53 protein-coding genes, 1 tRNA gene and 1 pseudogene are annotated in these 52,926 nt (G+C 62.3%); 33 read left to right on the top strand and 22 right to left on the bottom strand.

Annotated elements, in window-relative coordinates:
• Positions 1-259: 259 nt before the first annotated feature.
• Together AB4048_RS23060 and AB4048_RS23055 are read right to left on the bottom strand one after the other, a co-directional pair.
• Positions 260-502, bottom strand: a complete 243-nt coding sequence (locus AB4048_RS23060) for a WGR domain-containing protein (RefSeq protein ID WP_442204318.1) — start codon at positions 500-502, stop codon at positions 260-262.
• A 179-nt stretch (positions 503-681) separates the two neighbouring features.
• Positions 682-954: a BrnA antitoxin family protein gene (locus AB4048_RS23055; RefSeq protein WP_442204317.1), complete on the bottom strand. Its 273-nt coding sequence runs from the start codon at positions 952-954 to the stop codon at positions 682-684.
• A gap of 140 nt (positions 955-1,094) precedes the next feature.
• Between AB4048_RS23055 and AB4048_RS23050 the strand changes: the two genes are divergently transcribed.
• On the top strand, positions 1,095-1,601 hold the full coding sequence (locus tag AB4048_RS23050) for an acyl-CoA thioesterase (protein WP_442204316.1): 507 nt from the start codon (positions 1,095-1,097) through the stop codon (positions 1,599-1,601).
• Positions 1,602-1,647: 46 nt separating this feature from the next.
• Here the strand turns inward: AB4048_RS23050 and AB4048_RS23045 are convergent, their stop codons facing one another.
• The 4 genes from AB4048_RS23045 to AB4048_RS23030 all read right to left on the bottom strand — a co-directional run bounded on the left by AB4048_RS23045 (position 1,648) and on the right by AB4048_RS23030 (position 4,579).
• Entirely contained in the window at positions 1,648-2,145 is a 498-nt protein-coding gene (locus tag AB4048_RS23045) for an RES family NAD+ phosphorylase (RefSeq protein WP_442204315.1), read from the bottom strand.
• Positions 2,146-2,148: 3 nt separating this feature from the next.
• A complete protein-coding gene (locus AB4048_RS23040; protein ID WP_442204314.1) occupies positions 2,149-2,499 on the bottom strand; it encodes an antitoxin Xre/MbcA/ParS toxin-binding domain-containing protein in 351 nt (116 codons plus the stop codon).
• Between the two features lie 87 nt (positions 2,500-2,586).
• On the bottom strand, positions 2,587-3,447 hold the full coding sequence (locus AB4048_RS23035) for an urea carboxylase-associated family protein (RefSeq protein ID WP_442204313.1): 861 nt from the start codon (positions 3,445-3,447) through the stop codon (positions 2,587-2,589).
• A gap of 76 nt (positions 3,448-3,523) precedes the next feature.
• Positions 3,524-4,579: an adenylate/guanylate cyclase domain-containing protein gene (locus AB4048_RS23030; protein ID WP_442204312.1), complete on the bottom strand. Its 1,056-nt coding sequence runs from the start codon at positions 4,577-4,579 to the stop codon at positions 3,524-3,526.
• Positions 4,580-4,738: 159 nt separating this feature from the next.
• Between AB4048_RS23030 and AB4048_RS23025 the strand changes: the two genes are divergently transcribed.
• Positions 4,739-5,194: an SRPBCC family protein gene (locus tag AB4048_RS23025; RefSeq protein WP_442204311.1), complete on the top strand. Its 456-nt coding sequence runs from the start codon at positions 4,739-4,741 to the stop codon at positions 5,192-5,194.
• Positions 5,195-5,307: 113 nt separating this feature from the next.
• Here AB4048_RS23025 and AB4048_RS23020 read toward each other — a convergent pair whose 3' ends face one another.
• The 4 genes from AB4048_RS23020 to AB4048_RS23005 all read right to left on the bottom strand — a co-directional run bounded on the left by AB4048_RS23020 (position 5,308) and on the right by AB4048_RS23005 (position 9,075).
• A complete protein-coding gene (locus tag AB4048_RS23020; RefSeq protein WP_442204310.1) occupies positions 5,308-5,784 on the bottom strand; it encodes a DUF1801 domain-containing protein in 477 nt (158 codons plus the stop codon).
• A 173-nt stretch (positions 5,785-5,957) separates the two neighbouring features.
• On the bottom strand, positions 5,958-6,866 hold the full coding sequence (locus AB4048_RS23015) for an aminoglycoside phosphotransferase family protein (protein WP_442204309.1): 909 nt from the start codon (positions 6,864-6,866) through the stop codon (positions 5,958-5,960).
• Positions 6,867-6,931: 65 nt separating this feature from the next.
• Positions 6,932-8,119 (bottom strand): mannonate dehydratase, encoded by a 1,188-nt coding sequence (gene uxuA / locus AB4048_RS23010; RefSeq protein WP_442204308.1) that lies wholly within the window; start codon positions 8,117-8,119, stop codon positions 6,932-6,934.
• A gap of 263 nt (positions 8,120-8,382) precedes the next feature.
• A complete protein-coding gene (locus AB4048_RS23005; protein ID WP_442204324.1) occupies positions 8,383-9,075 on the bottom strand; it encodes a GntR family transcriptional regulator in 693 nt (230 codons plus the stop codon).
• Between the two features lie 136 nt (positions 9,076-9,211).
• On the opposite strand from AB4048_RS23005, the gene uxaC reads away from it, so the two are divergent.
• From uxaC to AB4048_RS22975, 6 genes are all read left to right on the top strand, one after another.
• Positions 9,212-10,612, top strand: coding sequence for a glucuronate isomerase (gene uxaC, locus AB4048_RS23000; RefSeq protein ID WP_442204307.1), 1,401 nt, complete (start codon positions 9,212-9,214; stop codon positions 10,610-10,612).
• Positions 10,613-10,669: 57 nt separating this feature from the next.
• On the top strand, positions 10,670-11,845 hold the full coding sequence (locus AB4048_RS22995; RefSeq protein ID WP_442204306.1) for an extracellular solute-binding protein: 1,176 nt from the start codon (positions 10,670-10,672) through the stop codon (positions 11,843-11,845).
• A 191-nt stretch (positions 11,846-12,036) separates the two neighbouring features.
• A complete protein-coding gene (locus tag AB4048_RS22990) occupies positions 12,037-13,149 on the top strand; it encodes an ABC transporter ATP-binding protein (protein ID WP_442204305.1) in 1,113 nt (370 codons plus the stop codon).
• Positions 13,146-14,045, top strand: coding sequence for an ABC transporter permease (locus tag AB4048_RS22985; protein ID WP_442204304.1), 900 nt, complete (start codon positions 13,146-13,148; stop codon positions 14,043-14,045). Before AB4048_RS22990 ends, AB4048_RS22985 begins: the two co-directional genes overlap by 4 nt.
• 156 nt (positions 14,046-14,201) lie before the next feature.
• On the top strand, positions 14,202-15,044 hold the full coding sequence (locus AB4048_RS22980; RefSeq protein WP_442204303.1) for an ABC transporter permease: 843 nt from the start codon (positions 14,202-14,204) through the stop codon (positions 15,042-15,044).
• A gap of 1 nt (position 15,045) precedes the next feature.
• The gene (locus AB4048_RS22975; protein ID WP_442204302.1) at positions 15,046-16,506 is read left to right on the top strand and encodes a mannitol dehydrogenase family protein; all 1,461 of its coding nucleotides are present in this window, start codon (positions 15,046-15,048) and stop codon (positions 16,504-16,506) included.
• Positions 16,507-16,592: 86 nt separating this feature from the next.
• Here the strand turns inward: AB4048_RS22975 and AB4048_RS22970 are convergent, their stop codons facing one another.
• Positions 16,593-17,651: a LacI family DNA-binding transcriptional regulator gene (locus tag AB4048_RS22970; protein ID WP_442204323.1), complete on the bottom strand. Its 1,059-nt coding sequence runs from the start codon at positions 17,649-17,651 to the stop codon at positions 16,593-16,595.
• Positions 17,652-18,108: 457 nt separating this feature from the next.
• Between AB4048_RS22970 and AB4048_RS22965 the strand changes: the two genes are divergently transcribed.
• From AB4048_RS22965 to selB, 14 genes are all read left to right on the top strand, one after another.
• Positions 18,109-19,068, top strand: a complete 960-nt coding sequence (locus AB4048_RS22965; RefSeq protein ID WP_442204301.1) for a sugar-binding protein — start codon at positions 18,109-18,111, stop codon at positions 19,066-19,068.
• 87 nt (positions 19,069-19,155) lie between these two features.
• Positions 19,156-20,697, top strand: coding sequence for a sugar ABC transporter ATP-binding protein (locus AB4048_RS22960; protein ID WP_442204300.1), 1,542 nt, complete (start codon positions 19,156-19,158; stop codon positions 20,695-20,697).
• Between the two features lie 43 nt (positions 20,698-20,740).
• Positions 20,741-21,766: an ABC transporter permease gene (locus AB4048_RS22955; RefSeq protein WP_442204299.1), complete on the top strand. Its 1,026-nt coding sequence runs from the start codon at positions 20,741-20,743 to the stop codon at positions 21,764-21,766.
• 259 nt (positions 21,767-22,025) lie between these two features.
• The gene (hmpA, locus tag AB4048_RS22950) at positions 22,026-23,234 is read left to right on the top strand and encodes an NO-inducible flavohemoprotein (protein WP_442204298.1); all 1,209 of its coding nucleotides are present in this window, start codon (positions 22,026-22,028) and stop codon (positions 23,232-23,234) included.
• Positions 23,235-23,338: 104 nt separating this feature from the next.
• The gene (locus AB4048_RS22945; protein ID WP_442204297.1) at positions 23,339-23,785 is read left to right on the top strand and encodes an RrF2 family transcriptional regulator; all 447 of its coding nucleotides are present in this window, start codon (positions 23,339-23,341) and stop codon (positions 23,783-23,785) included.
• A gap of 148 nt (positions 23,786-23,933) precedes the next feature.
• Positions 23,934-25,865, top strand: a complete 1,932-nt coding sequence (locus tag AB4048_RS22940; RefSeq protein ID WP_442204296.1) for an FAD-binding monooxygenase — start codon at positions 23,934-23,936, stop codon at positions 25,863-25,865.
• A 104-nt stretch (positions 25,866-25,969) separates the two neighbouring features.
• On the top strand, positions 25,970-26,437 hold the full coding sequence (locus tag AB4048_RS22935) for a MarR family winged helix-turn-helix transcriptional regulator (RefSeq protein WP_442204295.1): 468 nt from the start codon (positions 25,970-25,972) through the stop codon (positions 26,435-26,437).
• Between the two features lie 182 nt (positions 26,438-26,619).
• Positions 26,620-29,715: a formate dehydrogenase-N subunit alpha gene (gene fdnG / locus AB4048_RS22930; protein ID WP_442204294.1), complete on the top strand. Its 3,096-nt coding sequence runs from the start codon at positions 26,620-26,622 to the stop codon at positions 29,713-29,715.
• The gene (fdxH, locus tag AB4048_RS22925) at positions 29,712-30,686 is read left to right on the top strand and encodes a formate dehydrogenase subunit beta (protein ID WP_442204322.1); all 975 of its coding nucleotides are present in this window, start codon (positions 29,712-29,714) and stop codon (positions 30,684-30,686) included. The genes fdnG and fdxH overlap by 4 nt, the downstream gene beginning before the upstream one ends.
• Complete coding sequence (locus AB4048_RS22920; RefSeq protein ID WP_442204293.1) at positions 30,683-31,369, top strand: formate dehydrogenase subunit gamma; 687 nt, start codon at positions 30,683-30,685, stop codon at positions 31,367-31,369. Before fdxH ends, AB4048_RS22920 begins: the two co-directional genes overlap by 4 nt.
• Before the next feature lie 108 nt (positions 31,370-31,477).
• Entirely contained in the window at positions 31,478-32,398 is a 921-nt protein-coding gene (gene fdhE / locus AB4048_RS22915) for a formate dehydrogenase accessory protein FdhE (protein ID WP_442204292.1), read from the top strand.
• A gap of 3 nt (positions 32,399-32,401) precedes the next feature.
• On the top strand, positions 32,402-33,805 hold the full coding sequence (selA, locus tag AB4048_RS22910) for an L-seryl-tRNA(Sec) selenium transferase (protein ID WP_442204291.1): 1,404 nt from the start codon (positions 32,402-32,404) through the stop codon (positions 33,803-33,805).
• Positions 33,792-34,577, top strand: a complete 786-nt coding sequence (locus tag AB4048_RS22905; protein WP_442204290.1) for a tetratricopeptide repeat protein — start codon at positions 33,792-33,794, stop codon at positions 34,575-34,577. The genes selA and AB4048_RS22905 overlap by 14 nt, the downstream gene beginning before the upstream one ends.
• The gene (gene selB, locus AB4048_RS22900) at positions 34,574-36,553 is read left to right on the top strand and encodes a selenocysteine-specific translation elongation factor (RefSeq protein ID WP_442204289.1); all 1,980 of its coding nucleotides are present in this window, start codon (positions 34,574-34,576) and stop codon (positions 36,551-36,553) included. The genes AB4048_RS22905 and selB overlap by 4 nt, the downstream gene beginning before the upstream one ends.
• A 1-nt stretch (position 36,554) precedes the next feature.
• On the opposite strand, the gene AB4048_RS22895 is transcribed toward selB, so the two are convergent.
• The gene (locus AB4048_RS22895) at positions 36,555-36,899 is read right to left on the bottom strand and encodes a type II toxin-antitoxin system HicB family antitoxin (protein WP_442204288.1); all 345 of its coding nucleotides are present in this window, start codon (positions 36,897-36,899) and stop codon (positions 36,555-36,557) included.
• A gap of 8 nt (positions 36,900-36,907) precedes the next feature.
• Positions 36,908-37,051: a type II toxin-antitoxin system HicA family toxin gene (locus AB4048_RS22890; RefSeq protein ID WP_442204321.1), complete on the bottom strand. Its 144-nt coding sequence runs from the start codon at positions 37,049-37,051 to the stop codon at positions 36,908-36,910.
• 309 nt (positions 37,052-37,360) lie between these two features.
• Between AB4048_RS22890 and AB4048_RS22885 the strand changes: the two genes are divergently transcribed.
• Positions 37,361-37,456 (top strand) — tRNA-Sec (locus AB4048_RS22885).
• Positions 37,457-37,535: 79 nt separating this feature from the next.
• Here the strand turns inward: AB4048_RS22885 and AB4048_RS22880 are convergent.
• The 5 genes from AB4048_RS22880 to AB4048_RS22860 form a co-directional block, all read right to left on the bottom strand.
• A complete protein-coding gene (locus AB4048_RS22880) occupies positions 37,536-37,871 on the bottom strand; it encodes a hypothetical protein (protein WP_442204287.1) in 336 nt (111 codons plus the stop codon).
• 81 nt (positions 37,872-37,952) lie between these two features.
• A complete protein-coding gene (gene selD / locus AB4048_RS22875) occupies positions 37,953-39,002 on the bottom strand; it encodes a selenide, water dikinase SelD (RefSeq protein ID WP_442204286.1) in 1,050 nt (349 codons plus the stop codon).
• Between the two features lie 273 nt (positions 39,003-39,275).
• Positions 39,276-39,587: a hypothetical protein gene (locus AB4048_RS22870; protein ID WP_442204285.1), complete on the bottom strand. Its 312-nt coding sequence runs from the start codon at positions 39,585-39,587 to the stop codon at positions 39,276-39,278.
• A gap of 134 nt (positions 39,588-39,721) precedes the next feature.
• A complete protein-coding gene (locus AB4048_RS22865) occupies positions 39,722-40,750 on the bottom strand; it encodes a dimethylarginine dimethylaminohydrolase family protein (protein WP_442204284.1) in 1,029 nt (342 codons plus the stop codon).
• Between the two features lie 72 nt (positions 40,751-40,822).
• Positions 40,823-42,703: an adenylate/guanylate cyclase domain-containing protein gene (locus AB4048_RS22860; protein WP_442204283.1), complete on the bottom strand. Its 1,881-nt coding sequence runs from the start codon at positions 42,701-42,703 to the stop codon at positions 40,823-40,825.
• Between the two features lie 534 nt (positions 42,704-43,237).
• On the opposite strand from AB4048_RS22860, the gene AB4048_RS22855 reads away from it, so the two are divergent.
• Positions 43,238-43,756, top strand: a complete 519-nt coding sequence (locus tag AB4048_RS22855; RefSeq protein ID WP_442204282.1) for a hypothetical protein — start codon at positions 43,238-43,240, stop codon at positions 43,754-43,756.
• Between the two features lie 83 nt (positions 43,757-43,839).
• The gene (locus tag AB4048_RS22850) at positions 43,840-44,097 is read left to right on the top strand and encodes a hypothetical protein (RefSeq protein ID WP_442204281.1); all 258 of its coding nucleotides are present in this window, start codon (positions 43,840-43,842) and stop codon (positions 44,095-44,097) included.
• 117 nt (positions 44,098-44,214) lie between these two features.
• Here AB4048_RS22850 and AB4048_RS22845 read toward each other — a convergent pair whose 3' ends face one another.
• Positions 44,215-44,580 carry a hypothetical protein gene (locus tag AB4048_RS22845; RefSeq protein WP_442204280.1) on the bottom strand — a complete coding sequence of 122 codons (366 nt, stop codon included), beginning with the start codon at positions 44,578-44,580 and terminating at the stop codon, positions 44,215-44,217.
• A 273-nt stretch (positions 44,581-44,853) separates the two neighbouring features.
• On the opposite strand from AB4048_RS22845, the gene AB4048_RS22840 reads away from it, so the two are divergent.
• The 5 genes and pseudogenes from AB4048_RS22840 to AB4048_RS22820 all read left to right on the top strand — a co-directional run.
• Positions 44,854-45,084, top strand: coding sequence for a hypothetical protein (locus AB4048_RS22840; RefSeq protein WP_442204279.1), 231 nt, complete (start codon positions 44,854-44,856; stop codon positions 45,082-45,084).
• A gap of 823 nt (positions 45,085-45,907) precedes the next feature.
• The gene (gene minC / locus AB4048_RS22835) at positions 45,908-46,651 is read left to right on the top strand and encodes a septum site-determining protein MinC (protein WP_442204320.1); all 744 of its coding nucleotides are present in this window, start codon (positions 45,908-45,910) and stop codon (positions 46,649-46,651) included.
• 90 nt (positions 46,652-46,741) lie between these two features.
• Positions 46,742-47,557, top strand: coding sequence for a septum site-determining protein MinD (minD, locus tag AB4048_RS22830; RefSeq protein ID WP_442204278.1), 816 nt, complete (start codon positions 46,742-46,744; stop codon positions 47,555-47,557).
• Positions 47,554-47,811 (top strand): cell division topological specificity factor MinE, encoded by a 258-nt coding sequence (gene minE / locus AB4048_RS22825; protein WP_442204277.1) that lies wholly within the window; start codon positions 47,554-47,556, stop codon positions 47,809-47,811. The genes minD and minE overlap by 4 nt, the downstream gene beginning before the upstream one ends.
• 161 nt (positions 47,812-47,972) lie before the next feature.
• Positions 47,973-48,291, top strand: a pseudogene (locus AB4048_RS22820) (aspartate 1-decarboxylase); the annotation flags it as partial.
• A 375-nt stretch (positions 48,292-48,666) separates the two neighbouring features.
• On the opposite strand, the gene AB4048_RS22815 reads toward AB4048_RS22820, so the two are convergent.
• Entirely contained in the window at positions 48,667-48,939 is a 273-nt protein-coding gene (locus tag AB4048_RS22815; RefSeq protein WP_442204276.1) for a hypothetical protein, read from the bottom strand.
• A 124-nt stretch (positions 48,940-49,063) separates the two neighbouring features.
• On the opposite strand from AB4048_RS22815, the gene AB4048_RS22810 reads away from it, so the two are divergent.
• The 3 genes from AB4048_RS22810 to AB4048_RS22800 all read left to right on the top strand — a co-directional run bounded on the left by AB4048_RS22810 (position 49,064) and on the right by AB4048_RS22800 (position 50,761).
• A complete protein-coding gene (locus AB4048_RS22810; RefSeq protein WP_442204275.1) occupies positions 49,064-49,273 on the top strand; it encodes a hypothetical protein in 210 nt (69 codons plus the stop codon).
• Positions 49,274-49,400: 127 nt separating this feature from the next.
• Positions 49,401-50,066, top strand: a complete 666-nt coding sequence (locus AB4048_RS22805; RefSeq protein WP_442204319.1) for a transcriptional regulator — start codon at positions 49,401-49,403, stop codon at positions 50,064-50,066.
• A 128-nt stretch (positions 50,067-50,194) separates the two neighbouring features.
• On the top strand, positions 50,195-50,761 hold the full coding sequence (locus tag AB4048_RS22800; protein ID WP_442204274.1) for a hypothetical protein: 567 nt from the start codon (positions 50,195-50,197) through the stop codon (positions 50,759-50,761).
• A 358-nt stretch (positions 50,762-51,119) separates the two neighbouring features.
• Here the strand turns inward: AB4048_RS22800 and AB4048_RS22795 are convergent, their stop codons facing one another.
• Both AB4048_RS22795 and AB4048_RS22790 read right to left on the bottom strand, forming a co-directional pair.
• A complete protein-coding gene (locus AB4048_RS22795; protein WP_442204273.1) occupies positions 51,120-51,398 on the bottom strand; it encodes an HU family DNA-binding protein in 279 nt (92 codons plus the stop codon).
• A 60-nt stretch (positions 51,399-51,458) separates the two neighbouring features.
• On the bottom strand, positions 51,459-51,854 hold the full coding sequence (locus AB4048_RS22790) for a WGR domain-containing protein (RefSeq protein ID WP_442204272.1): 396 nt from the start codon (positions 51,852-51,854) through the stop codon (positions 51,459-51,461).
• Between the last annotated feature and the right edge of the window lie 1,072 nt (positions 51,855-52,926).

Raw genomic sequence — 52,926 nt, 5'->3', positions numbered from 1 at the left:
ACGCGCTTCAAAACATCATGAAAGACGCTATTGTTGTGCCGCACGGGGTTGATCCTCCTTCGTGTCCGAGATCGTCGCCAAACGCTCGAACACGAGTAGAATCAACACCGTGCACCATGTCTACACAAATTAAACCGGACAGCAGTGGCCTTGTGCCGAGGATCTGCTGCGTGTCAGCAAATCGAATGGTTGCAGATGCTCCAGACCTGGGCATGACGAAAGAGCGTGGAGTTGACAGCTGTCAACTCTGTCCTGCTGTTCAAGCCGGACGATAGCCGCGCTTGAGCTTGGCGGCGGCTAGTCGCTCCAGGGCTGCGCGCGCTTCCTCGACATCGCCGTAGAGCACGACCCGGCTCCGTCCCTTCGTACCGATGCGCCCCCAGGAGCGCAACAGCGCCGAGCCGGCAAAGAGCGACGGCTCGATGCTCAAGCCGTAGAAGCGCGCCATGTTGCGAGCGGCGTCCAGGCGTTTCAGAAGCAGGGGAGGGGAGAGATCGTCCATGCGGCGATTCTCGCCGAGCGCCGGCGCCGCGTCCAACGACTATCTGGAATCGATGCGCGCTGACCGATTCACGGAATTGATGGAGCGGCCCCGACGAAGGGGGCGAGGGGCATCCTCACGCGATTGCCGTTCTGGTTGCCACCGAAGGGGCGGAGGAGGGGAGGGGCAGCGCTGCGCAGTTACAGCGCCGAGGTATCCACCTTCTCGGCGAGCCAGGCTTTGATGAGCGACTGATAGGGCACGTCGCGTTTGTTTGCGGCAACCTTGATCCGCTCCAGAAGCGCGTTCGGCAATCGCAGCGAAATCGCTGTGGTCGATGGCTTCAGATTGGGCAGGCGCACGCGTTCGGCCTTGCTCCAGTCGATGTGCCCGGCGGAATCGTGCCTTTCCCAGAAGGCGCGCTCTTCGGCTTCGTCGCGGAACTCCGGTACGCGCTTGATGTCATTCGCCATAGTAAATCCGCTCCTTGCGGCTCATCTCCCGGGCCGAAATCACCCGGAGCTTTGTCTCATTGTCCCCAAGTGTACTTTGACTGCTATGCCATTGCCGAGCACTATCTCGGGAATGGCGAACGAGACAGGGGGAAGTCGACATGGTTGAAGAGCAGGATGCGCGAAAGCTGGAAATGACCGTGCTGATGACGCCGGACATGGCGAATTTCAGCGGCAAGGTGCATGGCGGCGCGCTGCTTAATCTGCTTGATCGGGTGGCCTTTTCCTGCGCCTCGCGCTTTTCGAAGCAATATGCGGTGACGCTTTCGGTCGATCAGGTGATCTTCAAGGAGCCGATCAATGTCGGCGAACTCGTCACCTTCCGCGCCGCGATCAACTATGCCGGCCGAACCTCGATGGAGGTCGGTATTCGCGTCGAGGCGGAAAACATCCGCGCCGGCACCAGGCGGCACACCAATTCCTGCTATTTCACCATGGTCGCCGTCGACGGCAACAGCCAGCCGGTCGCCGTGCCGGAATGGCAGCCACAGAGCGAAACCGACAAGCGCCGCCACCGCGCCGCCGAACTTCGCCGCACCCTGCGGCGCGAATTCGCCGAACGGCTGCACACCGTCGCCAAGACCGGCCGCGACATCGGCCAGGATTGAAGCGCTCTCAAAACCAAGCGATCAGCGCCTGTCCACACGGGCCTATCTACCGCGACAAGCGATTTTCGTCGTCGATGAGCGTCAGGCGGAAGGGCGGCGCGGCGCTCCATTTCCAGAGGACGAGATTGAGGTCTTCGGCGGTTGCGCCTGGGGCGAAGCTTCTGACCAGCAGACCGTGATAGTCGGCCGCGATCAGCCGCCTGGCAAGCGCCTGGGTCTTCGCCTCGCCGTTAGCCTTCATTTCGTCGCGCCAGGTCTTGGCCGCCAGCGCTGCCGGTTCCATGCCCTCGGCGGCGAGCGCCTCGCGGTCGCCACTGTCGAAAACGCGGCCGATATCGGCGTCATAAGCGACGAGGGTGGTGGGCTGCAGGCTGCCCACCTGATTGGCTTCCCGAAGCGCCGTCATGATCGAAAGAGACGTGTAGAGCGCCGGCAGGCCCTTCGGATTGAAGCGGCCGCCGTAAAGTTCCGCACCACGACCGGACAGCGGCTCACGCGCATGGATGGGGTTCAAAGCCCGATATAGCATGCCCTGATAGCGCATCGCTCAGGCGTGCACGCCGGCATCGACAGCGTCGATATAGTCGAGGACGTCCTCGGCGCGCCCGCTGCGCACCAGCTGCATCGCTGTCTGTCCGGAAAAACCGGAGAGCGGCTCGGATCGATACCAGGCATAGGCCATCAGCGCCGAGCCGAAGCGTGGCTCGACCTTGTTGATGACCTCGATCATCTCACGGAGCCGCCGTTGCGTCTTGTCCGAGCGCACGCGGTCGCGGCGCTGGATCGCATCCTTGCCCAGCCCCGCGGTGCGGGCGATCTCCTCGCTGGTGGTATGGAGGGCGTCGGCGATCTTGCGCGGGGCAAAGACCCCGTCGTCGGCATACTGCGCAAGTCCCATGACCAAACCTCATCCACTCTTTGCCGCTAATTCTGGCGTAAAATAGCGTCATATTGCGCGGAGTTCAAGAGCTCGCACCAAACGATGCTAGAGCCCGTGGGTCCGGTCGTAGCCGTTTATCGGCGGCGGTACCCAGCCTTCCGGCAAACGCGCGGCCTTGTAGACCTCCACCAGCAGCGGATGGCAGACGGCGACATCGGCGGAATGCTTCACCGAGCAATCGCCGCCGGGGCAGGCCGACATGCAGCCGAGCAGATCGATCTCGGCGAAAAATTCCAGGTAGTCGCCTGGCCGCACCGGGCTCGCCTTCATGAAATACTGCCCGGTATCGCGCGTGAAGCCGGTGCACATGAAGACGTTGAGCACGTCGTGGATATAGCTCTCGGCCTCTTTGAGCAGCATGCCGGTCTTCCTGGCGAAGGCGCGCGTCAGGTTCGAATGGCAGCAATGGTGATACTGCCCGCCGTGGGTCAGGAGATTGTTCGTATAGGGGTCGCAGCGCGTGCCGATGACATCGTGCACGGCGCCGCCGAATTCGTCGAAGCCGTACCAATCCAGCGTGTCGTGGGTGATCGTGGCGATCGGGCGCAGATAGGGCAGGTTGGAAAAAAGCTGGTCGCCGAGGCCGACATGGGTGCCGTTCAGCGCCCGCGTCTTGCCGGTATAGAGCCGTTCGTTCAGGTCCCGAGCGTTGAAAAGGTTCAGATCGCCCACCTGCGCGCCTTCGCTGCAGAGGATTCGGCAGAAATGGCCGGCCGGGATCGTCCAGGTGACCGCCTCGCGCGGCGGCACCACGACGGTCTCCACCAGCTGCAGATCGTCGCGCAGCGCGCGATAGGCGCCAAGATCCGGGCGGGGCAAAGTCTCGACCGGATAGCAGATGACGGGGGCGATCGCTCGACGGGCGTCGGCGTCGCCGGGAGCGGGGGTGGTAGCGGCAGGCTTCATGGGATCTCCGTCTTCTCGCGGGGTCATCACCGCACCCAATAACATGGCCGTCGGCGAACTACACCCTTGTTCCCAATCAGGCATCCGGCAGCGTGAAGACGGCGCAGGGTGCGGCGATGCCGCGCAGCACCTGTTCGCCGAGAGGCAGAAGCGGCATCGCGGTTTCTGCGGCGAGCGCTCCGGAAACCAGGACGGAGCGGCCAAGCGGGCGGCACAGTCCCTCCAGCCGGCTGACGAGGTTGACGGCAGGGCCGATGGCCGTGAAATCCAGGCGGTCGGCCGCGCCGATATTGCCCCACAAGATATCGCCGAGATGCACCGCCGCGCCGAAAGGAAGAGGCGGCAACCCCTCGGCCTCTCGAGTCTGGTCGAGATGGGCCATGCCGGCGCGGGCGGCCATGACGGCGCGGAGCGCCGCGTCGCAGGCCTCCGCGGGCGCGCCGGAAACGGGAAAGATCGCCAGCACTCCGTCGCCGATGAATTTCAGCACCTCGCCGCGAAAGGCGTGGACGGCGCCGGCGACGCGATCGAACCAGGCGTCGAGCGCGGCGATCACCGCCGCCGGCACCGATGTTTCGGAAAGTGCGGTGAAATTGCGCAAGTCGGCGTAGAGCAGCGCTGCGCGGATCGTTTCGCCCGTACCTCGGCGAAGCGCGCCGGCCTGGACGCGGGCGGCACTGCGTCGGCCGAGATAAGCTTCGAGCAGGGCCGTCAGCGCCGCCCGTTCGGCGAGCGCTGAAAGGGGTGCGGCGGCAAAGCGCGCGACTTGAAGCAGGCGTTCGGTCTCGTGCCGATCGAACGGCCGCGTTCCCGCCCAGCCGAGCACCAGCCGCTCCGGTACCGGCCCGATCGCATCCTCGCGCACCGGACCCAGCCCCGAAAGCCAGTCGTGCCCAGCCTGGCGTGGACCGCCGGCAAAACTCAAAGCCTCGATCACCGCGCCGGTATCGGCCCGCCAGAGAAAGGTACGCCGAGCAATCACCGGATGGGGGACGGCGAGCGTCAGCGCGCCGCCGGCCAACGGCACTCCGTCGGCCAGCAGCCTGCCGCCGAGCTCGGCCAGAAACAATTCCGGGCCTAGTGTTGCGGCGGCTTCGTCCACCAACCAGGCAAGCGGTGCGGGCAAATCCATGGCGCAAGCATAGCCTCGCGACGCCTTGCCTGTCATCGGGCTTGAGGCAACACTTCGCTCAAACGAGTAGCATCATTAAGCCAATTGGTTTAATATCAGACAAGTCCCCAGCGTCCCTCGCCACATTGGGGCCGTCAATGCAACCTTAAGGGAAGATCGATGCAAGATGCCCTCGTCGTCCGCAGCGAAACGCACATCGCGGCCCCGCCCGCCGCCGTATTCGCCCTTTTGACCGATCCTGACAAGATCCTGCGCTGGATGGGAACGCAAGCGGAGGTCGAGCCGAAGACCGACGGGCTCTATCTCCTCAACGTCACCGGAAAGCGCGTTGCCCGCGGAACCTTCCGCGAAGTAGTCCCGGTCCACCGTCTCGCCTACAGCTTCGGCTGGGAACACGACGACGAGGTACCGCCCGGCTCGAGCCTGGTGGAGATCGACCTCATCGAGAGGCCGGACGGCACCCTGCTCAGGGTCACCCACACCGGCCTTCCCAACGTCGAACAATGCGAAGGCCACTCCAAGGGCTGGAACCACTATATCGGCCGTCTGGCCGAAGTCGCGGCAGGGCGCAATCCGGGACCGGATCCCTGGGACAGCAGCGCCGCCGCGACATGAGCGGCGTGTCCGGCCGGCCATGAGCGTCTCCGTTTTCCTCGGATCCCGGAAACGCTCGCTTTTTGATTCTACGCAATTCCGGATGGTAAACGGCCCCCTGGAATTGCCCGGCGCTAGGCGATCTTGCCGGGCAGGGCGGCAGCTTGCCGGATCCACGCCGCCATTGCAGGCTCGTTGAGCGTGTCGTTCGCGTGGATGTCGAAGTAGCGCACTTCTGTCTGCTTGGAAGCGCCGGGGGGAAGGGGATCAAGCGACGTTCCGCGGAAGAAACCGACTTTGACGTAATTGCTGAAGCAATGGAAGCTGAGGAACCAGCCTTGGCCCTCCAAGCCATAGGTGGGTGAATCCCACTTCACGGTCTTGCTCACGCCCGGCACGCTCTTCGCGATCAGCACGTCGAGACGCAGACCGACGTCATGCATCCAGTCCGGCATCGCCGCGATGTAGGCCTGCACGGCGGCGTCGCCGTCAACCTTCGTGATTTCAGGATTGTCGCCGCCAAGCGGCGGCGTCTGTCCGGCGACTGGCCTGTCCGCAATTATCGCCTTGTACGCATTTTTGACTTTCGCCTTGGATCGTTTTTTGGTCATAGGTCATCCTTTTAAAATTCGAGGCCGTCGTTCCTCGAGGCTACAATATAATCAACTAGGGCCGCGTCTCGGACACGCACCATAGATGCAGTAATATCTTGAAATGCTTTATTATTTTCTTCTCAAATTCATTCCTGTCTAGAGCTGGGCCTTAGCATCATGCGGCGTCGCGATCAATCACCAGAAGCCAAGTCTGCCTCGCTCAACAGCGCCTCCAGCACAGAAAACGACTTGCCGGCTTCGCGCTGGTTGGCGTCGTGGCCGGCAACCGTGATCAGAGCCTTCCACAACGCCCAGCCACGGGCGCGGCTCCAGCAATTTTCGTCCAGGGAAAGTGCTGCCCGGAACGTTTCGCGGCTTTTGCCGGAAAATAGCGTCCAAGCGATCACCAGGTCGCAGGCGGGATCGCCGACCGCCGAGCTGCCGAAATCGATAACGGCACGTAACTCTCCTTGCCGCACCAGCAGGTTGCCCCAGGCAATGTCGCCGTGAACCCAGACCGGCGAACGTTGCCATTGCGAAGCGAGAGCCTTCTCCCATAGTCTTTCCGCGGCCGCCGTATCGATCCGGTCCCGCAACGCCATCAGCGCGGCGCGGGTCTCGCCGTCATAGACCGAAAGCCGGCCGCCGCGATGGAAATTGTGCGCACCCGCGGGCGGGCCGTCGCTCGCGTCGATGCGATGAAGCGCGTTAATGAACCCGGCAAGCGAAAGCGCGAATTGCTCGAGATCGGCGATCGTTTCGGTCGTTGCCGGCTCACCTTCGATCCACCGATGGACGGACCAGGGCCAGGGATAGGTCTCGCCCGGTGCACCCTTGGCCAGCGGCGTGGGGATCGGCAACGGCAGTTGCGACGCAAGAAGGGGAAGCCAGCGATGCTCCTTGTCGACCTGCGCCACATAGCGCTGCCGGCTCGGCAGGCGGACGGACATCGTTTCGCCCAGGCGGAACGTGCGGTTGTCCCATCCGCCAGGCTCGACCGGCGTCACCGGCAGGTGCGCCCACTTCGAAAATTGCGTAGCGATCAGGCGCCGCACCAGATCGGCGTCGATATGCGGGGCAGGGTCTTCGTTCTCGAGCATGCGCCCATGGCTACAGAAAATCCGGCGCCGATCAAGCCGCCGCGATTGGCGCGGCGGCCGTAATCTCAGTTCGGCTTCGCTCCGAGCGCGTGCAGGATGCCGCGCAGTTCCGCGAGACCGCGCATGCGGCCGATCGCCGGATAGCCGGGGGTGACCGTCTTGCTGAGATCGTCGAGCATGCGGTGGCCGTGGTCGGAGCGGAAGACGATGGTGCTTTCGGCCGCGCGGCGCTTGTCCTCCGCGACGAGTTCCCTCAATACCGCCACCAGATCGACGTCCCCCTCCAGATGGGCGCTTTCATGGAAGCTGCGGCCATCGCCTTCGCGGGTGGTGGTACGCAGATGCGCGAAATGGATGCGCGAGGCGAAGCGGCGGGCAATCGCCGGCAGATCATTGTCGGCGCGCACGCCGAGGCTCCCGGTGCAGTAGCACATGCCGTTCGCCTCTGACGAGACCGCGTCGAAGAGAGCGGCATAGTCGTCCGCGGTCGAGGCGACGCGCGGCAGGCCGAAAAGCGGGCGCGGCGGGTCGTCTGGATGCAGCGTCAGCTTGACGCCCCGCGCTTCAGCCGCCGGCGTGACCGCTTCGAGGAACTCGATCAGGTGCTGACGCAGGCGCTTGGCGTCGACGTCGCGATAGGAGAGAAGCCGGTCGCGGAAGCCGGGGATGGTCAACGGCTCGGTGGTGGAGCCGGGTAGGGCGGACGTGATGTTGCTGGTGATCGAGGCGATCTCTTCTTCCGGCATCGTCTCGTGGACGGCGCGGGCACGGGCAACGTCCTCGGCGGAATATTCCTTCTCCGCACCCGGCCGCTGCAGCACGAAGAGGTCGAAGGCGGCGAAGCGCTCGTGGTCGAAGCGCATCGCGGTTGCGCCGGTCGGGGTGATGTAGTCCAGCTCCGTGCGCGTCCAGTCGACGACAGGCATGAAATTGTAGCAGATGATCTTGATGCCGCAGGCCGCGACCGCCTCGAGGCTCGCGATCCAGGCCTCGATCTCCGCCTTGGCCTTGCCACCCTGGCGCTTGACGAGATCGGGGATCGGAATGCTTTCGATGACGGACCAGGTGAGGGAAGTGCGCCCGGCAGGCGTCGTTTCGATCAGCGCCTGACGCTCCCGCACCTCGGCCTCTGTCCACGCGCGGCCGATCGGCACCTGATGCAGCGAGGAAACGATATTGGTGGCGCCCGTCTGCCGCACCTCGTCGAGCGTCACCGGCGCTTCCGGCCCGAACCATCTCCATCCCTGACGCATCTGTTGTCTATCCTTTCATGTTCAGATCGAAAGCTTGCGAAGTATCGTCATCCGGCCCAGCCCCTCTGGCCTGCCGGCCGCTTTTGAAGCGAGGCGTTTCCCATCCTCCGTCATGCCGGACTTGATCCGGCATCCAGCGCGCTCAAGTCCTTGAGCGCAGAAGACCCTTTCGCGCCGCCGACGCGGCGCGGCTGGACCCCCGCTCAAGGCCGGGGTGACGGCGTACGGTTAGGCTCTGCTCCCATTTCTTTGACACAGCACCTTCAAGCGAAATAATCCGGATAAAGCAGCCGCAATTCCTGAACGTCGGGAATGACGGCGTTCAAATGGTGCATCATCGCCGCCTTGGCGCGCTCGGGGTCGTGCGCGGCGATGGCGTCGCGGATGATGGTGTGCTCTTCGATGACGGTATTCATGCGGCCAAGCGCCGGCAGCGTCAGACGACGCGCGCGATCGATCTGCACCTTCACCATCTTCAGGATAGCCCAGATGCCGGGATAGCCGGCAATGCCGGCGATCGCCTCGTGGAAGGCCTCGTCCTGCTCGTGAAAGAGAGACGCCTCGGCAAGCGCGGCATGCATCTTCTGGCGGGCGATGATGGCGTCGATCTTCGCGACATCGCCAGCGGTCGCGGTTGTCGCCGCGGTTTCCACAGTCGTTCCCTCGAGCGACTTGCGGATGACGACCGCCTCGGGAATGGCCGAGACCGGCACCCGCGACACGATCGTGCCCGACTGCGGAAAGATGTCGACGAGGCCGATTTCCGAAAGGCGAAGCAGCGCCTCGCGCACCGGCGTGCGGCTGACGCCGAATTCTTCGGCGATGCGCTTCTCCTGCAGCGGCATGCCGGGCGGCATGTCGAGCGATAGGATCTTTGCATGCAGCCGCTCGTAGATCGCCGCGGCCGTTGTCACCCTGCGGATTTTTGCCGCCGGCGGCTCCGCACGCGCAGCCATCGCGATCGCAGGCGAGGTGTCAGGCAGGCTGTCGGGGAAGGGGGGCTGCGGCATGGCGTATCCAAGGCGTTGACTCTCTGCTGAATATTAGTATATCAGTTTATAACGGAATGCAAAGAGGGAGGAGCAACAGACCATGGCCTTGCACCCAGACAGGCTACTGCCCTCGGAACCGGAGGCCCTTGCGATCGCCCGTCGCCTCTATGACAGCGTCGCGAACCTCAAGATCGTCTCGCCGCACGGCCACACCGATCCCGCATGGTATGCCGAGGACAAGGCCTTTCCCGACCCCGCGGCCCTCTTCATCACACCTGACCATTATGCAACCCGCATGCTCTATTCGCAGGGCGTGACGCTGGAGGCGCTTGGCGTCGCCAGCCGGGCGGGGTTCGTTGCCGAAATCGACGGCCGAAAGATCTGGCGGCTGTTTGCCGAACACTACCATCTCTTCGCCGGCACGCCGACACGGCTCTGGTTCGAACACTCGCTGGAATTGGTCTTCGGCATCACCGAGCGGCTGACGCCGAAGAATGCCGACGCGATCTACGACCGCATCGCCGCGGCAATCGAGACGCCGGGCCTGCGCCCCCGCGCGCTCTATGATCGTTTCAACATCGAGGTGATCGCCACGACCGACAGCGCGCTCGACGATCTGAAGCACCATGACGCCATCAGGACCTCCGGTTGGCATGGGCGCGTCGTGCCGACCTACCGGCCCGACGCCGTCGTCGATCCCGAAGCCCTGCTCTTCGCCGACAATGTCGGCAAGCTGCTTGCGATGACCGGGGAGGCCGCGACCTACGAGGGCTATCTCGCCGCCCACCGTGCCCGCCGCGCGTTCTTCAAGTCGCGCGGAGCAACCGCAAGCGACCACGGCCACGCCACCGCGCGCACGGAACACCTGTCGCGCGCCGAGGCCGCCGCCCTCTTCGACAAGGTGCTCGCCGGCAAGGCGAGCGCCGAGGAAGCCGATGCCTTCCGTGGCCAGATGCTCACCGAAATGGCACGGATGAGCCAGGACGACGGCCTTGTCATGCAGATCCATCCGGGCTCCTTCCGCAACCACAATCCGTCTGTCTTTTCCGCCTTCGGCCCGGACAAGGGCGCCGACATTCCCAAAGCGACCGATTATGTACGCGCGCTGAAGCCGCTGCTCGACGCCGTCGGCAACGATCCGGCGCTGACGATTATCCTCTTCACGCTCGACGAGACCACCTATTCGCGCGAGCTCGCGCCGCTTGCCGGCCACTATCCTGCACTGCGGCTGGGTCCGCCCTGGTGGTTCTTCGACAGCCCCGAAGGCATGCGCCGTTTCCGCGAGACGGCGACCGAGACCGCCGGCTTCTACAATACCGTCGGCTTCAACGACGACACCCGCGCCTATCTGTCGATCCCCGCCCGCCACGACATGGCGCGCCGCGTCGACTGCGCCTATCTCGCCTGCCTCGTCGCCGATCACCGGCTGGACGAGGAAGAAGCCTATCCCATCGCCGCCGACCTCGCTCACGGGTTGGCAAAACGTGCCTATCGACTGTGACGATGTGAACCGGGCGGGTAGCTGGGGAGGCCCCCGCCCCAAGAGGAGGAAAAAGAAATGCAGGTAACACGCAGAACGTTCGTCGGGGGTGCTGCCACCATCGCCGGCCTCGCCTTGATGCCCGGCCGGGGCTTCAGCGCGCCGAAGAAGCCGGCCAGCCCCGTCACCATTACGGTGGTCGACGTCGCCGGCAACCTTGCGCTGACGCAGGGGATTTTCGAAAACTATGCGGCCGCCAAGCCCGACTGGGTGTCGAGCTTTGCCTTCACCAAGGCGCCGGCCCCGGAACTGCCCGCCAAGATCAAGGCGCAGCAGGCGGCCGGCAAGGTCGACATCGACCTCGTGCTGACAGGCACGGATGCGCTCGCCGCCGGTCTCGATCAGGACCTCTGGATCGATCTTTCCGCCCGCAAGGGCGACCTGCCGGACCTGCAGAGCGTGCTGCTGCCGCAGGCCTTCAAGATGCAGGGCCTTGCCAAGGACCACGGCGTCGTCGTCACCTATTACCCGTCCGGCCCGCTCATCGAATACATGCCGGACCGCGTCGCCAACCCGCCGAAGACGGCGGCCGAGCTTCTGGAGTGGGCCAAGGCCAATCCGAAGCGCTTCATGTACGCGCGCCCGGCCAACTCCGGGCCCGGCCGCACCTTCCTGATGGGCCTTCCCTATATCCTCGGCGACAGCGATCCACGCGATCCGGTCAAGGGCTGGGCGAAGACCTGGGAGTACCTGGCGGCGCTCGGCGAGAACATCGAGTATTACGGCACCGGCACGGCGCAGGTGATGAAGGAGCTCGGCGAAGGCACGCGCGACATCGTCGTCTCGACCACCGGCTGGGACATCAACCCGCGCGCGCTCGGCATCGTTCCGGCGGAAGCCAAGGTCGGCAAGCTCGACGGCTTCCACTGGGTGACGGACGCGCACTATGCAGTGGTCCCGAAGGGCGTTTCCGACGAGAAGATGGACGTGCTGATCGACATCCTGAATTTCGTGCTTGAACAGAAGCAACAGGCGATCGCCTACGACAAGGGCTATTTCTACCCCGGCCCGGCGGTCAAGGACGTGACGCTCGAGATGGCACCGCAGGAAAGCCAGGACGTCATCAAGGAATTCGGCCGGCCCGAATATGCCGACTGGATCGCCAACAACCCCTTGGAAGTGCCGCTCGATCCGAAGGGGATCGTCGAAGCCTTCCGCATCTGGGACCAACAGATCGGCGCCAAGAAGGGCTGAGATCGTGCCTTTTAGCTGCCCTCACCCTAACCCTCTCCCCGCGTGAGGGGACAGGGAACTTGCCCCGCGAAACGCTGTGACAGTCGAGACGGCGCGCCATATCCCTTCTCCCCGTCAAAACGGGGAGAAGGTGGCGGCAGCCGTATGAGGGGCACAAATGCCTGCGCGCCTTGTTTAAGGGCGCCCCACGAATGGAGACGACCTTGACCCTGCCGGCTCAGCACGAAGCGAAAACGCGTCTTGCCAGACAGAGCGCCCGCCTCGAACTCGACGGCCTGCGCCGTTCCTTCGGCTCCTACAACGCGCTCGACGGCATCGACCTTACGATTGAGCCCGGCGAGTTCATCGCGCTTCTCGGCCCCTCCGGCTGCGGCAAGTCGACGGCGCTCAACTGCATTGCCGGGCTTTTGTCGCTGACCGGCGGCGAGATCCGCCTCGGCGACAAGCGCATCGACCAACTCGAACCGGAAAAGCGCGGCTTCGGCATGGTCTTCCAGAGCTACGCGCTCTTCCCCCACATGAATGTCCGCAAGAATGTCGGCTTCGGGCTCGCCATGCAGGGCGTGCGCGGCGCGGAAGCCGACAAGCGCGTCATGGATGCCTTGTCGCTGGTCCGGCTGGAGAGCCAGGCCGACAAGCTGCCCGGGCAGATGTCGGGTGGCCAGCAGCAGCGCGTGGCGATCGCCCGCGCCGTCGTCATCCGTCCCCCTGTCGTCCTGATGGACGAGCCGCTCTCCAACCTCGACGCAAAACTTCGCCTGGAAATGCGCGCCGAAATCCGCGGCATTCACGACCAGATCGGCTCGACCACCATCTACGTCACCCACGACCAGGACGAGGCGCTGTCGCTCGCCGACCGCATCGTCGTCATGAGCCAGGGCCGGATCATGCAGATTGGCACGCCGGAAGACCTGTATCTGCGCCCCAACCACGTCGATGTCGCCGATTTCATGGGTTTTCGCACCCGTCTTTCCGGCCGCGTCGTGTCCGTCTCCGGCGGCGAGGCGACGATCGAGGCGGCCGGCGCCCGACTGTCGGGCACCGCGCGCGATCCGCTGAAGCCCGGAGACGATGCCATCCTTTCCGTGCGCCCCGAGGATCTCGTCGCAGTCGACGAGGGCGAGGGCATCCCGGTCACGGTCACCAGCATGGAGTATCGCGGCCGCGCCTTTTTCGGGGTCGCGCGTGCAGCGACCGGCGCCGACCTCTATTTCCGCGCCGACCGATTGCTGCCGCGCGGCGCCAAGGCGCGGCTGAAGCCTGACGAGGGCCGCTCCCTCGTCTTCAGGGGGGGCAAGGCATGAGCGTCTCCGCTCTCAACACCAAGCCGTCGCTGAGGCTTAGGCTCTCGGCCCGCGGTTTCGACGGTACGACGCTCCTGGTGCTGCCCGGCCTTCTCGTGATGCTGGCGCTCTTCGTCTATCCCTTCCTTTACGGCCTCATCGATTCGATGAAACCGAAGGACGGCGGCGTCTGGTATGCCAACTACGCCAACTTTTTCCACGACCGTTTCCAATACGCCACCATCGGCGCGACGATGTGGCTGGCGCTGCCGGTGACCATCGTCAATCTGGCGCTTGCCGTGCCGATCGCCATGCGCGTGCGGCTGATGCATCGCCAGCGCCTGCTGACCACAATTCTGGTGCTACCGATCACGCTTGGAACGGTCTTCGTCGCCGACGGGCTTCTGACCTTCCTCGGGCCGCAGGGCTGGTTCAACCGGTTGCTGGTCCTCGCCGGCATCCTCGAGCACCCGATCAAGCTTACGAACAACTATTGGGGCGTCTTCGCCTCGCTCCTGATCACCGGCTTCCCCTTCGCCTTCCTCCTGACGCTCTCCTACGTCACCGGCATCGATCCGGCGATCGAGCACGCGGCGGCGACGCTCGGGGCCAGCCCGCGCAAGCGCTTCACCAAGGTGTTTCTGCCGCTTCTGGTGCCGGGGCTCGCCGTCACCTTCTGCCTGGCTTTCGTGCAGGCCTTCGCGGTCTTTCCGTCCGCCGTACTCCTCGGCGCACCGGCCGGACCGACACGGGTGATCTCGATTGCCGCCTATCAGGCCGCCTTCGAGCAGTACGACCATTCGCTGGGCTCGGCGATCGCCTTCATCATGGGCGGCGTCGAACTCGCCGTCGTGCTTCTCGTTCTCGGCATGCGCTCGCTCTTTTACAGGGGGCCGACCGGTGGAACGAAGGGTTGATATGGCTCTGGAAGAAAACTCCTCCGACAAGGGGCTCGAAGGGCGGCGGCGCGAGAGATCCTTTTGCGCGCAAGGACTTGCGCTCGCTGGATCCCGGCTCAAGGCCGGAATGACCGAGGAAATGACGGCCCCAATCATCCACCGAAAGGCAACCCCATGATCCGCGACCAGGGACCGGCATCGAAAATCTGGCGCTTCTCGGTCTGGGCGCTGACGGGGCTTTTCGTCATCAATCTCGTCGGCGTGATCGCCGCCGTCATTCTCAATTCCTTCGCCACCCGCTGGCTCGGCACCTGGCTGCCGGTCGGCTGGACGACGAAATGGTATTTCGAGGCGTGGAAGGAATTCCAGCTGTCGAGCGTCGTCCTCGTGACCTTCGAGGCCGTGTTCGCGGTGGTGATCGTCTCCGGGCTGACCGGCGTCGTGACTGCCTATGCGCTGGCAAGGCGCGACTTCCCGGGCAAGCGCGCCGTCGTGCTGCTCTTCCTGCTGCCGCTTCTGATCCCGCCGCTCACCTACGGTATTCCGCTGGCGACCGTTCTCTACCAGCTCGGCCTCGGCGGCACGCTGACCGGAGTGGTCCTCATCAATCTCGTGCCGTCGCTGCCGTTCGTCATTCTGGTGATGATCCCGTTCATCGAGCAGATCGACCCGCGCATCGAGGCCGCCGCCCGCGTCTTCGGCGCCGGCACCGGCAGCCTGTTCCTGCGCATCCTTTTGCCGCTGCTCTTGCCGGGCATGCTGGCGGCGCTGCTGCTCGTGCTGGTGCGCACCATCGCCATGTTCGAGCTCACGTTCCTGATCGCCGGGCCGACGACGCAGACGCTGGTCGTTTCGCTCTACTACGCCGTCTTCGCGTCCGGCGTCCGCGCCGGCCAGTCGATCGACGCCATGGCGGTGATGTATATGGTAACGACGCTCTTCTGGCTGGTGATCGCCTTGCAGTTCGTCAATCCGACGCAGATCGTCGCCCGCTCCAAGCAACAACCGGTGACCTGACATGAAGCTGTCGCGCGCAACGCTCCCGAACCTGCCGCCCGTCGTCAGGCAGCCCGCCTACGATCCAGCATCGGTCACGATCGGCATCGTCCATCTCGGCATCGGCGCCTTTCACCGCGCCCATCAGGCCGCCTTCACCGACGCTGTCCTCGCCGACGATCTCTCCTGGGGCATCTGCGGCGCGTCGCTGAGAAGCCCCGACACGCGCGATGCGCTTAAACCTCAGGACGGGCTCTATACGCTTGCCGTCCGCGACGGCGGCGGCGAGGAGCTTTCCGTCATCGGCAGCGTCGTCGAATTGCTCTGCGCTCCCGATGATCCCGAAGCGCTTTTGGCGCGCATGGCGGATCCTAAGACCCGCATCGTGTCGCTGACGATCACGGAGAAGGGCTACTGCCACAATCCCGCTACCGGCACGCTGGACGAGGCCCATCCCGATATCGTCCACGACCTTCAAAACCCCGAGACCCCGAAGACCGCGATCGGCTTTATCGCCGAAGCGCTCGACCGCCGCCGCAGGGCAGGGGTGGAGGCCTTCACGCTACTCTCCTGCGACAATCTCCCCGCCAACGGTCACGTGCTTAAGCGCGTTGTCTCGCGTTTCGCCGAACTGCGCGATGGCGAACTTGCGCGATATGTCGCCGATGTGGCGACCCCCTCCACCATGATCGACCGCATCGTGCCGGCGACCACGGCCGCCGACCGCGCCAGCATTGCCGCCGCACTAGCGATGACGGACGCCTGGCCTGTCATGACCGAGCCATTCAAGCAGTGGGTGATCGAGGACGATTTCCCGCTCGGCCGCCCAAGCTGGGAAAAGGCGGGCGCGGTCTTCGTCGACGACGTCTCCGTTTTCGAGCTGATGAAGCTGCGGCTTTTGAACGGCAGCCATTCGACGCTCGCCTATCTCGGCTATCTCGCGGGCACCGAAACCGTCGCCGAGGCGATGGCCTTGCCCGGCATGGCCGAACTGATCGACGGGCTGATGGTAGATGAGGCTTCGCCGACGCTGCCCGGCCTGCCCGGCTTCGATCTAGCCGCCTATCGCCGCGATCTCGTCCAGCGTTTCCGCAATCCGGCGCTGCGCCACCGCACCTGGCAGATCGCCATGGACGGCTCGCAGAAGCTGCCGCAGCGGCTGCTGAACACCATCCGCGACCGCATTGCCGCAAATGCGCCCTATGCGCGCCTGGCACTCGGCGTCGCAGCGTGGATGCGCTACGCCCGCGGCCTCGATGAAGCGGGCCAGGCGATCGACGTACGCGACCCGCTGTCAGCCCGCATCGCTGCGGCAACGCAGCCGCTTAAGGATGCCGCGACCATCGTCGACGCCTATCTCGGCTTTTCGGAAGTCTTCGGCGAAGACCTGCCGAGAAACGCCGACTTCCGCGGCCAAGTCGTCGACGCGCTGGAGACGCTCCTGGCAAAAGGCTCGGCGGCGACGGTTGCGGCATTTCGCTGAGCCGGATTCGACGCTGTAGCCGATAAGCCGATTGGAAAATGGCGGAGAAATACGACGCCGACCCGCGCCCAGCCCCACCGTCCGTACTACACCGTCGACTGCACGTCATGAACAACACGCGGCGCGGTCGTCGGCGGGGCGGCGACGGAGTGGCGCTTGACGAGAGAGCATTCGAGCTTGGCGATCGGATAGCGCCGCTTGCCGGGCCGGCTTGCCGGGTCGAGGTGCTCGATCGCCCATTGGCCCATTGCGTGGTGCGGCAGAACCGAGGTCGTCAGCGGCGGCACGAGATGGCGGGAGATTTCCTCGTCGTCATAGCCGACCACCGACATATCGTGGGGGATACGAAGTCCCGCATCCTTCAGTGCCTCGTAACAGCCGATCGCCGTGCGGTCGTTTTGGCAGAAGATTGCGGTCGGCGGTTCCTTCAGTGCCAAAAGCCTCATAGTCGCGGAATAACCGGCGCTCGCCGACCAGTCGCCTTCGATGACCAGCTCCGGATCGAAGGGAATGTCGGCGGTCGCAAGCGCGCGCCGATAGCCCGTCAGCCGGTCCTGCGCCGCCTGCATCCAGATCTCGCCGGTGATCGTCGCGATGCGGTGGTGTCCGTGCGCGACGAGATGGCGGGTGGAGCTTTGCCCACCGGCGATCTCGCTCGGCACGACGGCCGGGAAGGCGTAGTCCGTGGTGTAGCAGTTGAGCAGCACCGTCGGGATGTTGAGTTCGTAGATGTATGCCGGAAGTTCCACCTCACGCGTGTAGATCGTCATATAGATCAGCGCCGAGATGCCGCCGCTCGTCAGCGCCTTGATCGCCCTCGGCTCCATGACGGGATCGCTGAGCGTCTGGGCGACGAGGAGAACGTTGCCGGTGTTCCATGAGGCCTGCCGCGCGCCTTCGATCGCGACGATCGCCTCCGGGCTGGTGGCGAGCTGGTCCACGGCAAAGCCGATCACGCCGTCGAGCCCGGAATAGGCTGACACGACGGAGGCCGGGGCATAGGCGGGCGCGACATAGCCGAGCATCCGCGCCGCTTCCAGCACCCGGTCGCGGGTCTGCTGCGAGATCCGCGTTCCCGGCGTTTCGTTGAGCACAAAGGAGACGGCGGCCTGCGAACATCCCGCCGCCTTGGCGATGTCCGTCATCGTCACACGCTGGCCGAGACGCGGGCCTCTCTTGCCGCGAACGGCTCTATCCCTCGTAGGCTCGTCGCCTTCTGACAGCTTGGGCTTACGCATGCGTCGACAACCATCTCCGCTCGGCATGGACAGGCCAGGGCGGACGCAGTTGCGGCGCCAAGGTAATTAATATTATCACCTTCTCGACCTTAACAGCAACTGCCTCGATGAAAAGCGCAATCCGCACGGTTCCCGGCGAAATCCCCAGGCAAAAGTTGCAAATCCCGGCGGCGCTCCAGAAAAGTTTCAAGCCGCAATGATAATACTATTTACTAATCGGGAATCTCGTATACCGTCAGGGTGCGGATCGAACCTGATGCCACTTCGTCGCCCAGCGCGACAGCCCTTGGAGGGGGCGTGCTTCGGGACATCCGCAAGTCATTAAAACGGGCCGTCGCAACCGTGGCCCCTCGGGAGGTGTACTATGAAACATCTGAGACGCAATGCTGCCTTGTTCTTTGCCGGATTGATGCTGAGCGCAGCGCCGATAGCGGCTCACGCCGCCGACAAGCCGACGCTCGCATTCGTGGTAAACGGCGCGTCCGACTTCTGGAAAGCCGCCGAAGCCGGCGTGAAGAAGGCGCAGAGCGAAATGCCGGACTACACCATGGAGCTGAAATATCCTGAGCAGGCAGCGGTCGCCGTTCAGCAGCGCCTGATGGAAGACCTGGTTACGGCCGGCGTCAAGGGGATCATGGTTTCCGCCGTCGATCCGAAAACTCAGACGGACGGCCTGAACAAGATCGGCTCGCAGACGGCTCTCTTCACCACCGACAGCGACGCGCCGAAGACCAACCGCGTCGCCTATATCGGCTCGTCGAACGTCGACGCCGGCATGCAGGCCGCCGAAATCGCCAAGAAGGCGATGCCGAACGGCGGCAAGTGCCTGGGCTTCGTCGGCCTTCTCGGCGCCGACAACGCCAAGGAACGCATCCAGGGCATGAAGGACGGCCTGAAGGGCACGAAGATCGATCTCGTCGACGTACGCGGCGACGATATCGACCAGACGCGCGCCAAGAAGAACGTAGAAGACGCGCTGGTGGCCAGCCCCGACGTGACCTGCATGGTCGGCTTCTACTCCTACAACACGCCGCGCATCTACGAGGCACTCCGCGATGCGGGCAAGCTCGGCCAGATCACAGTCGTCGGCTTCGATGACGATCCGATCACGCTCGGCGGCGTCAAGGAAGGCACGATCGCGGCAACCGTCGTGCAGCAGCCGTTCGAATGGGCCTATCAGGGCATGAAGCTGATGGCCTCCGTCCTCAAGGGCGACAAGTCCGGCGTTCCCGCCAACGGCCTGATCATCATCCCGACGGTGATCGTCGGCAAGGATGACGTCGAGAAGTACGCCGCCAACCTGAAGGCCATGGCTGGGAAATAGTCCTCACGCAACCTTCCTCGCGGCGGCGGCTCCTTGCCGCTGCCGCGAACCGTTTCATGCCATCGCATTGCAAGTCATGGACAGACCATGAACCATAGTTCTGACATTTCCGGCGCCCGCGTGCCCGCGACGCCGTTCCTTTCGCTTTCCGGCGTGGGCAAGACCTATCCCGGCGTCGTTGCGCTCGAAGGGCTCTCGCTGGATGTCGTCCCCGGCGAGGTCATCGGCCTTGTCGGCGAAAACGGTGCCGGCAAATCGACGCTGATGAAGATCCTCGGTGGCGTGGTTTCTCCCGATCGGGGCACGATCACGCTCGACGGCGTGGAGCACCAATCGCTGAGCGTCGGCTCCAGCATCGCCTCCGGCATCGCCTTCGTGCACCAGGAACTCAATCTGTTCGAAAATCTCGACGTTGCCGCCAACATCTATCTCGGCCGCGAGCCGCTGAAGGCCGGGGCGTTGAAGCTTGTCGACCGCGATCGCCTGCGGGAGATGGTCAAGCCGCTCCTGAAGCGGGTCGGCGCGCATTTTTCCGCCGACACACAGGTAGCGGCACTTTCGCTCGCCGAGCAGCAGATGGTGGAAATCGCCAAGGCGCTCTCCATCAACGCCCGGCTGGTGATCTTCGACGAGCCCACGTCCAGCCTGCCGATGGCCGAGACCGAGCGGCTCTTGAGCATTATCAACTCGCTGAAGGCCGATGGCATCAGCGTCATCTTCATTTCGCATCGCCTCCACGAGGTCGAACGCGTCGCCGACCGGGTGGTCGTGCTGCGCGACGGTACGCTTGTCGGAACGCTTGCGAAGCAGGAGATCGGTCACGACCAGATGGTCAAGCTGATGATCGGCCGCGTGCTTGCCGCGCGCACCGCCAAGCCGCAACGCTCGCCGGGCTCGGTCGCGCTGAAAGTCAGCAGCGTTCGCACCGCCGCCTATCCGAGCCGCCCCGTCGATCTCGACATCCGCTACGGCGAAATTTTGGGCCTCGCCGGTCTCGTCGGCTCGGGCCGCACCGAACTTGCAAGGGTTCTCTTCGGCATCGACCGCAGTTACGGCGGAACGGTGCAGCAGGACGGCAAGGAGATTTCCATCCCTTCGTCGCGCGAGGCCGTCGCCCGCGGCATCTTTCTCGTGCCGGAGGACCGCAAGCGCAACGGCATCCTGCTCGACCTGCCGATCGCCCAGAACATAACGCTTGCCGACCTTCCAGCACTTGCCAGCAACTTCATGGTCTCCGCTGAGCGCGAGAACGCCGCCGCCGAAAAGCAGCGCACGCGCCTCGGCATCAAGGCGCCGTCGGTCGCCACGCGTACGGGCACGCTGTCTGGCGGCAACCAGCAGAAAGTCGTGCTTGCCAAATGGCTGTCGATGAGCCCGAAAGTGATGATCTTCGACGAGCCGACACGCGGCATCGATATCGGCGCGAAAAACGAAATCTACGGGCTAATGCGGGCGCTGGCCGATGCCGGCGTCGCGGTGCTGATGATTTCAAGCGACATGGAAGAGGTGATCGGCGTTTCGGACCGCATCGCCGTCATGCATGAAGGCCAGATCGCAGGCATTCTGGACGAGGACGATTTCAGCCAGGAAAGCGTCCTTTTGCTTGCCGTCGGTAAAAGCGTAAAATGACGGCTGCGGCCGGTGAAAGTAAGTCTTTGGGGAATGGCTCGGAATGACTAAGAAAGATCTTGGACTGCTGCTTCTGATCCTCGTCGTCGGCGTCGTCGTCGCGATCATCAACCCGCGCTTCCTGCTGCCGATCAACCTGGCGAACACCTCCAACCTGATCGGCCTCTTCGGCATTCTTTCGATTGGCCAGGCCTTCGTCATCATCACCGGCGGCATCGAACTTTCCGTGGGATCGCTGGTGGCGCTGCTCGGCGTGCTGTTCGTCGATTTCGTCGCCGTGCAGAACATGAACTGGATGCTGGCGCTGCCGATCATCCTGCTGTTTGGCGCCGTCATTGGCGCGATCCACGGCTGGCTGATCACCCGGCTCAATCTTCAGCCCTTTGTCGTCACCCTTTGCGGACTGCTGATCTATCGCGGTGCCGCGCGCTTCTATACCGGCGACGGCACGGCCGGCTTCGCCTTCGGCCAGAATTTCCCGGACCTCGAATTCCTGACCGCCGGCCGCTTCTACGGCGTTCCCAACACCTTCATCGCGCTCGCCATCATCGGCGTCGTCATGTGGGTGGTGCTGCACCGCTCGGTCTTCGGGCGCTACCTCTACGCCATCGGCAAGAACGAGGAGGCCGCGCGCTATTCCGGCATCCGCACGAACCGGATGATCATGTCCGCCTATATCATCTGCGGCCTGCTCACGGCGCTTTCGGCGATCTATTTCGCCATGTACACGCGTTCGATCTCGCCGGCGAGCCATGGTCAGTTCTACGAACTCTACGCGATTGCCGCAGCCGTCCTCGGGGGCTTTTCGCTGCGCGGCGGCGAGGGGTCGATCGTCGGCGTGCTGCTCGGCACCGTCCTGCTCCAGGAGCTGCAGAACCTCGTCAACCTGCTCGGCATCCCTTCGTCGCTGAACTTCGCCGTCATGGGCGGAGTGATCCTGATCGGCGTCCTGATCGACCAGCAATGGCACGCCATCCGCGCACAGCGCCGCCTCGTCTCCGCCTCCCGCCAGGTCGATACCCGCCTGCCGGAAGGCAGCAAGGCGGCAGTGGCCGCCGACGGGGAATGACCGCTCAGAGCAGATCTGCTTTTCTTTGAATCGCAGATCCGCTCCATCTATTTGTTGTCACGCAATTCCGGACGGAAAACCGTTTCACACGTTTCCTGGAACTGCTCTTGGCCCGCGACGACATCACCCACACACACGTACCGGCGCGCGCCTCATGTCGCCTGCGACAGAAGCGCGCGATCCTTAAAGATACATTGTGGATATATCTTTTAGTCGCTAGATGGACCCCGTCGACGGATAACCGAAGAAGGAAACCATCATGGCGGAGAATTTGAGCGAAGCCACCAAGGCCATCGTGCGAGCCACCGTACCGGCGCTTGCCGCGCACGGGACGGCCATCACCGCGGCGATGTACAAGCGTCTGTTTCAGGATGCCGAAGTGCGCGAGCTCTTCAATCAATCCAACCAGGGCGAGGAGGGGCGCCAGACCAAGGCATTGGCGCAGGCGATCCTCGCCTATGCTCAGAACATCGACAATCTCGCCGTCCTCGGCAGCGCCGTCGAGCGCATCGCGCAGAAGCATGTCGGCCTGAACATCGAGCCGCGCCACTATCCCCATGTCGCGACCGCACTCCTCGCCGCGATCGGGGAGGTGCTCGGCGAAGCGGCGACCGACGAGGTGCTTGCCGCCTGGGGCGAAGCCTTCTGGTTCCTCGCCGATATCCTCATCGGCCGCGAGAGAAATATCTACGAGGAGCTGCAAGCCGCCGAAGGCGGATGGAACGGCTGGCGCCGCTTCCGCGTCACCGCCAAGCGCCGAGAGAGCGATATCATTACGTCGTTCGTGCTGAGCCCGGTCGACGCAGGCCCGGTCGTGGAGCACAAGCCGGGGCAATATCTGACCTTCCGCATCGCGATGCCGGGTCGTGCGCCACAGCGCCGCAATTACAGCATTTCGTGCGCGCCGAATACGCAGGCCTATCGCATCTCCGTAAAGCGCGAGCCACACGGGTTGGTCTCCAGCTTCCTGCACGACCATGTCGACGTGGGCGGCGAGATCGAGGTCGCGCCGCCGACCGGCGACTTCTATCTGCCGGCCGAACAGCAGCGGCCCGTCGTGCTCTTGAGCGGCGGCGTCGGGCTGACACCGATGGTGAGCATGCTCGAGGCGATCGCCGGGACCGGCGATGCGTTGCCGGTCCACTATGTGCACGGCGCCGAGAACGGTCAGGTGCACGCCATGGGGCCGCATGTCCGCAGCCTCGCCGCCGGCCGGCCGCACCTTAAGACGGCCATCTTCTATCAGAACCCGCACGACCGCGACGAGAAGGGCGTGCACTACGACGAGGACGGTTTCATCACGGTCGACTGGCTCGCCGAGAACACCCCGATAGCAGAGGCGGACTTCTATCTCTGCGGTCCTAAACCGTTTCTCGCGACCTTCGTGAGAGGACTTGCAAAGGCCGGCGTGCCAGAGGCCCGGATCCACTACGAGTTCTTCGGTCCGGCCGACGACCTGGCGGCCTGAGCGGACAAGAGGCGAGGGGCGGCCGTCGGCGGTCGCCCCTCAATTGATGTATGGAGGGATATCTTTATAGGGAGACCATCCGTTTCTTCGAAGGGAGGTCCGCGATGCGGCTGACCGTCTATTCCGACTATGCGCTTCGTCTGATGATGTATCTCGGCCTTAACCGCGAACAACTCTCGACCATCGCCGAGATCGCTGAGGCTTACGATATTTCCAAGGCCCATCTGATGAAGATTACCCATGAGCTCGGACAGAAGGGCCTGATCGAAACCGTGCGCGGACGTCACGGCGGCATGCGCCTTTCGCGCGACGCTGGCAGGATCGGCGTCGGCGAGATCGTTCGGGCCTGCGAGCCGGATTTCGCGATCGTACCCTGCATGGAGGAAGGTGCAGGTATCGTCTGCGCGCTGCAGCCGGCCTGTGTGCTCAAGCGCGCGCTGGCGGCCGCCGCCGCCGCCTTTCTCGATGTGCTCGACGGTTACACGCTTGAAGACCTCATCCGCCCCTCGGTACCACTCCGACGGCTGCTCAACCTATCGGAACCCGCCTAGTCGCCGGACCAACCTCCATCGGCTGTCAATATTGACAGTATACTGAATATCTGTATGCTTACTAATATCTGATCATCGATGGATGAAGCTTCCTAAGGAACGCCGCGACCTTGCGCAGCGTTTCCCGGAGGCATGGAGGAGAAGCAGCATGCAATTTCACCTGAACGGGTTCCGGACCGGCGATCCGGCCATCCTCGAACCGCTTGAAGGCGCGGAGATCGACGCCGCTGGCGCGCCACTCCCCGACAAGGTCGACGTGCTGATCGTCGGCTGCGGCCCGGCCGGCCTGACGCTGGCCGCTCAGCTTTCGGCTTTCCCCGACATTACGACGCGTATCGTCGAGCAGAAGGACGGGCCGTTGCAGCTCGGCCAGGCCGACGGTGTCGCCTGCCGGACCATGGAAATGTTCAATGCCTTCGACTTTGCCGATCGCGTCATGAAAGAGGCCTATTGGGTCAACGAGACGACGTTCTGGAAGCCGGACGGCGGCGCCAAGAACAGGATCGCCCGCGGCGGCCGCATTGAGGACACCGAGGACGGCCTTTCGGAATTCCCGCATGTGATCCTGAACCAGGCGCGCGTGCACGACTTCTACCTCGACGTGATGCGCCGCTCGCCGCGACGGTTGCAGCCGGACTATTCGCGGCGCCTGATGGATGTGACGATCGACGAGACCGCCTCCGATCACCCGGTGACGGTGTGGCTCGAGCGCATCGATGCGGAGCATGCGGGTCAGGTAGAGGTGGTCAAGGCCCGCTATGTCGTCGGCTGCGACGGTGCGCGCAGCGGCGTGCGCAAGTCGCTCGGCCAGGCTCTGAAAGGGGATTCGGCGAACCAGGCCTGGGGCGTGATGGACGTGCTCGCCGTCACCGACTTTCCCGACATCCGCCTGAAGGCGGCGATCCACTCCGCCACGGAAGGCAGCATCCTCATCATTCCCCGTGAAGGCGGCTATCTGGTCCGCCTCTATATCGAACTCGACAAGCTCAACGCCGACGAACGGGTTGCCGACCGCAATCTCACCGCCGACACGCTGGTCGCCGCGGCGAAACGGATCATCCATCCCTATACGCTCGATGTGAAGGAGATTGCCTGGTGGTCGTTCTACGATATCGGCCAGCGTCTCACCGACCGCTTCGACGACATCAGGGGAGGGGGCGTCGGGACGCGTACCCCGCGCGTCTTCATCGCCGGCGATGCCTGCCATACCCATAGCCCAAAGGCCGGGCAGGGCATGAATGTATCCATGCAGGACACGTTCAATCTTGGCTGGAAGCTGGCCGCGGTCCTTCGCGGCCAGGCCGCCCCGGATCTCCTTGACACCTATTCGGCCGAGCGCCACGCCATCGCCAAGGAACTGATCGACTTCGACCGCGACTTCGCCAGGATGTTCAGCGCCCGGCCGAAGGAGGCCGACGACGATGCCGAGGGCATCGATCCGGCCGAGTTCCAGCGCTATTTCGTCAAGCAGGGGCGTTTCACCGCGGGGACCGCCACGCGCTACCGGCCGTCGGCGATCTGCGCCGAACCGGCCCATCAGCGCCTGGCCGAGGGTCTGCCGATCGGTATGCGCTTTCATTCCGCGCCGGTCGTCAGGCTGGCGGATGCAAAACCCCTTCAACTCGGCCACGTGGTCAAGGCGGACGGACGCTGGCGTCTCTTTGCCTTCGCGGGCGCGGAGGATCCCGCCGCCGCGGGCTCGACCATCCGGGCTTTGTGCGATTTCCTGTCGGAATCGCCGGCCTCGCCCATCCGGCGCTACACTGCGTCAGGAGAGGATATCGATTCCGTGATCGATGTCCGTGCCGTGTTCCAAAACGACCATCGCACGCTCGCGCTTGACGCGCTGCCGCCACTTTTGCTGCCCGCCAAGGGCCGCTATGGCTTGCGCGACTACGAGAAGATGTTCTGTGCCGATCTTAGCGGCGGCAAGGACATCTTCGATCTGCGCGGCATCGATCGCACAAATGGCTGCATCGTCGTGGTCCGGCCCGACCAGTATGTGGCCCATGTCCTGCCGCTCGACGCCCATCGGGAACTCTCGGCATTCTTCGACGGCTTCATGCTGCCGCAGGGGTGACATTCGAGATGAGCCGCAGGAAAGATGCTGCAACATTCTAGAAATGCTGCATAATTCCTCAAATCTGTACCGATGCGAGGAATTATGCGCTAGGAACATTTCCCATGAAGACGCTCTATGCCATGCCGGGTCACCTCATCCGCCGCGCCCACCAGATCAGCACGGCGATCTTCGCCGAGGAATGCGCGGCTTACGATCTGACCGCCATCCAGTATGCGGCGCTCTCGGCAATCCGCAGCCATGCGGATCTCGACGCCACCCGCCTGTCGGGCGTGATCGCCTTCGACCGCACGACGATCGGCGGCGTACTGGACCGACTGGAAGCCAAGAGCTGGATCAAGCGCGAACCGAGCCCGACCGACCGGCGCATCAAATTGATCCGGCTGACGCCTGATGGCGGCAAGCTGCTGGAGGAGGTGGCTACAGCCGTCGCCCGCGTGCAGGAACGTCTTCTCGAACCCCTTGAGGGGGAGGACCGCGCGACGTTTTTGCGCCTCCTGGAGAGACTGACCGACGTTCACAACGACCTTACCTCGGCGCCGCTGCAAGCCCTGAGCGAGGCCGGATCGTAGCGGCCGTCTCCGCCAGCAGGGAATCGCCTCATGCCGGGCGATTTTGCCTTACCCTGCGTCAGGCGGAAAAGGTGCCCCGGCCTCCATATGCATTGCCAAAAAGTATCGATGGCGTCTTGACTTAGCAGGTCCACACCATACACTTTCCATTGTGATGTATCACACCCAGACGGAGGCAACCTATGAATGTAGACCTCTCGCGGCGTGACTTCCTGAAAGCGGCCGGCGCAACCGTCGTCGTGACCTCTTTCGGTGCGATGGGTTTTGACGAGGCCGAGGCCGCCGAAATCGCGCACGTCCGTCCCTTCAAGCTGACGACGACCACGGAAACCCGCAATACCTGTCCCTATTGCTCGGTTGCCTGCGGCGTCATCATCTATTCGAAGGGTGACCTTAGGAAAGGCGAGCCGGCGCACATCGTCCACATCGAAGGCGACGCCGACCATCCGACGAACCGCGGAACGCTCTGTCCCAAGGGGGCGGCGCTCAAGGACTTCGTGCACGCGCCGACCCGCCTCAAATATCCCATGCGTCGCAAGCCCGGCTCCGACAAGTTCGAGCGCATGTCCTGGGAAGAAGCCTTCGACCGCATCGCGCGCCTGATGAAGGACGACCGCGACGCCAATTTCGTGGCTGAGAACAAGGCGGGCCTTGCCGTCAACCGCTGGACGACGGTCGGCATGCTCGCCGCGTCCGCCACCACCAACGAGACGGCCTGGGCGACGTTCAAGTTCGCCAAGAGCCTCGGAATAGTCGGTTTCGACAATCAGGCACGCGTCTGACACGGCCCAACGGTGTCCAGTTTGGGCCCAACTTTTGGCCGTGGCGCGATGACCAACGCCTGGACCGACATCAAGAACACCGACCTCGTCGTCGTCATGGGCGGCAACGCGGCAGAAGCGCACCCCTGCGGCTTCAAATGGGTGACGGAAGCCAAGGCCCATCGCGGCGCCAAGCTGATCGTCGTCGATCCGCGCTATACGCGCACGGCCTCGGTATCGGATTTCTACGCCCCCATCCGCCAGGGAACGGACATCGCCTTCCTGAACGGCGTGATGAAATACTGCATCGACAACGACAAGGTGCAATGGGAGTACGTCAAGGCCTTCACCAATGCGGCCTATATCATCAAGGACGGCTTCGGCTACAAGGACGGCCTGTTCACCGGCTATGACCCGGAAAAACGCGATTACGACAAGTCGACCTGGGACTACGTGCTCGGCGACGATGGTTTTGTCACCATGGACCCGACGCTTGAGCATCCGCGCTGCGTTTGGAACCTTTTGAAGGAGCAACTGGCCCCCTATACGCCTGAGATGGTCGAGCGCATCTGCGGCACGCCGAAGGACAAGTTCCTGAAGGTGGCCGAAATGATCTCGGAATGCTCGTCGAAGACGAAGACGATGACGTCGATGTATGCGCTCGGCTGGACCCAGCATTCCAGCGGCTCGCAGAATATTCGGGGCATGGCGATGCTGCAGCTCATCCTCGGCAATATCGGCGTGCGCGGCGGCGGCATGAACGCGCTTCGCGGTCACTCCAACATCCAGGGATTGACCGATCTCGGGCTGATGTCGCACCTGCTCACCGGCTATCTGACGATGCCGACGGAGAAGGACAAGGACTTCGAGACCTATATGTCGACGCGGCAGTTCAAGCCACTGCGGCCCGGCCAGACCAGCTACTGGCAGAACTACCGGAAGTTCATGGTCTCCTTCCAAAAGGCCATGTGGGGCGATGCGGCGCGCGCCGACAACAGCTGGGCCTTCGAGTACATCGCCAAACTCGACGTGCCGTCCTACGACGTACTGCGCATGTTCGAGCTGATGTTCGACGGCAAGGTCAACGGCTATCTCTGCCAGGGCTTCAACCCTATCCTCGCCTTCCCGAACCGCGACAAGAACACGAAGGCGCTGTCTAACCTCAAGTGGCTCGTCACCATGGATCCGCTGGAAACCGAGACGGCTCGCTTCTGGGAGAACCATGGCGACTTCAACCCGGTCGACACCGCTTCGATCCAGACCGAGGTAATCCAGCTGCCGACGACCTGCTTCGCGGAGGAGGAGGGGTCGCTCACCAACTCCGGCCGCTGGCTGCAATGGCACTGGGCCGGAGGTTCGCCGCCGGGCGAGGCCAAGCACGATACCTATATCATCGCGCAGATCTTCCTGCGGCTGAAGGCGCTCTACCAGAAGGAAGGCGGCGCCTTCCCCGATCCGATCGTCAATCTCACCTGGGACTACACCGATCCGGGCGAGCCGACGCCGGAGGAGCTGGCGAAGGAGATCAACGGACGGGCGCTCGCCGATATCACGGATCCGGCCGATCCGACCAAGGTTATCGTTGCGACCGGCAAGCAGCTCTTGAACTTCTCGCAGATGAAGGACGACGGCACAACCATGTGCGGCTGCTGGATCTATTCCGGCTGCTTCAACGAGAAGGGCAACAACATGGCCCGGCGCGACAACCACGATCCCGACGAGACCGGCGCCTATCTCGGCTGGACCTTCGCCTGGCCGCTCAACCGCCGCACGCTCTATAACCGCGCCTCCGCCGACCTTACGGGCAAGGCCTGGGATCCCACCCGCAAGATCATCGAGTGGGACGGTACGAAATGGGCGGGCTACGACGTGCCCGATATAGCGCCCAACGCCAAGCCCGGCGATGTCGGGCCGTTCATCATGAACCAGGAGGGCACGGCGCGGCTGTTCTCCCGGGGTCTCATGCGCGACGGGCCGTTCCCGGCGCATATGGAGCCGTTCGAATCCCCCGTCGCCAACGTCTTCAATCCGAAGATGCGCGGCAATCCCGTCGCCCGCATCTTCAAGACGGATGCGGATCAGCTCGGCACGCCCGACGAGTTCCCCTATGCGGCGACCTCCTACCGGCTCACCGAGCATTTCCACTTCTGGACCAAGCACAACCGCGTCAACGCGGTGCTGCAGCCGGAATTCTTCGTGGAGATCTCCGAGGAACTGGCCAAGGAAAAAGGGATCGCCAACGGCGGCTGGGTCCGCGTCTGGTCGAAACGCGGCTCGATCAAGGCCAAGGCCATGGTCACCAAACGCATCCGGCCGCTGATCTGTGACGGTAAGCCCGTCCATGTGGTCGGCATTCCGCTGCACTGGGGCTTCACGGGAGCGGCAAGGAAGGGCTTCGGCCCCAACTCGCTTGCGGCCTTCGTCGGTGACGCCAATATCGAAACGCCGGAATCCAAGGCGTTCCTCGTCAATATCGAACCCTCGACGGCGCCAAAGGATAGGGAGGGCATAGCCTGATGGACAGTCCGCGCACCGCCGTCAGCAATCCGCCGGTACAGCCGGTGGAAAGCAACCTCACCGAAAGCGATCTCATCCGCCGCTCGGCCACCGCGAGGTTGCCGCAGCCCGCCCGGCAGCTGACGCCGGTCGCCAAGCTCATCGACGTCTCGAAATGCATCGGCTGCAAGGCCTGCCAGTCGGCCTGCATCGAATGGAACGACACCAATCCTGCCATGGAGGAGAATGTCGGGAGCTACACCAACCCGCACGACCTCACCGAGGACATGTTCACGTTGATGCGCTTCACCGAGTGGGTGAACCCGGAGAACGACAATCTCGAATGGCTGATCCGGAAGGACGGCTGTATGCATTGCGCCGATCCGGGCTGCCTGAAAGCCTGTCCGGCGCCGGGCGCGATCGTGCAATATTCGAACGGCATCGTCGATTTCATCCACGAAAATTGCATCGGCTGCGGCTACTGCGTGAAAGGCTGTCCCTTCAACATTCCGCGCATTTCGCAAGTCGATCATCGCGCCTACAAATGCACCCTCTGTTCCGACCGTGTGGCGGTGGGGCAGGGACCCGCCTGCGCCAAGGCGTGCCCTACGCAGGCGATCGTCTTCGGCACCAAGGACGATATGAAGAAGCACGCCGAGGAACGCATCACCGACCTCAAATCCCGCGGCTATGACAATGCCGGCCTGTACGACCCGCCCGGCGTCGGCGGCACCCATGTCATGTACGTCCTGCACCACGCCGACAAGCCGCACATTTATGCCGGCCTGCCCGACGACCCGCGCATCTCGCCGATTGTAGAAGTCTGGAAGGGTGTCACCAAGTATGCGGGCCTGGCGGCAATGGGCTTGGCGGCTGCGGGCGCGATCCTGCACGGCGTCTTCGGCAAGCCGAACCGTGTGCAGCGCGAGGACGAGGAGAATGCCGAGCGCCTCGTCGATGCGGCCGAAAACGGTCGCGGGGAGGACGCATGAGCGGGTCAAGAGACATATTGCCCGACGACGAGATCCACCGGGGACCGCCGATCACGGTTGGCCGCTACGGGCCGGGAAAGCGGCTCAATCACTGGATCACGGCGTCATGCCTCATCCTGCTTGCGCTTTCGGGTTTGTCGCTGTTTCATCCTTCGCTTTTCTTCCTGACGGGGCTCTTCGGCGGCGGCCAGAACACCCGCATGCTGCACCCCTGGATCGGCGTAGTGCTGTTCTTGAGCTTCTTCATCCTCTTCGCGCAGCTTTGGCGCGCCAATCTGCCCACCCGCGCCGACGTGCAATGGACCTCGCAGATCGGTGACTTCATCGCCGGCCATGAGGAGCGGTTGCCAGAGCTCGGCAAATACAATGCCGGGCAGAAACTCATCTTCTGGGGCATGGCCTTTTTCATCATCGTGCTCATCGCAACCGGCCTCCTCGTCTGGGACCAGTATTTCGGGGAAACGACACCGATCGATCTCAGGCGCGCCGCCATCCTTATTCATTCGATCAGCGCTGTTCTGATCCTCCTGCTCTTCATTCTGCACGTCTATGCCGCGATCTGGACGCGCGGGACGCTCCGGGCGATGACACGCGGAACGGTCACCGGCGGTTGGGCCTGGCGCCATCACCGCAAGTGGCTGAAGGAACTCGCTGGACGCGGCCGGATCGATCCGGCAGAATGATCTAGACAATGCACCCGCCAGGGCAGAGAGGGGTGCCTTCTGGGGTGGCGTCGCAAATGGCGCGCAAAGGACGCTTTAAAGCTGTGACCGGTCGGTCCGCGAGGTCAAATGTCCGCATCCTCCATTCAGCCCGATCCCTCAAGTGTGGGGGGCATCGCCAAGGCGCGGTTCGTCGTCACGCCCGATCCGCCGCGTCTGTTCTCCATTCGCGCTGCCCGCTTCGCGGCGCTTGCCGAAGGTAGCAGGCTTTCTCCCTATCTCCGTTTTCTCGCCGGTATCGCCGGTATCCAGGCAGCGCTCGCCGAAAGCCTGCCCGCACCTTCGCCCGTCCCCGCCGATCAGATCGCGTTGGCGCGGCAGAACGCCATGCCGCCGATCGACCGCCTGGCAATGGCCGGATCGTCGGAATGTCGCCAGACGCTGCGCGACTTCCTTGATCGGCTGGCCGCGCTGGAAAAGCCTGCGGCCGCCGCGGCGGCACTTGCGCAGCTTCGCGATGCGGATGCGAAGGAACTCGATCGGATCGTCGCCAACGTCGTTGCCGATATCCTGCCGGCTGAGAGCCTTGCCCAGCACCTCTATGTGGTCGCCGCGATCCAGATCCACGCGGCCCGCCTTGCCGCAACCCTCGACCACGAGCGACTTGCCCCGATCCGCGTAGGCGTCTGTCCGGCCTGCGGCGGGAGGCCCGTCGCCTCCATCGTGACCAGCGTCCAAGACATGGAGGGCGTGCGCTACGCCTCCTGTTCCTGCTGCGCCACCTCGTGGAACGAGGTGCGCGTCAAATGCCTGGCCTGCGGTTCGACCAAGGGCATCGGCTACCGCGCCGTCGAAAGCGGTGTCGACGAGGCGACGATCAAGGCGGAAGTCTGCGACAGCTGCTTCTCCTGGACCAAAATTCTCTACCAGAACAAGAACCCGTCGCTGGAAGCGGTCGCCGACGACGTCGGAAGCCTTGGCCTCGACCTTCTGATGAAGGATACCGACTACCACCGCGCCGGCTTCTACCCCTATCTCGCGGGCTACTAATCCATGGCCGACCTTTTAGACCTTCGCGCGCTTCCCTCTATCGACCAGATGCTGAATGCGCCCGATGCCGCGCCGCTGCTTGAACGTCATGGCCGGGCGGTGGTGACGGAACAACTGCGCAGCCTGCTTGCCGAAATCCGCCAGGCGGTTCGTGACGGCGGCGGCGCGCTGCCGCAGATAGACGACGTCTTTGCCTCACTGCTTTGTCGTCTCGACTATCGTAGCCGGTCGAACCTTCGCCCGCTCTTCAACCTTACCGGCACGGTGCTGCACACCAATCTCGGCCGGGCGCTGCTGGCCGAGGAGGCCATCGCCGCCGCGGTCGACGCGATGCGTGAGGCAGCCGCCCTCGAACTCGACCTGGACACCGGAAAGCGCGGCGAGCGGGACAGCCACCTGCGCATGCTTCTGTGCGAACTGACCGGCGCCGAGGACGCGACGGTCGTCAACAACAACGCCGCGGCCGTGCTGATCGCGCTTGCGACGGTGGGAGAGGGGCGCGAAGCCATCGTCTCGCGTGGCGAACTCATCGAGATCGGCGGCGCCTTCCGCATGCCCGACATCATGAAGCGCGCCGGCGTCCGGCTCGTCGAAGTAGGCACGACCAACCGCACCCATCCGCGCGACTATCGCAAGGCCATCGGCCCCGATACCGCGCTGATCCTGAAGGTGCACACGTCCAACTACCGCATCGAAGGCTTCACCGCCGAGGTGCCGGGTGCGGAACTCGCCGTCATCGCCCGCGAGGCCGGGGTCGTGCTCCTGAACGATCTCGGTTCTGGAACCCTCGTCGATCTTTCGCGCTATGGACTTGCGAGGGAACCGACAGTGCGCGAGGCGGTCGCCGACGGCGCCGATCTCGTGACCTTTTCCGGCGACAAGCTGCTCGGCGGCCCGCAGGCCGGCTTCATCGTCGGCCGCAGGGACCTGATCGCCGAGATCAACCGCAATCCGTTGAAGCGGGCGTTGCGCCTCGACAAGATCCGCATTGCCGCCCTGGCGTCGACGCTCAAACTCTACCGCGACCCGGACCGTCTTGCCGCCCGCCTGCCGACGCTGCGGATGCTGACGCGCCGCGAGGGAGAAATCCGGGCGCAGGCGGAGCGGCTGCGCCCGCAGCTTGCCCGGCTTTTGGAAAAACACGGGTTCACTGTGGAGATATGCGCCTGCCGCAGCCAGGTCGGCTCCGGCGCTTTGCCTGTCGATACGCTCCCGAGCGCGGGTCTGCGCATCCTCGGGGAAAGAGGCACCAACCTCGAACGCCTGGCCGCCGCTTTGCGGGCGCTCGCCCGGCCAGTGATAGGTCGGCTGGGCGACGGCGCGTTGATCCTCGATCTGCGCTGTCTTGCAGACGAGGCGGGCTTTCTCGAAAGCCTGTCGCAGGTGAGCGGTCATGGGCTGGCTTGACCATCTCACCAGGGCAAAGCCGAAGCCGGCGGCCGACGCGATGGCCGACGCGCTTCAAGCAGCCAATGCTGGCGACTACAGCCGCGCCCTGTCGATCTGGGAACCGCTTGCCCGAGAAGGCGTCGCGCGCGCCCAGAACAATATCGGCGCGTGTTTCGCGGAAGGGCTCGGCATTCCGCGCAACCGGGAGATGGCGCTGAAGTGGCTCACGCTGGCGGCGACCGCCGGCGATCCTGTCGGCCAGCGCAACTATGCCGCCTTCCACATGCAGGGGGTGACCGGCAGCGACCCCGACTATGCGCTTGCAGCGCAGTACTATCAAAAAGCCGCCGAACAGGGCGACCCGACGGCTCAGGACATGCTGAGCTGGATGCTGCTTGAAGGCGAGATCGTGCCTGCTGACCCGCTAAAGGCGCGCCATTGGGCGGAGCGGGCCGCTGAAGCTGGCATTGCCGCATCGATGACGCGGCTCGGCATGCTCTACCATAATGCGCTCGGCGTGCCGCGCGGAGCGGAAAGGGCGGTCCACTGGTGGGAAAAGGCCGCCGCAAAGGGCGATGCGGACGCGCAGGCCATGCTGGGTGCGGCCCTGCATATCGGAGTCGGTATCCCGCGCGACGGGGTCGCTGCCCTTGCCTGGTTGATCCGGGCGAGCAATGGCGGCAGCACGCTGGCGCAGCCCTTCCTCGGACCCGTCCGCGACGGCCTCTCGGCCGCCGAGATTGAGGACGCCGAGCGCCACGCGGCAATGCCACTTGGAGAGACGCCATGATCGTCGGCATGGCGGGCCATATCGATCACGGCAAGACGGCGCTCGTCCAGGCGCTGACCGGCGTTGATACCGACCGCCTGAAGGAAGAGAAGGCGCGCGGCATCACCATCGATCTCGGTTTCGCCTATGCCCGCTTCGCGGCGGAGCGGGTGACCGGCTTTGTCGACGTCCCCGGTCACGAGCGCTTCGTCCATACGATGCTGGCCGGCGTCGGCGGCATCGACTATGCGCTTCTGGTGGTCGCCGCCGACGACGGCATCATGCCGCAGACGCTCGAACACCTCGCGATCCTCGATCTTCTCGGCGTCAGGCGCGGGGTCGTCGCGCTCACCAAGGCCGATCTTACCGACGCCGCGCGTCGGGAAGCGGTGACGCGGGAAATCCGCGTGATGCTTGCCCCGACTGGGCTGGCGGACGCCCCGATCCTGCCCGTTTCCACAATTACCGGCGAGGCGCTCGACAGTCTGAAAGACCTGCTGGCCCAGGCGGAGGCCGAAACCGTGGCGCGACGCGCCGGAGGTCGGTTCCGGCTTGCCGTCGATCGCTGCTTCACGCTTTCGGGCGCCGGCACGGTCGTCACGGGCACGGTGCTTTCCGGCTCGGTTGCCGTCGGCGACCGGGTGACGGTTTCGCCGGCCGGGCTTGCGGCCCGCGTACGCTCGATCCACGCCCAGAACCGGCAGGCGGCGCATGGCTCGGCTGGCGAGCGCTGCGCTTTGAACCTCGCGGGCGAGGGGATCTCCAAGGAGGCCATCGTGCGCGGCGACCTGGTGGTCGATGACCTGCTGCACGCGCCGGCGGAGCGCATCGATGCCGAGCTTTTCGTGCTTGCCGGCGAGCCGAAGCCGATCGGCGAGTGGTTTCCCGCCCGGCTGCATCATGGCAGCACGGAAGCCGGCGTCCGCATCGTGCCGCTGGAAGCGCCCGTTCATCCGGGCGGTACTGCCAAGGTACAGCTCGTGCTCGACCGGCCGATTGCCGCCGCCGTCGGCGACCGCTTCATCCTGCGCGACGTCTCGGCGCGGCGCACCATCGGCGGCGGCCGGCTGCTCGATCTCAGGGCGCCGCTGCGCAAGCGTCGATCCCCGGAGCGGCTGGCATTCCTCAACGCCGCTTCCCGCGCGGATCCGGCCGAGGCGCTGTCCGCCCACCTTGCCGCGCCGCCCTTCCTCGTCGATCTCGATGCCTTCGCCCGCGATCGGGCGCTGTCGGAAGAGGAATTGCGCGCCGCGATCGATGCCGCCTCCGCCGAGATCGTTGCCAGCACGCCCCGGCGACTTGCGCTGTCGCCGGTTCAGCGCCGCGCCCTCTCCGAGGAAATCGAAAGGATACTGGCCGCCTTTCACGCCGGCAATGCGGACCTTCAGGGGATCGGCCGCGAGCGGCTGAGATTGCTGGTGACGCCACGGCTGCCCGCGCCGGCGTTTCTGGCGGCGCTGAGGGCCGAGCAGGCCGAGGGCAAGCTCGTGCTCGAAGGCGCCTTCGTCAGGCTGCCGGGCCATGTCGTGCGCCTGAGCGAAGCGGAGGAGAGGTTCTACGCCCTGCTGGTTCCGCATCTTGAAGGGGAAGGGCGCTTCCGCCCGCCGCGCGTGCGCGATTTCGCCGAAACGCTCGACCTTGCCGAACGCGAGGTACGCGAAGTGCTGAAGCTTGCCGCCCGGCTCGGCCGCGTGGACGAGATCCGCCACGACCATTTCTTCAGCCGCAAGGCGACGGCGGAGATGGTCGAGATCATCGCCGAGGTCGCGGGAGTGGCCGAGCACGGCGCGTTTCCCGCCGGCCACTTCCGCGATCGCGTCAACAACGGCAGAAAGGTTGCGATCGAAATACTCGAATTCTTCGATCGCCAGGGAGTGACGATCCGGCGCGGAGATCTACGCCGCGTCAACCCGCACCGGCTCGACCTTTACCGCGAGCCGGCTCCCGATGCCGGGGAGGCAAAGAGAACAACCCGTCCTCGGTGGGGCCGTAGTTGACTCAGGCTGAAAGCCTAGCCTCGAAGTTGCTGGCGGCCTCATCGAGCGCTTCTTCTGCCCACTGATTGAGGCTCTTGCCGGATAGTTCAGCGGCAACGGCTGCTTTTCTATGAACATTGGGAGAAACGCGGAACATCATCTTGCCAGAATATGGTTTCTGGGGTTCCTTCCCCAAGACCTCGCAGCTCCTAAGGTAATCCTCGACGGCCTCATGAAAGGCTTCCTTCAGGCCAACAACGGAATCTGAATGAAAGCCGACGACGTCCTTGATGCCGGCGATTCTACCGAAGAAGATTTCGTCTTCGCTGTCGAATTCGATGCGGGCGCTGTAGCCGTTGTAGTTCATGATATTGGTCATGGCGTCACTCCGATCAAAGCAAGAAATTCCCGAGCATCCTTGACTTGGTAGCGCTTGGCTTCCTTTTCCGGGTGAGGGCGATGGAAACTTGAAACGTTGCCATCCTTCACGAAGCGGACACGGGAACCGTCGACTTCAATGATCTCGCAACCAGCAGCAAGAAGAAGGCTTTCGATATCGGCCCACTCAATCGTTTCCGATACTGGGAGACAGCCGCCAGTATCTTCTTCTGCTTGCTGTTCATGCTAGCAAGGTAGGTGGTCAACAAACGTTTTGCAAGCACATTGTGCTAGCGCCTCGCGGGGCGGCAGCTGAACGAACTGCGCAGATCGACGAGATTATCAGCCGCGCTGCAGTGGACAGAGGCGAATGCAAAGGGTAGCAAAGCGGTAGCAATTGCCGGCGTTTGCACGTTGGATTTTTGCGAAATGGCAATGAAATCAATGTTTGGAGGAGAAACATGCCCGGTGGCATGTCCGGACTTCAAATCCGGGTGGGGCAGCGAGGCTGTCTCGGGTGGGTTCGACTCCCATTCTCTTCCGCCATCGGGGAAAACCCAATGATGGCCCGCCAGACGGATTTCGACAAGCGGTTGGCCTATGCCTAGACCGTTTGTTTTTACGGTCAGCATGCCTCTTTCGGTTCGGCCTCCATCGCAAGATCGAGGCCGCGCGCGGTTGGCGGTTGCCAGGTCTTTGAGTCTTCGGTCGCGCCTTGCGGGCTGGTCCCGATGTGAGCGCCGCCCGTGCCGCCGGTCCAGCCCGTCGATCCGGCGTTGCCGGGGGCGGTACCGTCGCCGCTTGCCGTGTCGGGCGGCGTCGCCGGCTCGGCCTTGCCGGCGGCATTGGCGCAAGGAGCGGCCTGGTCCGCGGCGCGTAGTTCCGCGAGCCCCATGGATGCGAAGGTGAGGACGGTTACCGCAAGAAGGCCCACGGGCCGCAGCGTTTTCAGGTCGCGCATCGCATTCTCCATCGTCGGAATGGGTAATGCAGCGAGAAACGCCCGGTGCGCCCGCTTGTTCCTGTTGGCGGCGCAATGCGCTCAGGCGACAACCCTTATGCCGACCGGGCCGGTCTCGGCCCTTCCGATCACACGGGCCATGGGATAGCCGGCATCGCGGATCGTCCGCAGGATGGTCTCAGCCTTTTCGGCGGCGCAGGCGACGAGCAGTCCGCCTGATGTCTGGGGATCAGCAAGCAGCAGGCGCTGCCAATCGGGCAGTCCCTCAGGCAGGAAAACCTCCGCACCGTAGCTCTGCCAGTTGCGCCCGGACGCGCCGGTGACATACCCCGCCTCCGCGAGTGCCTCGGCCTCGGAAAGGAAGGGAAGACGCGACAGTTCAAGGGCAAGCGTCACGCCGGACGCGCGGGCCATTTCAAGGCCGTGGCCGAGGATGCCGAAGCCGGTGACGTCGGTCAGCGCGTGCAGGTCGGGATCGCGCGCGAGCTCCGATCCGACCCGGTTGAGGAGCGTGGTCGAGGCGATCATTTCGTCGTAGCAGGCCGGCGGCAGCGCGTTTTTCTTCAGCGCCGCGGAATAGATGCCGACGCCGAGCCCCTTGGTCAGGATCAGCGCGTCGCCGGGCCGGGCGCCGCCGTTGCGGCGCAGTTCGTCCGGCCGGCAGAGGCCGATGACGGCAAGCCCGTAGATAGGCTCGACGCTGTCGATCGAATGGCCGCCGGCCACCGGTATTCCGGCTTCGGCGCAGATGCTCGCGCCGCCTTCGAGGATTTTTCTGATCGTATCGGGCGCGAGCTTGCCGATCGGCATGCCGACAATGGCGAGCGCCAGGATCGGCCGCCCGCCCATGGCATAGATATCGGAAATCGCGTTGGTGGCGGCGATCCGCCCGAAGTCGCGCGGATCATCGACAACAGGCATGAAGAAATCCGTGGTGGCGATCACGCAAGTGTCGTCGTCGATCTGCCAGACGGCGGCATCATCGGCCGCCTCATTGCCGACGAGAAGCTGGGCGAAGGGCGCCGTCGCCGGCTGGTTGGCAAGCAGGTTCTGCAAAACCGAAGGCGCGAGCTTGCAGCCGCAGCCGCCGCCATGGGCAAGGTCCGTAAGGCGTATCGCAACAGTGTCCATGCAGCCCTCCGACGATATGAATCCCGCCAGCGCCGGTCGATCGCCATGGCGTCCGCCTGCTCTTGTCCAAGAGAGCTTGGAACCGGTACGCGAAAGTCAATAGCGCTGCCGCGAGCACACCTCTCGCACCGCATCTCCGAAAACGCCGCCAGGTCGCGCAAACGGCTCGCGCGGTGGCGTACGGCGTTTGCCATCAAGGCAACCGCCGTGCGTACCGGATCGATGGTTTTGCAGCAGGAAGCAGACCCAGCCCGCTGATCTAGAGGCGTGCCTCTACATTTTCTTTAAGATGGCTTCATCCCCGGCGATGTTTCCCAGCCAGCATTTCTCGTAGATGTTCGTTGGTGGATTGGGGATCTGCGCCTTCAACCGGCTGAGCAGTTCGAGTTCGCCCTTCACCAACGCTGCGAGCTTGGTTTGGTCCGCCGCGGCGTATTCGTCATGCGCCAACTGGTGGTTCTCGAAGCTGGTGAGCCAGCCTTTCCTTATATCCGCGTCGAGGTCCGTCTCGTTGACGATGGCCACGAACCGCTTCACCATGGATGCTTCTTTTTCAAGCACGTTCCTTGCGTTTTCCTGCACCATATTTGCCTCCATTGCTTGGACAAAAGGATAGTGGAATTTCAAGGCCTGGTCATACTTGGTGGGATTGGCATTTCAGCGCGACAGCGTAACAGAAATCCAAGCGATCCGCACTGCCCATTGCTCGGTCGATTTTATCAGCGCGAATGCTTGATCGGCATGACGAGGCAAGACAGCAGCGCGCCCGACTTGTAAAATTCCGACATCGAGAAAACCCGCAAACTGCGGCCAAATCGCGCGCAGATCTGTTCCAGGCGATCGATCTTGGCCTTCTCGACCTCATATCTCGCACTACCGCTTTCAAGCTCCTGGATATCGGAATCGCAGATCACCTCGCCGGGCAGCAACAGGCCGTTGGTCATGCCGGAGCGCGCCTCGTCCGGCGAGATATCGATGATCTCGCAATGCTGCTCGATCATCCGCAGACAGGTTCGATCGGCAAGCGACGTGCACAGCATCAGCGCCTCGTCGCTCAGGCGAAACACCCAGCAGTCCAGGTGATAGAGGTAGGGATCGGTAATATGAAACGGCACGATTTCCATGTCGAAGCGCTTGGCGGCCCAGGAAAGCGCATTGCGCGACGTTCGCATTCCATGCGCCCCGATATAGAGGTTGCCCCTGACATGCTTGAGATCCGCTTCACCCTCGAGATAGACCGGTGCGCCACCGATGGTTTTCGGCGGCCGCTCGACCGAAAAGTTCATCAGCTTGAAGAAGTCGATGCCGACCTTTGCCTCCCCGACACGGGGCTCGGTCTTGAACCGCGAAATGATCACCGTGTCCCTGGCGCAATGCGGCAGCACCACGCCGAGGTTTGAGACGTAGGTCTGATCCTGCAGCCCGAACTCGGTCGGCAGAAGATAGACGATGGCGTGCTGGGTGACATGCCGGTAGAGGCCCTGGAATTGCGCAACCGCTCGATCAAGCCGAACGCCCCGGTCCTCGGGGCTCAGGTCTTCCATCCAGACGTTGTTGGGAACCTCCGTCGAGAGCGACAACGGCAAGTTCATCAGCAGGACCGGGCAGTCCAGGCCGGCAACCCGAAGACCTTCGGAGAAGGATCGCACCGGAGCGCCGCCAGGAGGCGCCGATTTCCCGGCATCCTGGGCACGGTTTTGCGTCGGACCACCGTCGGCATGCAATGGCTGAGGAAGCTCCTGATGCATGACTGTCCCCCTGTCCGCGCAAATCTGCGCTGTCGCAACCAACCTCGGCCAAGCGCCGATCAAGCCCTTATTTCAATTGGGCAGTCCCGCCCGCCGGAACGATTCCACGCGCCGATCGACCTGCTCCTTGAGCTTATAGGGACGGGTCTGTACGAACTCGGCGATCGAGAACTTCGGCTCCAATGCGAGGATCTCCTTGACGATCCTGCGCGCGTCGTCGCTGCGGCCGATCTTCGGATCGGCGTAGGCCGCAGCGAGCGTCGGCAAGAGCCAGAGTTGATCCTCGGTCGGTTTCGGATCGACCACATCCTCGAGCGTCGCAATCGCCTCGGCCGGCATGCCGGCTTCCTGATAGGCCCATCCCAGATATTCCGAATACCAGCTGTCGTGGAACGGGTTGAGGCGGATTGCTTCCTTGAGCTGCGTCACGGCCTGTTCCGGATGGCCGATATAGATCAGCAGATTAGCCATCTCAGCCAGGAGCTCCGCGTCGTTCGGATTGAGTTCCCGAGCGCGCGTGTAGCTCGTCGATGCCTTGTCGTAATCGCGGTTGTAAAGGGATGCCCAGCCGAGAACCCAGTGGCTGCGATAGTCGTTGCTGTCCAGCCGGACGGCCTTCTCAGCCATCTCGAGGGTCAGCGCAAGGGTCTTGTCGTAGTCGTCGGTCCAACCGAAATCGTAGTCCGAGGAATAGGTCCAGGCGAGGCCGGCATAGGCGCGGGCATAGTTCGGGTCCTCAGACCTGGACTTTTCGAACAGATCGCGCGCGGCCTGATTATCCTCTCGCGTGAAATTCGACCACTTCTGCCAGCCTTTCATCAGGTAGTCATAGGCGGTGAAGCTGTTGGGGTTTTTCGCCGCCAGCCGTGCGATCTCTGCATCGGCGAGTTTGCCGTGGGTGCCCATGAGGGTTCCGGCAATGGACCGGGTAATGTCGTCCCTTATCTCGAATATGTTGTCCAATTGCCGATCATAGCGGTCACCCCAGAGCTGGTGTCCGGACTCCGCATCGATCAACTGTGCCGTCACGCGAATGGTTTGACCGGATCGCTGCAGAGTGCCCTCCACGACGTAATGAACGTTAAGTTCTTCCCCGATTTTATGAACTTCCGTCGGCCTGTCCTTATACCGCATCGTAGAACTTCGAGCCATGACCAATATGTCGGGAAACTTTGCAAGAACGGTGGTCAATTCCTCTGTGATGCCGTCGGCGAGATACTGTTGATCGCCGTTCGCGCTGATATCGTCAAAAGGAAGAACGGCGATGGCGGGATGTTCGGGCAGGGAAGATTCACCGTGGTTGAGCATGCGCTCTATCGCGGAAGGCATGCTCAAATAGAAGGCGCTGGCCACGACCAGGAGCGGAAACATCACCAGCCCGGTGAAAAGCCCGAAGCGGCGCTTGTAGATCGACGGAAGGATCCTTTTTCGCCAAGGCAACGGCGTCGAGGAAAGTCGATAGACATGCACCGGCTCGGCAATGTTCTTCAAGCGGTATTGCCCGATGTCCTCGAAGGCAATCTCCACCACTTTTTTGATCTGATCGTAAACGGGCTGCGAAATGCAGACCCCACCGGGATTAGCGATCTGTTCGAGCCTTGATGCGACGTTTACGCCGGTTCCGTAGAGGTCGTGTTCGTCAGCAATCATGTCGCCGAGATTGACGCCGATCCTGAACATCATGCGCCGGCTTTCGGGCACGGACGCATTGCGATCCTCGATCTCGTGCTGGATCTCGACCGCACAGCGAATGGCGTCGATGATGCTTTGGAATTCGGCCGATATGCTATCGCCGGCAGTGTTGAAGATGCGGCCGCGATGGGCAACGATCACTTCTGCGGCAACGGCCCGGTATGCGAACAAAGTGGCGGTGGTCGCCTCTTCGTCGTATTCCATGAGGCGGCTATACCCGGCCACATCAGCAGCGAGTACCGCTACAAGCCGACGCTCCATGACCGAGGCCTCCTCCTAGCGCATAATTCCCTAAATCAGCTTCGATTCAAGTGGAAAATTATGGGCCATTTCAAAGTGCTGCAGCGACACAAGCGCGTCCTGAAGACGCGCGACGCAGTGAGCGGCCGCAAAGGTCGGACAAGACAACATCCGATGATAGGAGATTGGTTGCCTCGACGCTAGCAGTCCTTGCGCCGCCACGGACGCCGCCGGCGGGGCGGCAAGGCGCGTTCGCGCCGAAACGAAGCTGGCGGTTTGGCGGATCGGCGCCGCACCACAGAAACTAACTTTCTTTTTCGGAATCGAGGCAAATGCCCTTTTCCTTGTTTAGTACGATTATATATGGCCACGGGGATGGGAAGTACCAACATCCCAATCCGGCATCGGAGTATGCCGGTCAGCCAGAGCAGTGCCCAAGGGACGAACAGCCTCGCATTTTTCTATTTTATGGCGCTGAATTTCTTCGCGTTATCACGTTGGTCGCGCAGATCATCGCCGCGCCCACACAATTCTGCACACGAAAAGGGGATGCCAATGAGAAACTTCTTGACACTCATCGCGACGACGTCACTAGCACTTTCGTCTGCGATGACAGCCTACGCGCAAAATCCAGTTCCCAGCGCCAGCGATGTACTGGTCAAGTATGGGGAAGTCGAGAACTGGACCGTCTATACAAATCAGACCCGCGGCGATTGCGTGATCGTGCGCGACTATGGATCGGGTTCGGTGCAAATGGGGGTCACCGCAAATAAGGAAGTGGGCTATCTTGGGGTGTTCTCGAAGGAGGATATCGGCCTTAAGAACGGGACCAAGTCGGAAGTGTTCGTCTCCATCGGCGGGCATCTCTATGGCGGTGTTGCCACCAGCACCCACGGCGAACTCAAGGGCGGATATTCTGGCGGCTACATCCTCACAGACAACCCGGAGTTCAAGCGCGCCGTGGCGAAGAAATACGAGATGATAGTGTTTCCAGAAACCAAGGGAACCTTTGTCGTCGATCTGAAGGGAACCTACAAGGCAATGGCAATGGGCAAGAAGTGCCTGAAGCATTGACCGCCTGCTTTGATATAGCCAGTTCGACATCATACCGCTCGCCCGTGTGAAAACGGGTGGCGGTTTTTAAAGGGGATCACACAATGCACGCATTGAAGCCTCTACTCACCGCTTTGGTGGCCACTATGTTCCTCGCAGGCTCGGCAGGACTGTCCTCTGCGACGGATCAGGCGCAACAACGCCGCACCGGGCGTGACGTCAAACAAGATACGCGGCAAACGTCACGCGATACGAAGCAGGATTGCCGCGCCGCCAACCAGCAAAGCAACGCTGCTTGCCGTCAGGATAAGCACCAGACGAAACAGCAGGGACGCCAGCAGTCCCGAGACATCAAGTATTAAGTAGCAAGCACAAATCAGCGCATCACATGTGTGCTCATCGAACCGCCGGCCTGTCGCCGGCGGATTTCGTCTGTCGTTTCAATGAACTTGGAAGACTGCGCGTCGGCCAGCCTTCGATTATTGGGATTTCAGGTAGCGAGCTTGTCCCGATGCGCGAAGCTCATCCAGCGTCTTGCCCACGCAATTTCCACCGCCGTGACCTCCTACAGCCTTCGCGTGGCCCTGCAGCGATATCGTGCCGACCATACTATCGGAGGCCGCGTAAGTGGCCGTGCCATCCTCCGATATCCGGGACAGATGGAATGCGAGATAGGTGGTCTTGGATTTGCAGATCACGACAACAGGAAATTCGTCGAGAGGCTCCTGTGCACGGACGATTGCTCCGGTCGCCTGGCTGAAATGAAGCGATACCCAGGTCGCGAGCAGTATCGATGCGATGATCTTAAGTGATCTGCTCACGTTCCAACCCGATGCAGAAGTCATCCACGAACCTCCTCAAGTGCGAAATCACAGTTTCTATTTTAGCAAGGAAGCACCACAATAAACCAAACGCCTCGAAAATATAGTCGCATGGCGCGAACATTTCAGGATGTTCTTGCGGTTCGGCGGCTGGAGAAGACCTACGCCGCGCCCGCGGACTGAACTCCTGCGCTCCGCACCGACGAAAATTCGTCCCCCACCGCTCGCCATTGGAACTTTAGGCGGCCAATTGCTGTTTTTAGGTCGGCCTTCTGTGGATTTCGGGAGGAAATCACAATGACCCGCCAGACGATACGCCCCACCGATGAACACCTAACCTCCGATGATCTCGCAATCTGCCAGCGCGCGTTGGAAAGCGTGTGCAAGCGTCAAGGTATTGCCAAGGCTTCGGATGAAGAGAACCGCATGGCGGCCATTACCATCGAGCTCTACCGTCACGGGGTCCGGAGCGAATGGCATTTAACCGAGATGGTCAGCGCGGCGGGCGCAATCAGTCGGCCAGAATAGAGAAGCGGGCACTGAGCATAGTGAACAGAAGGATCTGCTCCGCAGACCTATCCCGCCTCGTTGCCGTCGTTTTGAGACGTGCTGAGCACAGCAGCACCACAACAATACTCGCTGCCTGAACAAACCCGTATTTGGATACTGAGCAGCATATCCAAATAATATTTCCAAAAACGTCTCTATTTTGACTTATATATCCGTTATTCAAATGGTTAACAAGAAATTAATCAATACATATATTGTGTTTTATGTAGATTTATGCTATATTACTTGACGTAACGTCAGGTCAAAGGGTGACGATATGCTCAAAGACACCAAGACATACTCCATACGGCTACCCCAGCACCTCGCCAGTGAACTAAAGAATGAAGCCGGCGCCCTGGGCCAGACATTTAGTGGCTATGTTACCCGCATCATTACCGGACAGCAGGCGCGAAGGATCAAGCTCGTTCAAGTTGGGAAGTCAACCGAGCGGACGGACCAGGTGCAGTCCGCAGGTGAGGAAGAAAAGCGTCGGATGCGAGGGGAAGGTTGATCTCCCACAGCCGGAACAATTGCTGCCCGGCGGGCGAGGTGGGTATCCTGTCGATTGTAGGCTTCGTAGTGCGTTGCAACTTTGGCATTCGTCCGCTCTCCAATAGAAAATTATTAAGAGCCAAAAATTCGCTACCGTGAACGAAGCTTCGGCCTCCTCCGGCGCCTAGCCAACGGGAATTGTTTGTTTTTCTGCTTGAAGGCAACTGAGAGATCCCTCCAAGAAAGGCGGAGGCGTTAACCATTTGTTAACCAAATCACCGCTAAATCGGCTTAGAAAAAATTAACGAAGATTTCCGGTGTGTTAACAGACGCGCGCTCCATCCGTATCAAAGGCCGCTCCTTCCTGGCGGTCGTCCTGACCCCCGATCTGCCCTTCGATGACTGGCTCGCCCGGCTGGACGATCTGGCGGCCCGCTCGGCTGGCTTTTTCCTCAACAGGCCCGTGGTGCTTGATGTCACCGACCTGCAGGTCGGCCGGGACGAGATGAGGGATTTCATCGCCAAGCTCGGCGCCCGCAACGTCAGGATCATGGGTATCGAGGGCGCACGGCCGTCGCAGCTCGACGCCGGCATGCCGCCTGCCATGCAGGGCGGGCGCCCGGCGCCTGACGTCGAGGTGACGGAGACCGCGCCGGCAAAGCACCCGGCCGCGGACCCCAGTGCCGCTGCCCCGGTCACCGTGGTGCCGGCGCCTCGCGCGGCCGCCTCTTCGATCGTCCTGCACGAGCCGGTGCGATCGGGGCAGTCGATCATATTTCCCGAGGGCGACGTGACCATCATCGGATCGGTCGCCTCCGGCGCGGAGGTCATCGCGGGCGGATCCGTCCATATCTACGGCGCTCTGCGGGGGCGGGCGCTGGCCGGCTCCGTCGGAAACGCCGGCGCCCGGATCTTCTGCCGCAAGCTCGAAGCCGAGCTCTTGGCGATCGACGGGATCTACAAGACAGCCGACGACCTGCTGAAGGATCTGCGCGGCCAGGCCGTGCAGCTCTGGCTGGAGAACGAGGCGATCGTGGCATCCAAACTCAACTAGGGCATGTTTCCCGGAAGTCCGTAACAGGTTCCGCACAGAGGCATGCTGCAATCGCATCAATACGAAAACCAAGGAAAACAGGAGAGGGGCATGGGAAAAGTCATCGTTGTAACCTCCGGCAAGGGCGGAGTTGGCAAGACAACGTCAACGGCCGCGCTGGGTGCTGCACTTGCCCAGCGGGGCGAGAAGGTCGTCGTCGTCGATTTCGACGTCGGGCTTCGTAATCTCGATCTCGTCATGGGTGCCGAGCGCCGGGTCGTCTATGACATGGTCAACGTCATCCAGGGAGAGGCCAAGCTGCCGCAAGCCCTGATCCGCGACAAGCGTCTCGAAACGCTGTTTCTGCTTCCGGCCTCGCAGACCCGCGACAAGGATTGCCTGACGGCCGAAGGCGTCGAGCGCGTCGTCAATGAGCTCAGGAAGCATTTCGACTGGATCATCTGCGACAGCCCCGCCGGCATCGAACGGGGCGCGACGCTCGCCATGCGACATGCCGACGTCGCCGTGGTCGTTACCAATCCCGAAGTCTCTTCGGTCCGCGATTCGGACCGGATCATCGGCCTCCTGGATTCCAAGACCGCGAAGGCCGAGAACGGCGAGCGCATGGAGAAGCATCTGCTCCTGACGCGCTACGACGTCAGCCGGGCGGCGCGCGGCGACATGCTGAAGGTCGACGACGTGCTCGAGATCCTTTCGATCCCGCTTCTCGGGATCATCCCGGAAAGCATGGACGTTCTCAAAGCCTCGAACCTCGGGGCACCGGTCACGTTGGCGGATGAGCATACGGCGCCGGCAAAGGCCTATTTCGAGGCGGCGCGCCGTCTCGCCGGCGAGACGATCCCGGTCACAATTCCCGGCGAGAAGCGCGGGCTTCTAGGCAAAATCTTTGGACGGAGGGCAGCATGAACGTGTTCAACTACTTCCAGAAGAAAAAGTCCGCGCCAATCGCGCGCGAGCGGCTGCAGGTGCTGCTTGCGCACGAACGCGTCCGCCCTGGAACCGACCTCGTGTCGATCCTCAGGGAGGAGATCCTTGCAGTGATCGCAAGACACGTCGAATTCGACGGCGATCACCTGCAGGTGAAGATCGATCGCGGCGAGCACGTTTCGATCCTTGAGATCGACGTGGAAATTCGGGCAAGCGCGGCACGCGCTGCCTAAGCGACGACATCGTGGGACTTGAAGCGGGGGAGCGATTATCTTCGCCCCCCGCACGTCTCAACTTTGGACCCTCCCGCTTGCAAGCAATAGACCGTTGCCAGCCAAGTCGCGCTCCATACTTCAACCAATCCACCTACATATAAATGATGCGTAACGTCTAGATATGGAACAAGAACTCCGATGCACGGACTTCTACCTACGTTATCTTGGGTAACGCGGTTCGCGATGCTGCATTCTGAATGGCGCTGCGGCCCGCACCTAACAGGCCGGAGATCAGGTCATTATCTGCAACTCCGTCTATCTCAATGAAGGCCGGTTGACGTCGTTGAAGCCAAAAGTGCTGACGTTCGACCGGGACAATCACGTCAGCGAACGTCTGACATATTCCGTCGAACTCGATGTTGAGGGCCGATATACCTTCGACATCACCAATCAATCCGTCTGAGGCTGCCAATCCCGCTGCTGGTGTCAGGCGAATAGGGCGGGGGAAGGGTGCCGCGGGCAGCGACTCGGCCTCGATGTCCCGAACGACTGCTCCGGGAAAACGCGACGGACCCTCGGGATCAGCGCGTACTCCGATTCCAACATATTTGGGATTGAACGTCGTCTCATCGCCAGCCGATTTTTCTACTTTGTCCCGATGATGCCGCCCGTCAGTCCGACGGCTGCCGCAGTCAGGAGCAGTTTTCCACCGACGGCGAAAGGCGCAGCCTCACGTGAGGGATTGTGGGATCGTTGTAGCCGAGGAGTTCGACAGTCCCACGATCGTACGATATACCGGCGAGCGGTTCCACAATGCCAACAGCGCCGTGCGAAATGAATCCGCGTCGTCACCGTGGGGTACGCACCGTGATTCTAGGCTTCGTAATCTAGAACAAACGACCTAATGGGAAACATGTCTTCCCCGTAGTGGTGAAGGCGCGTGTGATGTCGTCGGCACAGCCAGCGGACTTGCAATGGATTCTCGTAGTGGTCGTGATGTGCATCAACTGCATCGTTGCCGCAGACCTCGCAAGCCTGTCGTTCCAATTGGCCAGCTTTCACTGCTCTCTGGACCGCCAGATGGGCGTCATATTTTGCCGGGTTTGCCCGACGCCAATTCGCCTGTCGCGTCTCACTTTCGATCATGATGTGGCCCCAGTCAAATTGTTGCCCGCTCGCGCTTTAGCCGATCCCTCGCTCCGGTCGAAGAAGTGGATGCGTGCGAAAGCACTATAGAGGGGACGCGGTCAGGAGCAAGGCAACAGGGACAATGATCGCTGACGCCGTCAGCGCCCAAATCGATGCGATTTTGAATATTTTAGAAACCGGCTTTCCGAAGCCCAACTCCCTCCCCTGCACGCCGATGCCAACGGCTGCGATGGGCCTGTCCCCAATCAGAATTTCTGCCGATCGACCGATCTCGGACGTCGCCGTCATCGTCGCCCTCCCTCCTATTCAACATAAAGTTTGCCATGGATGATCAGTCTGTCGGGATTTCCCCCGGCCTTGGATCTGGACTGCTCACGCGAAAATCGCTATTTGCGGCGCTTGATGCTATGCCAAGCACGTTGGTGAAACAGCAGCACCACATCCCCGAGCCCTTCACCGTGAAAAACGTCCAACGCAGTTTTGCCGTCGAGTATAAATCCGGTCGGCGAAAACCCAATCTCAAAAACTCGATCTGGGGTGACATGGATCTGAAGTCCATTGCGCGAGATGTGCAGGAAGAGGCAACGCCATTCCCAACCGTGGAACTGCAGGATAGTAAATCCGGCGGCGATTTACCTTTACCTGAAGCAGATCATGCAGGTTCGTTGACATTGCCGATCGGGCAGCAGACAAATGCGGCAACAAAACGGGAGAAGATCATGGCCGACGAAATCAATACGATCACCAGTACTGAAGCTCCGGCCATTGTCGAAGCACCTCTTGCGCCGAAGAAACAGCGCAAACCCCGCGCGAAGAAGGTTGCCCCAGAAGCGGTATCCGTCGAGGTTGCTGCAGAACAGGCAGCTGCGTCGAACAGCGCACCGGTCAAGCAAAAGAGGGGACGCAAGGCCAAGTCGATTGAAGTTTCGAGCAGTGCCAAGCTCGCGCCTGTGAAACGTGCTCCGAGGACAGTGCAAACACCGGCTGCTTTGCCAACGGCGGCAATTGATGAGATGGCGGACCTTCTCCAGTTGGAAGAGGAAAACCAGAGACTGCGAAAGCTGCTGGCTGAAAAGCTTCGCGCGGAAAATGCCGATCTACGCAAACGGCTCAAGCTCGATTGATAAACAGCGGGCGGCCAAGGCCTGGCCACGTTCCTGTGCTTATCGAGAGGAATATGTTGGTGCTGGTGGCAGCTCGCACCAAAGCCAGAACTCACAGCCTGCATGCGGGATAGAACGCGAGGTCATAGATGGCGTCTCCCTGGAAATTTCTTGCTCGACTTGTATCACCGCGACGGGAGCGACAAGAAAAAAACGAAGCAAACGGCGACGTTAAACCAGAGGCGTTGACCAGCGGCGAGCCTACAGAGACGGTAGATGACCGCGGGCTGACCTTCGGGGATCAGCCAGCCAGCGAAGAACAGCGACCTCGCACTCAACCCGACCCGATTTCCGCAGAGCCGAAGCTTACCGAGGAAACGGCAAGCAGTCTTCGGAACGGGGTCGGCAGCGAAAGCGCCAAAAGCATCGCGGTTGCTGAACCGGTTTCACCCGATGACTTTGATTTCGTCAAACCAGCACATGACGCCACGAAGTCATCGACGACTGCCAGCGTCACAAGGCGCAAGCAGAGCGAGCGTCGCAAAAGAGCTGAAGCGGTGGATGTCATTGCACAGTCTTCCCCGGTCGTTCCCACTTTTTCCGACGAAGCGATAAGATTGGATGAAGAGATCAGGTTTCTCCGTGACGGACTGGCGGGCAAGCTTCGACAGCAGAACGCGCAATTGACGAAAATGCTTGGGCGGTTCGAACGTTGAACATGTCGTGATCTCCGCAGAGCGTGGCGGCGGCTCCTGTCTGGCTTTGGGATACACGCATACGATTTGCCCGTTGAAGCCTTTGGGACGCTGATTGTTTCACGATGTGTGGTTTTGAGCCGTACGGCGGACGAGGTGATTTCGAAGGTCGCCTATCCGCCGTCGTCACGGCGGACGCGGCCCATGGCGTTCCTAGAAAACCCAATCGCGCTTAGTGCCGAAACCACGCGATTGAAAAAATTGTTCGCCGCGAGGCTCCGAGCCGAGAATACTCAACTGCGCACCATGTTACGGCGATTCAGGGATATCTGAGGGCGAAGGACGGACGAAAGGACTCGCCTGACGAGACCTGCAAATATCATTTGTTCAGCGCATCCTTTAGCGCTTTGGCTGGCGTGAAGCCGAGCTTCCTCGAGGCGGCAACCTTAATCGTTGCCCCAGTGGAGGGATTACGGCCCTCGTGCTCTGGCTTTTCCTTAATTTTAAACTTTCCAAACCCCTGTATCGAAGTCTCGGCGCCGGAAGTCGCTGCGGAGCTGATCGCAGCAAATACAGCTTCGACAATCGCCTTGCTCTGCGTTTTGGTCAGGCCGTGATCAGCCGCGATCTTGTCTGCAATGTCGTTAGTGGTCGTCATCTCTGTTCCCCGTGTTGAAAACAATGCCATGATTTCCACTAGACGTCGGCGATGTCACGATCATTTTGTGCGTAGGACTTGGGGGAGATCATTTCCACAGCCTCCAACCGGCCTATAGCCCTTCCTATGCTTCTTGCGAGCAAGCGCGAGAAAGTGGATGGCGGCGTCTAGCTCAGTCGGGAACATCTCGCTTTTCTCGCCGCCGCGCTTCCCGACCCGGCCCCAGAAGCGGACGACCGCGGCGTCGCCAAACAATGTGGGTTGGATTGTGAGCAGATAGTAACGCGCGACGTTCTTGGTCCGATCAATGCGTTGAGAGTAGAGTTCATATGGGTATAGAGCCATGACCATACCATCGGGTCGCTTATCACTGATGTCCAACGAGAGTTTTGAATCGATCGACTTGAACTGATTCACGACGGTGATGAGTGATGAACTAGGGAGGGCGGTCGCCATGATATCGGCCTCCGCGCGGCCCGTTACGGAGCACTCTCCAGTTTCGCGGACGGCCGTGCGGAGTACGCTGAATCATGAAACTCAAAAACGAAGCCTAACGACGGCCCGATGCATCCCACGATGTCGAAGCGATGCATTGTTTCTCAGATTGCTCCGCAATCCGCGCGTTACCGTTGAAGACATGAGAGCCAAGTTTGCCACATCCGACGCTCCATGGCGCGACGAGGGAAGTACGGTGCCCCGTTGCCGCTCTCAACAACGCAAGGCTGGTCTCGCACGCGCTCATCGTCGCAGGAAGGGAAGGGGCCCTGCGTCGAGCTTGGTCGCTTCAAATAGCCGGGCACGTTAGGGATTGTTGGAGTTTCCCGAACAAAGTTTGGAATTCTGCACTATTGTTCCGATCGCCCGAAAAACCATTCAGTTCGAATTTCGAAATAATAACGGGCCGCCACATTCCGCAAAGTTCCGGAAAAAATGGTTGGTGACGCTCCGGTTTTTGGGGATTAGAGCACCGCGATATCCGCTTGCCCCAATCGATAGTTCGAATTTCGAAATGAAGCGAAGGCGGACAACCAACGTTTAGTTTAGTCGGTCACTAATATAATTACTATTTCAGTCACTAAATCAGTCAGTAGACGCTTTCAGGCTACTCGCGCGGGAAGTTGCCATCGGCATCCCGGCATGGTCGGGCTCGCTCCAAAAGCAGGATAGTCGCCGAGAGATCATTTCGAGTTTCGAAATATCGGCGCAGTTTTTCGCATACCTCCGGAAGTCGGCTTGGGGCTGCTGGGTGGCTAGTACTAAGCAAGAGAAGGATCTCACCCGTCCGAACTTAGTCTGCAGTATTGCTCTTATGAGACCTGTGCGCGGGAAGGACTATTGCGTTGATTCTGTTTAATTTTGTGGCACCCAGRTTARWGGTMGTAGTGATATCAGCGCCGACGTTGCCGGCTGTAGCTTCTGGCGCTCCGGTGGAAGCGCCGGTGTTGTTGTTGCCGCTACCGGGCCATCGCAATGACGTTTAAACTCCGTTTCATATTGTAGGCGATGGCGGTAAGGCGAATTTGAACGC

This window comes from Rhizobium sp. RAF56, from assembly GCF_052113965.1.
In the GTDB taxonomy this organism is placed as follows: domain Bacteria; phylum Pseudomonadota; class Alphaproteobacteria; order Rhizobiales; family Rhizobiaceae; genus Rhizobium.
Note: the sequence above shows the minus strand (reverse complement) of the source record. Positions and strands in the feature narration are given on the sequence as shown.

Excerpts from the sequence above, each read along its gene's own strand:
- AB4048_RS22945 (WP_442204297.1), top strand. The coding sequence starts at position 23,339 with ATGCGGCTGACCGTCTATTCCGACTATGCGCTTCGTCTGATGATGTAT.
- AB4048_RS22995 (WP_442204306.1), top strand. The coding sequence starts at position 10,670 with ATGCAGGTAACACGCAGAACGTTCGTCGGGGGTGCTGCCACCATCGCC.
- AB4048_RS23055 (WP_442204317.1), bottom strand. The coding sequence starts at position 954 with ATGGCGAATGACATCAAGCGCGTACCGGAGTTCCGCGACGAAGCCGAA.
- AB4048_RS22800 (WP_442204274.1), top strand. The coding sequence starts at position 50,195 with ATGGCGTCTCCCTGGAAATTTCTTGCTCGACTTGTATCACCGCGACGG.
- AB4048_RS22845 (WP_442204280.1), bottom strand. The coding sequence starts at position 44,580 with ATGACTTCTGCATCGGGTTGGAACGTGAGCAGATCACTTAAGATCATC.
- AB4048_RS22955 (WP_442204299.1), top strand. The coding sequence starts at position 20,741 with ATGACTAAGAAAGATCTTGGACTGCTGCTTCTGATCCTCGTCGTCGGC.
- AB4048_RS22990 (WP_442204305.1), top strand. The coding sequence starts at position 12,037 with ATGGAGACGACCTTGACCCTGCCGGCTCAGCACGAAGCGAAAACGCGT.
- AB4048_RS23005 (WP_442204324.1), bottom strand. The coding sequence starts at position 9,075 with ATGGCTGCGCGTGCGGAGCCGCCGGCGGCAAAAATCCGCAGGGTGACA.
- selA (WP_442204291.1), top strand. The coding sequence starts at position 32,402 with ATGGCCGACCTTTTAGACCTTCGCGCGCTTCCCTCTATCGACCAGATG.
- AB4048_RS22905 (WP_442204290.1), top strand. The coding sequence starts at position 33,792 with ATGGGCTGGCTTGACCATCTCACCAGGGCAAAGCCGAAGCCGGCGGCC.
- AB4048_RS23015 (WP_442204309.1), bottom strand. The coding sequence starts at position 6,866 with ATGCTCGAGAACGAAGACCCTGCCCCGCATATCGACGCCGATCTGGTG.
- AB4048_RS22870 (WP_442204285.1), bottom strand. The coding sequence starts at position 39,587 with ATGGTGCAGGAAAACGCAAGGAACGTGCTTGAAAAAGAAGCATCCATG.
- AB4048_RS22940 (WP_442204296.1), top strand. The coding sequence starts at position 23,934 with ATGCAATTTCACCTGAACGGGTTCCGGACCGGCGATCCGGCCATCCTC.
- AB4048_RS23045 (WP_442204315.1), bottom strand. The coding sequence starts at position 2,145 with ATGCGCTATCAGGGCATGCTATATCGGGCTTTGAACCCCATCCATGCG.
- AB4048_RS22960 (WP_442204300.1), top strand. The coding sequence starts at position 19,156 with ATGAACCATAGTTCTGACATTTCCGGCGCCCGCGTGCCCGCGACGCCG.
- selD (WP_442204286.1), bottom strand. The coding sequence starts at position 39,002 with ATGGACACTGTTGCGATACGCCTTACGGACCTTGCCCATGGCGGCGGC.
- AB4048_RS22935 (WP_442204295.1), top strand. The coding sequence starts at position 25,970 with ATGAAGACGCTCTATGCCATGCCGGGTCACCTCATCCGCCGCGCCCAC.
- AB4048_RS22865 (WP_442204284.1), bottom strand. The coding sequence starts at position 40,750 with ATGCATCAGGAGCTTCCTCAGCCATTGCATGCCGACGGTGGTCCGACG.
- AB4048_RS23060 (WP_442204318.1), bottom strand. The coding sequence starts at position 502 with ATGGACGATCTCTCCCCTCCCCTGCTTCTGAAACGCCTGGACGCCGCT.
- AB4048_RS22880 (WP_442204287.1), bottom strand. The coding sequence starts at position 37,871 with ATGCGCGACCTGAAAACGCTGCGGCCCGTGGGCCTTCTTGCGGTAACC.
- AB4048_RS22895 (WP_442204288.1), bottom strand. The coding sequence starts at position 36,899 with ATGAACTACAACGGCTACAGCGCCCGCATCGAATTCGACAGCGAAGAC.
- AB4048_RS22965 (WP_442204301.1), top strand. The coding sequence starts at position 18,109 with ATGAAACATCTGAGACGCAATGCTGCCTTGTTCTTTGCCGGATTGATG.
- selB (WP_442204289.1), top strand. The coding sequence starts at position 34,574 with ATGATCGTCGGCATGGCGGGCCATATCGATCACGGCAAGACGGCGCTC.
- AB4048_RS23025 (WP_442204311.1), top strand. The coding sequence starts at position 4,739 with ATGCAAGATGCCCTCGTCGTCCGCAGCGAAACGCACATCGCGGCCCCG.
- AB4048_RS23050 (WP_442204316.1), top strand. The coding sequence starts at position 1,095 with ATGGTTGAAGAGCAGGATGCGCGAAAGCTGGAAATGACCGTGCTGATG.
- AB4048_RS22795 (WP_442204273.1), bottom strand. The coding sequence starts at position 51,398 with ATGACGACCACTAACGACATTGCAGACAAGATCGCGGCTGATCACGGC.
- AB4048_RS23020 (WP_442204310.1), bottom strand. The coding sequence starts at position 5,784 with ATGACCAAAAAACGATCCAAGGCGAAAGTCAAAAATGCGTACAAGGCG.
- AB4048_RS22810 (WP_442204275.1), top strand. The coding sequence starts at position 49,064 with ATGATCGCTGACGCCGTCAGCGCCCAAATCGATGCGATTTTGAATATT.
- AB4048_RS22970 (WP_442204323.1), bottom strand. The coding sequence starts at position 17,651 with ATGACGGACATCGCCAAGGCGGCGGGATGTTCGCAGGCCGCCGTCTCC.
- uxuA (WP_442204308.1), bottom strand. The coding sequence starts at position 8,119 with ATGCGTCAGGGATGGAGATGGTTCGGGCCGGAAGCGCCGGTGACGCTC.
- AB4048_RS22980 (WP_442204303.1), top strand. The coding sequence starts at position 14,202 with ATGATCCGCGACCAGGGACCGGCATCGAAAATCTGGCGCTTCTCGGTC.
- fdhE (WP_442204292.1), top strand. The coding sequence starts at position 31,478 with ATGTCCGCATCCTCCATTCAGCCCGATCCCTCAAGTGTGGGGGGCATC.
- AB4048_RS23040 (WP_442204314.1), bottom strand. The coding sequence starts at position 2,499 with ATGGGACTTGCGCAGTATGCCGACGACGGGGTCTTTGCCCCGCGCAAG.
- AB4048_RS22850 (WP_442204281.1), top strand. The coding sequence starts at position 43,840 with ATGCACGCATTGAAGCCTCTACTCACCGCTTTGGTGGCCACTATGTTC.
- AB4048_RS22840 (WP_442204279.1), top strand. The coding sequence starts at position 44,854 with ATGACCCGCCAGACGATACGCCCCACCGATGAACACCTAACCTCCGAT.
- AB4048_RS22920 (WP_442204293.1), top strand. The coding sequence starts at position 30,683 with ATGAGCGGGTCAAGAGACATATTGCCCGACGACGAGATCCACCGGGGA.
- AB4048_RS22860 (WP_442204283.1), bottom strand. The coding sequence starts at position 42,703 with ATGGAGCGTCGGCTTGTAGCGGTACTCGCTGCTGATGTGGCCGGGTAT.
- uxaC (WP_442204307.1), top strand. The coding sequence starts at position 9,212 with ATGGCCTTGCACCCAGACAGGCTACTGCCCTCGGAACCGGAGGCCCTT.
- minD (WP_442204278.1), top strand. The coding sequence starts at position 46,742 with ATGGGAAAAGTCATCGTTGTAACCTCCGGCAAGGGCGGAGTTGGCAAG.
- AB4048_RS23030 (WP_442204312.1), bottom strand. The coding sequence starts at position 4,579 with ATGGATTTGCCCGCACCGCTTGCCTGGTTGGTGGACGAAGCCGCCGCA.
- AB4048_RS22975 (WP_442204302.1), top strand. The coding sequence starts at position 15,046 with ATGAAGCTGTCGCGCGCAACGCTCCCGAACCTGCCGCCCGTCGTCAGG.
- AB4048_RS22985 (WP_442204304.1), top strand. The coding sequence starts at position 13,146 with ATGAGCGTCTCCGCTCTCAACACCAAGCCGTCGCTGAGGCTTAGGCTC.
- AB4048_RS23035 (WP_442204313.1), bottom strand. The coding sequence starts at position 3,447 with ATGAAGCCTGCCGCTACCACCCCCGCTCCCGGCGACGCCGACGCCCGT.
- AB4048_RS22790 (WP_442204272.1), bottom strand. The coding sequence starts at position 51,854 with ATGGCGACCGCCCTCCCTAGTTCATCACTCATCACCGTCGTGAATCAG.
- minE (WP_442204277.1), top strand. The coding sequence starts at position 47,554 with ATGAACGTGTTCAACTACTTCCAGAAGAAAAAGTCCGCGCCAATCGCG.
- AB4048_RS22855 (WP_442204282.1), top strand. The coding sequence starts at position 43,238 with ATGAGAAACTTCTTGACACTCATCGCGACGACGTCACTAGCACTTTCG.
- hmpA (WP_442204298.1), top strand. The coding sequence starts at position 22,026 with ATGGCGGAGAATTTGAGCGAAGCCACCAAGGCCATCGTGCGAGCCACC.
- AB4048_RS22815 (WP_442204276.1), bottom strand. The coding sequence starts at position 48,939 with ATGATCGAAAGTGAGACGCGACAGGCGAATTGGCGTCGGGCAAACCCG.